This is a genomic window from Cutibacterium sp. (assembly GCF_030525615.1).
GTDB lineage: Bacteria > Actinomycetota > Actinomycetes > Propionibacteriales > Propionibacteriaceae > Cutibacterium.
Map to the genome: position 1 here is coordinate 1 of NZ_JAUNEJ010000009.1, position 57,671 is coordinate 57,671.

The following is a 57,671-nucleotide window of genomic DNA, read 5'->3' on the forward strand; positions in this document are numbered from 1 at the left end:
GGTCCGGCAAAACCCCCACAGGAACACCCTCCTGCAAAACCACCCCAACAACCCCGGCCGCTACTCCGACGGTGACTCCAACAGCCACTCCTACCGAGACTCCGACCGTCACCCCGAGCCAGCCGACCACCACTCCAACGGTTGTTCCGACTGACAAGCCCGGCGACATGAACGCTGCCAAGAAATGCCTGGCAGACAGCCACGTCTGGGTCTACGTCGAACAGAATGACGGCTCCTCGAAGGGCGGCTGTGCCTCGAAATTCGACAACGGTCTGGTAGCCCTCGAGTCCGCTGGATTCGTCGCCAAGACGGACGGCGGCATGGTCACCATGATCGACGGTTACCCGACGAAGGTCGACACCGCCGAGGCCTACTGGTCCTACTGGCATGCCACACCCACGGGTGACAAGCCCGCTGCGTGGACCTCCTACTCGACTGGTGCCAACTCCTCTCATCCGAAGGCAGGTTCTATCGAGGGTTGGTACTTCAAGTCCATCAACGATGACTGGGAGGCCGCCCCGAACTGGACATACGATCCTTCGCCTGCCCCGAGTGTGACCCCGACCCAGCCGTCGAAGCCCTCGGTCTCCCCGACCGTAACTCCGACCGGATCGGCCACTGCGACGGCGACCGCCACCCGCACGGCGTCGACTGCCCCGTCCGCAACTGCCACAGCTACGGCTACGGCCACCTCGTCAGCAACGGTCAACCCGGGTGTACCGGCTCCAATCGGACCGGCAAACCATCCTTCTGCCCGTCCATTGACCCTGCCTCGTACCGGAGTCTGAAACAGCCGACAGGACGAAATACTCTTCACTGCGGCATGATCGTGGTGTGAGTATTCCCGATATCAAGAACCGGCGAGCACTTCCGACCTTGGTCGGAGTGCTCGCCGCTCTATTGTGTGCAGCCCTGACCACCTTCTTCCCGATCGCCGCGCTGGCTGCGTCGCCGAGCGCTGACACCAGTCAGGCGGCTGACACCGGCCAGGCGAAGGCCATTGACGAATGTCTCAGTGCCAAGAAGGTTTGGGTCTTCGTCATCACTGAGGACGAAGACGTGCTGGCCAACCAGTGCGTTGACTCGCCATCGACTGGAGCCGACGCCCTCGCCAAGGCCGGAATCACCACCAGCAAAAACAAAACTGGCCTCATCTGCACGATGAACGATCACCCTGCAACCTGCCCCAAGACCTTTACCGGCCAGTACTGGGGCTACTACCACGCGAGCGGCGCCGGTGCTGCGTGGGATTACTCGAAGAAGGGTGCCGACCAGTACAAGCCAGCCGCAGGGTCGATCGAGGGCTGGTGCTACAACAAGCCGAAAACCAAGTCCTGCACTCCCCCGAAGTTAGCTGCTGGGAGCGCGGAGGGTGCCTCTTTTCAGCTGACCGGTACCAGCGGTGCCCAGAACGCCGACACAGACAGTAACTCTAACTCCGGGCCTATTGCGACGATCGTCGTCATTGCCGTCGTAGTCGTCGCCATCATCGTCGCATTCGTCGTCCGTCGCCGTCGTCAATCCTGACGCGCACCCACACGACTGCGGGGCCAAGGGAATAACCCCTCGGCCCCGCTTTTTCGGAAACCCCGTCCTCACTTCTGGTAACCGATGTCCTCCGCGTGCACAGTCTGGAAAGTCGCGGCACCGAAGTTCGCAAGGTTCTTGGGAACCGCAGTGAAAGTAATGCGACGGTACAGCGGAAGGGTCATGACGTTATCCCAAATAAGCTTGTCGGCCTGATTGGCCAGCTCACGACGCTTCGACACATCCGACTCGGTGTCAATCTTGGGAATGAGCTTTTCAATCTCAGGATCAACCAACTGGGAGAAATTGGACTGGGACGGCTTGTCGCCGCCGACAGAGCCGTACACCTGGCCGACGTTCGCCATCGGGTACGGAGTACCCTGCCATGCAAAGGCGATGACGTCAAAGGAATGACTGTTCAAAGTCTGAGTGAAAGAGTCACTCGGGGTATTAACAAGATTGACCTTGACGCCAATCTTCGACATATCCTGCTTAAACAGCGCACCCTCATTTTCCGAGGTCGGCACACCGGTCATCTGGGCGTAGTTGATTGTCAGAGTTTTGCCGTCCTTGACGCGGTATTCACCCTGAATTTTCCAGCCGGCTTCGTCCAGCTCCTTCTTGGCAGCCTCGACGTCATACCTGTAATCTTTGGAATTGTCCTTGTACCCAGCCTGGCCAGGCATGAAGAAGTGATTACCAAGCATGAGAGTGTCCGCATTGACTGGCATACCGGCGAGGTCAGATTTGGCAATAGCCGGGCGGTTAATACCCTTGACAATGGCTTGTCGCACCTTCTTGTCAGACAACATGGTTGACTTGGTATTGAAGGTGAAGTGGCGCCACTGCAGCGAACCGGCCTGGCGCATGTCGACATCGGGGCGCTTCTTGGCCGTCTGGTAACCGTCCTTGGTGATGATGTTCGAGGCCGCGTCAATCTCCTTGTTGGCAAAGGCCTTGGTCTGGGTCTCGTTGCTCATCGCCTTGAAGGTCACGGTGTCGAGCTTCGACTTCTCTCCCCACCACTTGTCATTGCGCTTGACAGTCAACGTTTTCGCAGCTTGGTCGGCCTGCGTCGGAATGAACGGTCCGGCGAACCAGTCCGGGTTCAAGCTCTTCCATCCCTCGTTGAAGGAACTGGCGTCCTTCGCCCCTTCCTTCGGCAGAACCGTGCTCACAATGGACGTCCAGTCCGGATAGCTGCTCTTGAAGGTCATGACGACGTCAGTATCCTTCTCACCCTTCTCCACCGACGTGACCTGATTGAAACCATCAGTGCTGGCAGGCAGGAAGCCAGAACCAGAACCACTGCACGCCTTCCAGGTGGCCTGGTAGTCGGTGTAGTCGATGACCCGACCAGAATTCCACTTCGCCTTCGGGTTGAGATGCAAGGTCACAACCTGAGTGCCATGGCCGACACAGCCAGCAGCGCCACCGGGGTCACGATCACCTTGCGCAAGATGTCCTCCAGTGAAGTACATGGCAGGACCCTCCTGCCATCATCCGACTTCTTCATCGGAAACCAGACATAACACCTTATGAAACCACCACAAGGACCGCCAAACCACCCCCTAATACGAGATTCTTCTTCACCACATGACAAGGACCCGACAACCATCGTTGTCGGGTCCTTGAGCGAGGGAGATCAAGATCACTTGGTGTAACCGACGTCCTCAGCACGGATGGTCTGGAAGGTCGTAGAACCGAAGTTCGCAAGGTTCTTCGGGGTTGCCGTAAAGCCGATCCGGCGGTACAGCGGAAGGGTCATGACGTCGTCCCAAATGAGCTTGTCGGCCTGGTTGGTCAGCTCACGGCGCTTGTTAACATCCATCTCGGTGTCGATCTGCGGAATGAGCTTCTCTACCTCAGGATCAATGACCTGGGAGAAATTGGACTGCGACGGCTGCTTGGAGCCCTCAGCAGCAGCACCGTAGATCTGACGGACGTTCGCCATCGGGTACGCGGTGCCCTGCCAGGTGAACGAAATGACGTCGAAGGAATGATTCGACAGCACCTTGTTCATGTCGGCAGACGGGGTGTTGACCAGGTTGACCTTGACACCGATCTTGGCCATGTCCTGCTTGAACAGCGCGCCCTCGTTCTCAGACGTGGGAACACCGGTGAGCTGAGAATAGTTGACCTCCAGGGTCTTACCGTCCTTGACGCGGTAGTCACCCTGCTTCTTCCAACCGGCATCCTCGAGCTGCTTCTCGGCGGCCGCAACGTCGTACTTGTAATCCTCGGAGTTGTCCTTGTAGCCAGGCTGGCCGGGCATGAAGAAGTGGTTGCCAAGCATCACCGAGTCTGCATCAACCGGCAGTCCGGCAAGGTCAGACTTAGCGATGGCGGGACGGTTAATGCCCTTGACGATGGCCTGACGGACGTTCTTGTCAGACAGGTTTGCTGACTTGCCATTGAAAGTGAAGTGACGCCACTGCAGCGAACCAGCCTCACGCATATCGACATCAGTACGCTTCTTGGCCGTCTGGTAGGCATCCTTGGTGACGATGCCGTCGGCGATGTCGATCTCCTTGTTGGCGAAAGCCTTCGTCTTCGCGTCTTCCTCCATCTCCTTGAAGGTGACGGTATCGAGCTTCGCCTTGTCGCCCCACCACTTGTCATTACGCTTGATGGTCAAGGTCTTCGTGGCGTCGTCAACCTTGGTCGGAATGAACGGGCCAGCGAACCAGTCAGGGTTCGGCTTCTTCCAGCCGTCGTTGAACACCTTCGGGTCAGAAGATCCTTCCTTCGGAATGACGATGCTAAAGGTAGAGGTCCAGTCCGGGTAGGTGTTCTTGAAAGTGATGACAACATCGGTGTCCTTCTCACCCTTCTCCACCGAGGTGACCTGATTGAAGCCATCAGTGGTAGCGGGAAGGAACTTGTCATTCGTACCGTTGCAGGCCTTCCACATGGCCTGGTAATCGGTGTAGTCGATGGTCCGACCAGAATTCCACTTCGCCTTCGGGTTGAGGTGCAGGGTCACAACCTGCTTGCCATCCTTGGTATCGACATCGGTCGAGGAGATGTAATTCGGATTCGGCTTAGCGGTGCCGTCCTCGGCAATATCAATGTTATTGACCCCAATGAAGGGCCAGATGGTGCTGGCGAGATCAACCGTGTTGTTATCGACCTCCATCGGGTTCCAGCCGGTCGGCATAGTACCAATCGCAAAACGGAGGGTGCCGCCGTCCTTAATTTGGTCACGGGACTTGGTGTTCAGATCAGCCAACGGGGCGCTCTTCGACGCGATCTTGTCACCGTTATTCTGGTTGCCACCGGACTGGTTCTTTTGTCCGCAGCCAGTCAGGGCAAGCGAGCCAACGGCCAAAGCAACCACTGCGGTCGTCAAGGTCTTGCGCAAGGTAAACCTCCGGAAAAGTTGAGGATCCTGGATGGATCGGGATGTCATGAGTTTGGCACCTTGGTGGAGAACCAACCAGCACAGCACACCTCACAACGAGGTTTCGTTATGAAATCTTGATCTTTCCTTGACCCAATCGTGATTTTGTCAGCTCGCATCTGGCCGCCTCACAGATACAGCTCTTGACAGCTTTCACGCGCCCCCCAGAATGGCATATATCACCTCAGGGTGAACAGTGGGCTATGAACCCGTGGGGTGGTGCCGTCATCGCAACGACACCACCCCACGTCAAGGATTACATGTCAGGGAACATGTCAGGGAATCTGTACAGCCTCAGAACACCCGAATCTCCTCGGGGAAATGGCAGGCCGTGCTCCGATCAATATCCGGGTCCGGATAGACCAGCTCGGGACGCTCCCCCATGCACTTTGCCTGGGACGCCTCGTCGAGCTGCTTGAACTTCGGGCAGCGGGTATGGAACGGACATCCCGACGGCGGAGCAGCCGGTGAGGGCAGGTCACCCTCCAGCAAAATGCGGTGACGGTTGTGCTCCTTGGCTGGATCAGGCACTGGAATAGCCGACAATAACCCCTGGGTATAGGGGTGCGTGGGATGGTCGAAAACCTCCGAGACCTCACCCAGCTCGACGATACGTCCCAAGTACATGACGGCCACACGGTTGGCAATGTGCCGAACCACCGACAGATCATGAGCGACGAATAGGTAGGACAGCTCCAGTTTCTCGCGCAGATCCTCCAGCAAGTTCAGCACGCCAGCCTGAATCGAGACGTCCAGGGCCGACACCGGCTCGTCGAGCACCAACAGTTTCGGGTTGAGCGCGAGGGCGCGAGCGATACCAACACGCTGTTTCTGACCACCGGAGAAGTTTCGCGGGTAACGGTTAGCGTGAGCGGGTTCTAGACCAACTAGGGCCATCAGCTCGTCGACTCGCTCCGGAATCTTCTTCTTGGGATAGCCGTTGTACTTCAGCGGCTCAGCGATAATGTCTGCGATCGGCAGTCGGGGGTCAAGGGAGGCCATCGGGTCCTGGAAGACCACCTGAAGGTCCTGACGAGTCGCCTTGCGGTCCTTGGCATTCATATGAGCCGCATTGCGGCCCAGCACGACGACGGTGCCCGCCTCAGGCTTGGCCAACTCGAGAATTGACATGATCGTCGTCGTCTTGCCGCAGCCCGACTCACCCACCAGGCCAAGGGTTTCGCCCTTCTTAATCCGGAAAGACACACCGTCGACGGCATGAACGGTGCCAACTCTCCTCTTGAAGACCGCCCCCTTCATGAGCGGGTAGGTCTTGACGAGATCGTTGACCTCCAGAACGTCCTCAAGCGCCTCACGGTCAGAGGCGCTCAGGGCTACCTTGAACCGACTCTTGCGCTCACCGAGCTGCGGGTAGACCTCCGCGTAGGTGCGGTCGATCAACTCGTCATGGCGAATGCAGGCTGCCTCGTGATGGTCAAGGTCAGTCGGCGTCAGATTGGGTTCGACCTCGCGGCAGGCGTCAATGGCCATCGGGCAACGCGGGGCAAACGGGCACCCCGGCGGAAGATCCAGCAAGGACGGCGGATTGCCCTCAACGGGGGTCAACGGCTCGTCTTTGTCAAGGTCAGGGCGAGGCAGGGACCCCAACAAGCCGATGGTGTACGGATGACGGGAGCGATAGAACAGCTCATCGACGCTAGCCCGCTCCACAATGCGCCCGGCGTACATGACGGCCACCCGATCGGCCAAGCCAGCCACGACACCAAGATCGTGGGTAATCATGACGACGCCGGCGTGAGTCTCTCGCTGGGCGACGCGGAGCAGGTCGAGGATCTGTGCCTGAATCGTCACGTCCAGGGCCGTCGTCGGCTCGTCAGCGATGATGAGGTCTGGATCGTTGGCAATCGCCATCGCGATCACGACGCGCTGGCGCATACCGCCGGAAAACTCATGAGGAAAGGCCTTCGCACGCACCTCAGGATTCGGAATGCCAACCATGTCAAGCAGTTCGAGGGCACGGGCCCACGCTTCCTTGTCGGACATATCCGAGTGGACCTGGAGGGCCTCGACGATCTGGTCACCAATCGTGTACACCGGGGTCAGGGCACTCAACGGGTCCTGGAAGATCATGGCGACCTTCTTGCCGCGCACGTTGGACATCCACTTGTCGTCACGTCCCAGCAGCTCGGTTCCGTGGAGTTTGATCGACCCTTCGACGCGAGCGCCCTCGTCGAGCAAGCCCATCACCGACATTGAGGTGACAGACTTACCCGAACCGGACTCACCCACCAAACCGACGACCTCGCCGGCATCGACGGTCAGATTAACCCCACGCACAGCGTGAACGACGCCGTCCTCAGAGGGGAAACGGACATTGAGGTCTTTGATCTGCAGGACCGGCACGCCCTCCTGACGCTCGGGAAGGGCGTTGGACAGGTTGGCCGCAGTGGCAGTTTTCTTGGTCATGCCTTACCACCAGACTTGGAGGAGGGATCGACGGCATCACGCAGGCCGTCACCAATGAAGTTGACGCTCAGCAACAGGATCACCAACAGACCGGCTGGGAACAGGAACAGCCACGGCGAGGTCGTGACCGCCGCCATACCGTCGCCCAGCAGAGTGCCCAGGGAGGTTTCAGGCTTCTGCACGCCAAACCCGAAGAAGGACAGCACCGTCTCGCTCATGATCGCCGAGACGACACCGAGGGTCAGGTCGATGATGAGGTAGCTGGCGATATTCGGAATGACGTGCTTGACGATGATGATGAACGGGGGCACCGACATGAACCGAGCAGCGGTCACGTAATCGAGGTTGACCACCGAGAGAGTCATGGCGCGGACCACGCGGGCCGACAACATCCAGCTGAAAGCCGACAACAACAGAATCAGCATGGCAGTCGAGGTGCTCTTGCCGGAGGTGTGCTGGCTCAAGATAGCGATGATGAGGAAAGACGGAATCACCAACAGCAGGTCGATGAACCACAGGATGACTTTCTCTGCCACCTTGCCGAAATAGGCCGCAGCTGAACCGATCAGAGCCGCCAGGGTCTCGATGATGATGGCGACGGCGAATCCGATGATGAGGGACTTTCGCAGACCCTCAATCGTCATGGCGAACAGGTCAAATCCACCTTGGCTGGTACCGAACCAGTGATACTGGTCTGGCGGTGAGAGGAAGGCGTTATCGTCAACCACCCAGTAGTCCCAGTTGGCGATGTACGGGCCGACGAGGGCCAGCAGGATGACGAGGGCGAGTCCGACGACGCCGATCTTGGAGCCAACCGGACGCCAAAAGCGGCGCATAATCAGGCGACTGCGTGACATGTGTTTGGTGTCGCGCTCGTTGCCTCCCGGCTTGTGCTTTTCGTTGCGCTCAGCAGCACTGAGAGCGTCGGGGCCTTCGATGGGGGCGCCGGGGCCAACCTTCGGGGTGTTGAGTTCCACGCTGGAGTTGTTCGTAGGTTCAGACATGACGGCTCCTCCTCATCAAGCCCGGACACGCGGATCAATGATCGCGATGAGGATGTCGGACAGCAAGGCACCGGTCAGCGTACAGACACCGGAGAAGGCGACGACCGCTACCGAACCGTTGATGTCGTTCTGCTGAATCGACGTTACCGAGTACGAACCGACGCCGTTCCAGGCGTATACCTGCTCGGATATGGTCGCGCCCACGAAGATATTGGCCACGCCGAAGGCGAAATACGTAGCCATCGGGATGATGGCATTGCGCAGAGCGTGGTGACGAATAGCGCGTCCCTTGCGCAGGCCCTTGGCTCGAGCGGTACGCACGTAGTCGGCCCCCAGGGTGTCGAGCATCAAATTACGCTGGTACCGCGAGTAGCTCGCCAAGCTCAATGCTGATAGGGAGATCGTCGGTAAAAGAAGGTGCTGCATACGGCTCAGCAGCTCTGCCCCGAAGTAGTTGCCGTGAGATCCGACCTCCCCGATGAACTGGAAGAACTGGGTTCCAGTTGCCTGGTTGAAACGAGTGGCACCCAGCTGCAGCAAAACCGCCAACACCATCGTCGGCGTCGAGATGAGCAGCAGACACAGGAAGGACACGATCCGGTCGGCAACCGAGTACTGACGCACGGCCGACCATGCACCGACGGCGACACCGCCGACCATGCCAATGATCGTTCCGCAAATCACCAGACGCACCGACACACCAATGCGAGTGCCGATCAAGGTGTTGATCGCGTCGCCGTGCGGCGTCCAGCCCCAGTTCCAATGCAGGAAGACCATCTTCAGCCATCGTTCGTACCGAACCCAGATACTGGTATCGGGGTTGATGTTGTAGTTGGTCAGTGCCTGGTTGATTGCCGTCCAGTTGAGGTTCGGATTCGTCTGGTCAAACGCATTGCGCGGGTCCAGGGCATACGAGGCGAGCAGGTATGCGAAAGACACCGCAATGAACAACAGCACGACATAATTAATGAGGCGACGCACCACGTATTTGAGCACGATCGTCCTTTCTCACATTTTGCAGTACCTGCTCGAAGGGCAGGTGGGCGTCCGGCGAGTGTGACCGGATAACCCTGACGACAGGTCGCGTCGCTGCCCGCGACTTGATCCCAGGCACGTCGGAACGCTTCCCACCTGGCGAGTGATCTTACACATACCCCAATTATGTTGAGGTCAAAAGCGCACCACATAGTGTCGTTACGCGTCGGTTTTCCATGAGGATGACACGAGGGACGGGAAAACCTTCCCGTCCCTCGCATTCAGTCACGTCGACGACGCCACGTGAAAGTTCAGCGCTTGGTAACGCTGCCGCCGGCCTTCTCGATCTTCTCCTGGGCCGACTTGGACCAGGCATCCACAACGAGATCAACCTTGACGGTCAGCTCGCCAGTTCCAAGAACTTTGACGAGCTCGTTATCACGGACGGCACCAGCTGCGACGAGATCGTCAACAGTGACCTTGCCGCCCTTGGGAAACAGAGCCTCGACCTTGTCCAGGTTGACGACCTGGTACTCGGTGCGGAACGGGTTGTGGAACCCGCCCAGCTTCGGGGCCTGCATATGAATCGGCATCTGGCCGCCGGCGAAGTACTCGGGCACGTTCTTACGCGCGCCGGTGCCCTTCGTACCACGGCCAGCGGTCTTACCCTTGGAGCCCTCACCGCGACCAACGCGGGTCTTCGCCTTGTGGGCACCAGGAGCCGGCTTGAGGTCATGGAGCTCAATAGCCATGTCAGTCCACCTCTTCCAGAGTGACAAGGTGACGAACGGTCTGGACCATGCCACGGAACTCCGGGCGGTCTTCCTTGATAACCGTGTCACCGATGCGCTTCAGCCCGAGGCTGCGCAGGGTCTGGCGATGATTCGGCTTCGTGCCGATGCCGGACTTGATCTGGGTGATCTTCAACTTGCTCATCACTTAGCCCCTGCCTTCTCCTCCATGCGAGCAGCAGCGGCGGCCTCGTCGGCCTCCTTGCGGGCACGCAGCATGGCTGCCGGGGCGACATCCTCGACGGACTTGCCACGGCGTCGGGCCACCTCTTCGGGCTCCTCGAGCTGCTTCAGCGCGGCAACAGTGGCATGAACCACGTTGATCGCGTTGGAGGAACCGAGGGACTTCGCAAGCACATCCTGCACACCGGCGCACTCCAGAACAGCGCGTGCCGACCCACCGGCGATAACACCGGTACCTGGGGACGCCGGGCGCAACAGCACGACGCCGGCAGCCTCCTCGCCGATCGCTGGATGGGTGATGGTACGGCCTACCAGCGGCACCTTGAAGAAGTGCTTCTTGGCCTCCTCGACACCCTTGGCAATAGCCGCAGGCACCTCCTTGGCCTTGCCGTATCCGACGCCCACAGTGCCATCGCCGTCGCCCACGACGACGAGCGCCGTGAAGCTGAAGCGACGGCCACCCTGGACCACCTTGGCGACGCGGTTGATCGCCACGACGCGCTCGAGATATTCGTTCTGATTGCGGTTGCGATCGTTCTGGCCACGACGGTTGTCACGGCCACGACGCTCACCACCTGCACCGCCACCGCGGCGCTGGGTTCCACTCATCGTTGCTCACTTGCCTTTCGTGGGTCAGAAGTCGAGACCGGCCTCGCGGGCCGCATCGGCCAGCGCGGCGATCCGCCCGTGGTACTGATTCCCGGCCTTGTCGAAGACGACCTTGTCGATACCAGCAGCCTTGGCGCGCTCACCGATGATGGTGCCGACGCGGGCAGCCTTGGCGGTCTTGTCTCCGGACATCTCGCGCAGCTCGGCCTCCATGCTGGAAGCCGACACGAGAGTATGACCGGCAACATCGTCGATGACCTGGACGAAGACGTGCTTCGAAGAACGGGTCACGACCATGCGGGGACGCTCGACGGTCCCGAAGATCTTTTTGCGACCACGGGCCTGGCGACGAGCACGTGCCTTGGCGCGGTCGGACAGGCTCTTGCGAACAGTCAGGGTGCTTGCCATGTCACTTACCTGCCTTTCCAACCTTGCGACGGACGTTCTCGCCCTCGTAACGCACGCCCTTGCCCTTGTATGGCTCCGGCTTGCGAATCTTGCGGATATTGGCCGCGGTCTCGCCCACGACCTGCTTGTCGATGCCCTGGACCGAGAACTTGGTGGGGCTCTCGACGACGAAGGTGATTCCCTCCGGGGCGTCGACGATCACCGGGTGCGAGAAACCGAGGTTGAACTCGAGCTGCTTAGGGCCTTTGGCCAGCACGCGGTAACCGACGCCCTGGATCTCCAGCTTCTTCTCGTAGCCCTCGGTCACACCGATGACCATATTGTGGATGAGGGTACGGGTCAGGCCGTGCAACGAGCGGTTTTCACGCTCGTCATCCGGACGCTCGACGACGATCTCTCCCCCATCATTCTTGCTCACGGTGATGGGCTCGCGAACCGTGAAGTTCAGGGTGCCCTTGGGACCCTTCACCTCCACGTCCTGCCCATCAAGCTTCACCTCGACACCGGACGGGACGGCGATGGGAAGCCTGCCAATGCGCGACATTGATTACTCCTATCTGTCTCGTCGACGGTCACCACACGTAGGCGAGGACTTCCCCGCCCACGGACTTCTCGTGGGCCTGCCTATCAGTAAGCAGCCCCTGAGAGGTGGAGATGATGGCGATACCCAGGCCGCCGAGCACCTTGGGCAGGGCGGTCGACTTGGCGTAAACGCGAAGTCCGGGCTTGCTGATACGACGAACGCCAGCGATAGAACGCTCACGGTTTTCGCCGTACTTGAGGGTGAGAGTCAACGTCTTGCCGACCTCGCCCTCCTTGGGTTCGTTGACCTGGTAGTCGGCGATGTAGCCCTCAGACTTGAGGATCTCGGCGATTCCGGCCTTGATCTTCGAGTGAGGCATCGACGTCTGGTCGTGGTACGCCTGGTTGGCGTTACGCAGACGAGTCAACATGTCTGCGATTGGGTCAGTCATAGTCATGGCTGGTTTAGCCTCTTTCTCACAACGGTTTCCCTCTCACCGCCCGACGGATTGTTCCGGGGATCGGTTACCGGGACCTTCTGTGTTGTTCAGGTATGTGTAGAACGGGTTACCAACCCGTCGGGGCCTAGTACGGCCCGTGGATCTGCAGAACGCGCGCTGGTCACCAGGAAGACTTGGTGACACCCGGAAGCTGACCGGCATGGGCCAACTCGCGCAAGCAGATTCGGCACAGGCCGAACTTGCGGTAGACCGAGTGCGGACGACCGCAGCGCTGGCAACGGGTGTAAGCGCGAACACCGAACTTGGGCTTACGAGCCGCCTTGACCTTCAAAGCTGTCTTGGCCATCAGATCCTCACTTCTTCTTCCTGGCGTAGTAGGCCGGGCCTCGCTTGGCCTTAGCCTTCTTCGGGTCATCCTTCGCCTTGAACGGGAATCCCAGGTGCTTGAGCAGGACCTTGCCCTCCTCATCCGTCTGCGCAGTGGTCACGAACGTGATGTCCATGCCACGAACGCGGTCGATCTTGTCCTGGTCAATCTCGAGGAACATGACCTGCTCGGACAGGCCAAAGGTGTAGTTACCCCTGCCGTCGAACTGGTTGGAGTTGAGGCCACGGAAGTCGCGGATACGAGGCAAAGCCAGGGTCAACAGACGGTCAGCAAATTCCCACATACGGTCACCACGAAGGGTGACGTGGCAGCCGATGGGCTGTCCCTCACGCAGCTTGAACTGAGCGATGGACTTACGCGCCCTGGTGACCTGCGGCTTCTGACCGGTGATGGCAGTGATGTCGCGAACGGCACCGTCCATGACCTTGGAGTCGTGAGCGGCGTCGCCAACGCCCATGTTCACCACAATCTTTTCGAGACCGGGGATGAGCATGGGGTTCTTGTAACCAAACTGTTCCTGCATAGCAGGACGAATCTGCTCTCGGTACTGCTTCTTCAGACGAGGCATCTCGTGCGCGAAGGTTTCGGTGCTCACTTGGCCTCCTCCTTCTTGAGGTAACGAACGCTGCGCTGAGCTGCGTACTCGGACCCGTCGGGACGACGCTTCATGACGTCCTCGCGACGGTACCCGGCGCGAGTCACAACGTCCTTACCATCGATCTTGGTCACGAGCTGAACGTTCGACACATGAATCGGGGCCTCGGACTGGATGATTCCGCCCTTGGTCGTGCCACCTTGTGCGTTGGGCATATCCCGACGATGGCGCTTACGAATGTTCACACCCTCGACGATGACGCGCTCACGAGCCGGGTCCACCGAGAGAACCTCACCGATGGTGCCCTTGTCGTTTCCGGCGATGACCTTCACGCGGTCACCCTTCTTGATCTTGAGGGACTTCATTCAGATCACCTCCGGGGCAAGCGAGATGATGCGCATGAACTTCTTCTCGCGCAGCTCACGGGCGATGGGGCCAAAGATACGGGTGCCACGAGGCTCCCCGTCGCTCTTGAGAAGCACAGCGGCGTTCTCGTCGAACTTGATGTAGGACCCGTCGGGACGGCGGTGCGACTTCACGGTTCGAACGACGACAGCCTTGACGACCTCGCCTTTCTTGACGTTTCCGCCGGGGATGGCGTCCTTGACAGTGCACACGATGGTGTCACCGAGGTAGGCGTAGCGACGCTTGGATCCGCCGAGAACACGGATGCAAAGCAGCTCCTTCGCACCAGTATTGTCGGCGACCTTGAGTCGCGTCTCCTGCTGGATCATGTTTTCTCCTTTGTCCCACTGGTTCCCTCTCGGGCCTGGTCGGACTGTTGAACACGAACCCCCTGGATTTTGCCAGAGGGCAACCCGCACCTCAGGGGGTACGCGGTTGTCGTCCGCGAGAGGTCCCGCCACCCTCGGGCGGCGCACGGTGACCCCCGTCTACGTAGAGAAATCCCGTAGAGTCAGGGTTCCGCGCTGTGCTTAAAGGTGGGCACAGTCGCAAGACAACTTGAGTATTTTAACTCTCATCACCAGCGATTGCGAATTCCAGGCGCTCTGGTGCGACGGCGCTGTTCTGAATGTGGCTCATAGGATGGCCCACTGCGCTGATTGGGCTAGCCGCCAGATCTTGTCATACCGTTCGTGAACTCTAGCCGTTGCCCCATGCCGCAACATTTCCCATCGTCCCCCAGAAGCCAACGCCTCGCTGCCCCATATAGAACAAGGCGACCCACCTTCTCAGATGGGTCGCCTTGCAAAAACGTGGCGATCAGTTCACCAGCGAATCACTTGGCCTTCTCGACGATCTCGACCAGACGCCAGCGCTTGGTGGCAGACAGCGGGCGGGTCTCCATGATCCGCACGCGGTCGCCCATGCCGGCCTCGTTCTTCTCGTCGTGTGCCTTGAAACGCACGGACTTCTTCATGACCTTGCCGTACAGCGGGTGCTTCACACGGTCCTCAACCAGGACGGTGATCGTCTTGTCCATCTTGTCGGACACGACCAGTCCCTCACGGACCTTGCGGCGGGTCGTCCGCTCAGCGGTGTTCTCGCTCATGCTCAGGCCTCCTTATCGTTCTCGGGATTGGTGGCGTCGGGATCATCGATGATGTTGAGGTTGCGTTCCTGGAGCACGGTGTACACCCGAGCGATATCCTTTCGGACCTCGCGCAGGCGAGCCGTGTTCTCAAGCTGGCCGGTAGCCGACTGAAAACGCAGCCCGAACAGCTCTTCCTTCAGTTCGCGAACCTTGTTGCGCAACTCCTCACCGGAAAGCTGGCGCAGCTCAGCAGCAGAAAGCTTAGGCATCAGTTGTCACCGCCTTCACGGGAGATGAAACGAGCCTTCATCGGCAGCTTATGGATGGCCAGACGCATGGCCTCGCGGGCCACATCATCGGTCACACCGGCCAGCTCGAAAAGAACTCGTCCGGGCTTAATGTTGGCGATCCACCACTCAGGCGTACCCTTACCGGAACCCATACGGGACTCGGCAGGGTGCTTGGTCATCGGACGGTCGGGGTAGACGTTAATCCACACCTTTCCGCCACGCTTGATGTAGCGGGTCATGGCAATACGGGCAGCCTCGATCTGACGGTTGGTCAGGTACCCACCCTCAATGGCCTGGATGCCATAGTCACCAAAGGCCAGCTGGGTGCCACCCTTGGCAGCGCCCCTCCGCTTCGGATGGTGCTGCTTGCGGTACTTCACTCGACGAGGAATCAACATGTCAGGCTCCTGCGTTCTCGGTCTGCGGGGCCGCGGACTCAGCGGACTGCTTCTTGGCGGCCTCAGCGCGACGACGGCCACCCCGACGGTCAGGACGATCACCCCGGCCACGACGGTTGCCGCGTCCGCCACGACCACCCTGGGCGGCCTGGCGAGCAGCCTTCTGGGCAGCACGCTCGGCACGAGTACCGGTGACGTCGCCCTTGTAAATCCACACCTTGACACCGATCCGACCGAAGGTGGTGCGGGCCTCGAAGAAGCCATAGTCGATGTCAGCGCGAAGGGTGTGCAGCGGCACCCGGCCCTCTCGGTAACCCTCGGAACGGCTCATTTCGGCACCACCCAGACGACCGGAGCACTTGATACGGATACCAAGCGCGCCAGCATTCATGGCGGACTGCTGAGCCTTACGCATAGCGCGGCGGAAAGCGACGCGAGCAGCGAGCTGCTCCGCGATTCCCTGTGCAACCAGCTGCGCATCGGTCTCGGGGTTCTTGACCTCGAGAATGTTCAGCTGAATCTGCTTGCCGGTGAGCTTCTCGAGCTCACCGCGCACGCGCTCGGCCTCAGCGCCGTTACGCCCGATGACAATGCCCGGGCGGGCGGCGTAAAGGAAAATGGTCACGCGCTCGGAGCGACGCTCGATCTCGATGGACGAAATACCCGCGCGCTCCAGATTCTTGCTGAGCCATTCACGGATCTTGACGTCCTCACCCACGAGCTCGGCGTACTGCTTCTCGGCGTACCAGCGAGTCTTGTGATCGGTCGTCACACCAAGACGGAAACCATGGGGGTTAATTTTCTGGCCCATGTCAGGCTCCCTTCTCGGTCTCGGACTTGGCGGCAGCTGCCGGGCGACCCTTCTTCTTGGCCTTCTTGGAGGCCGGACGGGCGTCCTTGGGCTCGACAACCACGGTGATATGGGCGGAGCGCTTCAGGATTCGATCGGCGGATCCCTTGGCGCGGGGACGAATGCGGCGCATGGTCATGCCCTCGTCGACGAAAGCCTGCGAAACGTACAGCTCGTCGGCGCGCAAACCCTCGGTCTGCTCGGCATTGGCCATGGCCGAGGCGATGACCTTGCGAACCGGCTCGGCTGCGGCTTGCGGCTGGAACTTCAGCATGGTCACCGCTTCAACAGCGTCCATTCCGCGAACCAGGTTGACAACGCGACGGCACTTGCTGGCGCTCATTCGGATGTGACGCGCGATGGCGTACGAGCCGGGCCGATCGCCGAGCAGGGCGGCGCGACGGCTGGGCCTCTCAGTGTTGCTCATAAATCAGATCCCTCTCGTCAGCGCCTGCGCGCCTTCTTGTCGTCCTTCACGTGACCCTTGAAGGTCCTGGTCGGGGCGAACTCTCCGAGCTTGTGCCCAACCATCGACTCGGTCACGAAAACCGGGACGTGTTTGCGACCGTCGTGCACGCCGATGGTGTGCCCGATCATGTCGGGGGTAACCATGGAGCGACGCGACCAGGTCTTGATGACGTTGTGCGTGCCCGCCTCGTTCTGGGCAGTGACCTTCTTGGCCAGGTGCTCGTCGACGAAGGGGCCCTTTTTCAGACTGCGTGGCATGTCTCAGACTCCCAATCAGCGCTTCTTGCCGGACTTGCGGCGACGCACGATGAGACGGCTGCTCGCCTTGTTCTTGTTACGGGTGCGACCCTCGGGCTTGCCCCAAGGGCTCACCGGGTGACGACCACCAGAGGTACGACCCTCGCCACCACCGTGCGGGTGGTCGATCGGGTTCATGACCACACCACGGACGGTCGGACGAATGCCCCTCCACCGGTTACGACCGGCCTTACCCCAGTTGATGTTGATCTGCTCGGCATTGCCGACCTCACCAATGGTGGCGCGGCAGCGGATGTCGACCATGCGCATCTCACCGGAGGGAAGGCGCAGGGTGGCGTACTTGCCCTCGCGGGCGACCAGCTGCACCGCAGAGCCGGCGGACCGGCCCATCTTGGCACCTCCACCCGGACGCAGCTCCACAGCATGAATCGTGGTACCGACCGGAATGTTGCGCAGCGGCAGGTTGTTACCCGGCTTGATGTCGGCCTCGGGGCCGGAAACCACAACAGTTCCCTGGCTTATGCCATTGGGAGCAATGATGTAGCGCTTCTCACCGTCGGCGTAGTGAAGCAGAGCGATACGGGCAGTACGGTTCGGGTCGTACTCGATGTGAGCAACCTTGGCCGGTACGCCGTCCTTGTCGTAACGCTTGAAATCGATAATGCGGTAGGCCTGCTTATGTCCACCGCCAATATGACGGGTGGTAATGCGGCCAGAGTTGTTGCGTCCACCGGTCTTGGGCTTGGCAACGAGCAGGGACTTCTCAGGGGTCGAGCGAGTGAGCTCGACGAAGTCCGACACGCTCGAGCCGCGACGGCCCGGAGTGGTGGGCTTGTGCTTGCGGATACCCATTGGTACTTCGTTCCTTCTCTCGCGGCTCAGGCGACCGGGCCGGTAAAGATGTCGATACGATCACCCTCAGCAACGGTCACGATGGCGCGCTTGGTGTCGGGGCGTTTTCCCACACCGAAGCGGGTGCGGCGCGTCTTACCCTTGCGATTCATCGTGTTTACCGAGGTGACCTTCACACCGAAGATCTGCTCGATCGCGATCTTGATCTCAGTCTTGTTGGCAGTCGGCTTGACCAAGAACGTGTAGGTGTTCTGGTCGAGCAGACCGTAGCTCTTCTCGGAGACGACCGGGGCGAGGATGATGTCCCGGGGATCTCGGATCTTCAGCTCGCTCACTTGGCGTCCTCCTTGTCGGAGTCAGACTTGACGGCATTGACGAAGCCAGCGGCCTCAGCAGCCTCAGCAGTGCGGAACCACACCTCAGCAATGGTTCGTCCATACCAAGGCGACGTCGGGGCGTGGAACTTCTTGGTGTTCTCGTTTCCCTTGATGTCGAACCCAGCCGGCGGATTGTCACCGCGGAAGGAGTCCTCACCGTAGGGATGCTGGTCAGCGACATCAGCCTCGGGAACCTCCGGCTCAGCAGCCACAGCCTGAGCGCTGGCGCTGCGGGCAGCAACGAAAGCATCAAAGCCAGCCTGACTGAACACGATGGTGCGGGCATTCACGACATCGTACGTGTTGAGTTGGTCAGCGGCCAGAACGTGGACCTCGCTGAGGTTGCGCGCCGACAGCCAGGCGATCTCCTCACTGCGGTCCAGGACGACGAGCACCTTGCGGAGCTCAGCGAGACCAGAGAGGACAGCCTTGGCCTGCTTAGTAGATGGCTTCTCGCCATCAACCAAGGAGGTCACCACAAAGATGCGGTTGTCACGAGCCATGTCCGACAGGGCACCACGCAGAGCGGCAGCCACCATCTTCTTGGGGGTGCGCTGAGCGTAGGAACGCGGCTGGGGGCCGTGAACCGTGCCACCGCCGACCCACTGCGGTGCGCGGGTCGAACCCTGACGGGCACGGCCAGTACCCTTCTGACGCCACGGCTTCTTGCCGCCGCCAGAAACCTGGCCGCGAGTCTTCGTAGCGTGGGTGCCCTGACGAGCAGCCGCCAGCTGGGCGACGACGACCTGATGGATCAGCGGAATATTGGTGTTCACGTCGAAGACGTCGCCAGGGAGCTCAGCCGATCCGGCCTTCTTGCCCTTCACGTCAAGGACGTCGATGGTCTTGGTCTCGTTCATGCGGCATCCCCATTCTTGGCGGCCTTCTTAACGGCGCTGCGGACGACGAGCAGGGAACCCTTCGGGCCAGGAACCGCGCCACGGACCAGCATGATCCCGCGTTCGGCGTCGACGGAGTGAACCTGCAGGTTCTGAACAGTGACACGCTCAGCACCCATACGGCCTGCCATGCGAAGGCCCTTGATGACCTTGCCTGGCGTCGAGCAGCCACCGATGGAACCGGGTGAGCGGTGCTTACGGTGCACACCGTGGGTGGCGCGCAGGCCGCCAAAGCCGTGACGCTTCATGACGCCAGCGGTGCCCTTGCCCTTGCTGGTGCCGGTAACGTCGACGAAATCAGCGGCGGAGAACACATCAGCGGTGATCTCCTGACCCAGGGTGTACTCGGAGGCGTCGGCGGTACGCAGCTCGACGAGGTGACGTCGAGGGGTCACGCCGGCCTTCTCGAAGTGGCCAGCCTCCGGCTTGGTGACGTTCTTTGCCTTGACGGCCCCGAAGCCAAGCTGGACGGCGGAGTAACCATCAGTCTCGGGAGTGCGCACCTGAGTGACGACACACGGCCCGGCCTGGATAACGGTCACGGGAACGAGTTTGTTCTGCTCGTCCCACAGCTGGGTCATGCCGAGCTTGGTGCCCAGCACGCCCTTGACGGTGCGTTCATTGGTCATGGTGCTCAACCTCACGGAAGCTTGATCTCGATGTCGACGCCAGCCGGCAAATCGAGACGCATAAGCGAATCGACCGTCTTCGGGGTCGGCTCGAGAATGTCGATGAGCCGCTTGTGGGTGCGCATCTCAAAGTGCTCGCGGCTGTCCTTGTACTTGTGGGGCGAACGGATCACACAGAAAACGTTCTTCTCAGTCGGCAACGGCACCGGGCCGGCGACCTTGGCACCCGTGCGGGTCACCGTGTCGACGATCTTGCGCGCCGACGAGTCGATGACCTCGTGGTCGTAGGCCCGCAGCCTGATGCGGATCTTTTGTCCCGCCACAGTTGTTCCTTCTAGCTCGTCTCTGCCGCGTCCAAGATTCCCTGACGTGGGAGTCCGGTACGCCCAGAGGGTTCCGGCGTGAGGAGAGAACTCCTCATTGGTCCCAACCTGACGATTTCCACAGATGTGAAAACCGAAAGGTCACATCGCTCCTCTCCGACCCACGCGCTCGGGCGTGTCGCGCATTGCAGACCGCAGAACACCCACCGCTCACCAGCCGTTGAGGACCCCGTGAACACTGTGGATTTATCTGCCAGCCTCCGACGCTGACCCGCTGTTGTGGACCCGGCAACGGACTCACCTTGGTGGTGATACCTATGCCGTCGAGCTTCAGTGGCCGGACTCGATCTCACGGATCATGAGCGTGACACACTGCAGCCCCGTTCGGAGCAACTTGAATAGTTTGTCATTGATGAGCCAGCAAGGCAAATCGAGGAGGCGGGCTTTCCCGGCCCATCGGGAATGGAGAGCTGCTCGATGAGGGCCAGCTCGACGTCGACCCCCGCCGCCGTCTCTGCTCTCTCCGCCGACCTCACCGACGCACCACGGTGACGCCCTTCGGGAGGTCGAGGTATTGGTGCAGCCGGGCTGTGGCAGATTCGCGAGCACCCGCATAATCAGGCAACCAGTCGGGAGCCGGCAACACCTTCGGGATGATGACCGTAGTGCGCTCTCCGCGGCGTGCCGAATCTACTTGGGCGTTGACAGTTCGCCAGACGCCGCCGTTGACCGTCGCTCCTTGGAGGATGTCCCAGACTCCTTGCAGTCCGGTAGCCAGACAAGACGCCGTGACGACGATGGCCAGGACCGTAGTCGCTCGCAAACCAGCCCCGTGGGCACCGGCTGTCCCAGCCTCGGGCTGCGCGCCGGGTTCCGACACCGCATCACTACTCGTCGTATCATCCATCGCCAGTCCAACAGCGCCCCAAGCCCACACCAGTGCGCTTGTGCTGAAAACTGCCAGACTCATGAATGAGGTTCGGCCCCCCGGGGAACCCATAAACACCGGAAGTGCGTAATATCCAAGCGCTGCGCCCGTCGCGACACCCACCATGCCGCATCCAGGGATCCGAGCGATCAGGACGGTGAGCACCAGAAGAGTCACCGCCACAACCCCAAAGCACGCCCCGGCGAGCAATCCGGTAGCAGATAGATACAGATCGATGTCCCCGGACATTTTGCGCCGTGTGAGCACCACGACGATGCGCATACTGGTCGCAGCCAGTCCGATAAACGCCATACAAAACAGCGTTAGCAGAATGCCGATGGTGCGGCGGTGGTAGCCACGTTTCATCACCACGACGCTCATAGCGCCGACCGACACCATGATCGCAAAGAACAACGCCGGGTAACCCGCGAACCAATGGCTGACGGAGTGGATGACGAACGACACCCGTTTAGGAAGCTCCCCGACAGACTTTGGATACGGGTATGGCCCACCCAGCCGCAGGCTTCGGGCCCACAAGCCGGGCATACCCATCCTCGCGATATTTCCGACCGCCGTCACTACCAGAGCCGCAGCCCATCGGACGGTCCATTTTCCAGCCGGAGTGATAAGCGCCATAGCGACGACTGCCCCGACGGCTCCCGGCCCATTCAGTTCATGATGAACGCTCGCCACGAAGGACAGGAGCACCGCGGCCCACAACACCCAGCCATGCTTGACGTTCGGTCCACGCTGGGACCACAACAGGAGGATGGCCGCGACGCCGAGAGCGAGCCCCCACATGTAGCCGATGTTCGCGGCAATAAACATGATCGTGTCGCCGCCCATATGGGGATCGATCCCTATCAAGGCCATAGGGACGAGGAATGCCCCCGCTCCAGCCAGGAGATCCAGACCAGGAGAGATTGTTCCTCGCAGATCCCGGACAACAGAGCGCAGCATGAGCCACAGCGCTAGCGACAACGACAGGGATGAAAGCACGAGTGGTACACGGACCCATCCACCCATGGACATGATGAGCTGCACCACCATGTCTGAGAAGCGGCCATTTCTGTCCACTAGGTCATAGACGGCCAGATGCGCAAAACCAGACCAATCGATCCGGCCACCGAGGGTGCCAGATCGAGTGGCGAAATGAAATATAAGTCGTCAATATCCCAGACTGGCGTCCGCCACACCAAGGCCCAGTAGCAAGCGACAAGAACCCAGAACCCCACTACCGGGCGTCGCAGCACCCGGGCCTTAATGTTTGCCAACACTCATTCACCTTACTCATTCACCTTGAATTCTGGCTTCGAATCTCTGCATCCGGTGGAGCGTCGACTCCTTGCCAAGAATCTCCATGGCCTCGAACAGTGGTGGCGACACTCGCGATCCGGTGACGGCAACACGCACCGGCGCAAAGGCCAGGCGGGGCTTGATACCCATCTCGTCACACAGCTTGGTTCTCAGCGCAGCCTGGATGGCGTCACATCTGAAGTCGTCAAGACCCTTGAGAACCTCTGTTGCCGCACGCTGAATTTCGTCGGCTCCCGCCTTCAGTTTGCGGACAGAATCCTCATCGAAGACAAGCTGGTCATCGTCAATCAACAGGAAAGCCAGCTTCGGCACAGCCTCCGACAGCAGCACTAGGCGTTCACGGATGAGAGGCATAGCCGCGTGAATGATGTCGCGATCGGCGCCTGTCAGGTCACGGCCCAACACTTCCTGGCCCTGGCTGGCGCGGTCAGCGTACTCGAGCACCCGATCGGCGAGATCCTCGGTATCGAGGCTGCGAATGTACTGACCGTTGAGCCAGTCCAGTTTGCTGACGTCAAACACCGGCCCGCCGGTGGAGACGTTCGCCCAGTCGAAACGAGAGACAAACGACTCGAAGTCCTCGATCTCCTGGCCCTCGGCGATCGTCGGATACGCCAACAGCTGCAAAAAGTTACGGAGGGCCTCAGGAAGATAACCCTGCTCACGGAACCACATCAGCCGCGCAGCCGGGTTCTTGCGCTTGGAAATCTTGGACTTATCGGTGTTGCGAAGCAGCGGCATATGGGCGAACTGCGGCGCTTCCCAACCCAGCCATTTATAAAGCAACAGGTGCTTGGGAGTTGAGGAAATCCACTCCTCACCGCGTACAACGGTGTCGATGCCCATCAGGTGATCGTCGACGACGACGGCCATGTGATAGGTCGGGAATCCGTCGGCCTTGAGAATGACCTGGTCGTCAGGACGTGGAGCGTGAACCTTGCCACGAATGAGGTCGTCAAATTCCAGGTCAACGTCGTCGGGGATCAACATGCGCACAACCGGAGTCTCGGTAAACCCGGGCAGCTTGGCCCGCTCCTCCTTGGACATCCCCAAACACATACGGTCATAGCCGGTGTCCGATGACTTCGCGGCCGCGCGCTCCTCCCGCAGTTGCTTAAGCCTCTCCTGGGAACACCAGCAGCGGTAGGCGTGACCAGACTCGATGAGCTTGTCGACGAACGGCTTGTAGGTGGTCAACCGCTCAGACTGCTTGTACGGCTCATATGGTCCACCCACACGCGGCGACTCATCAGGAGACAAGCCCAGCCAGTCGAGGGTCTGATAGATCTGCTCCTCGGAGCCTGCCACCAGACGGTTGCGATCGGTGTCCTCGATACGCAGCACGAATTGGCCACCAGTGCGCTGAGCCCACGCCTTGTCAAACAAAGCCATATAGGCCGTGCCAACGTGGGGATCTCCGGTGGGCGAGGGAGCAACGCGAGTGCGCGCGGGGTGCAAGTCAGTCATGATGACTTGGAGTCTATCGGGAAGTGCAGACAGACTCCGGTAAGGTTCCCGACATGGCAGAACCCATTGGAACCCCGGCTCACGGCAACCCAGCCGCGTCCGGCTCGGACTTCATTCGTCAGGTCGTTCGCGCGGACAACGAACAGGGCACCTACGGAGGAAGAGTCCAAACCCGATTCCCACCCGAGCCCAATGGTTACCTGCACATCGGCCATGCCAAGGCCATCGTCACCGATTTCGGCATTGCCGAGGACTTCGGCGGCGTCTGCAACCTACGTCTGGACGATACAAATCCAGGTACCGAGGAAGTCGAGTACGTCCAATCAATCATCGAGGACATTGAGTGGCTCGGGTACTCCCCCGCCCACGTTGTCCACGCCTCCGACTACTTCGGCCAGCTCTATGAGTGGGCCAAATACCTCATTCAGCAAGGCCTGGCCTATGTCGACGATCAGTCTCCCGAAACGATTCGTGAGCAGAAAGGTGGCTACGGCAAGCCGGGTATCGAAAGCCCCTACCGCGATCGCCCAGCCGAGGAATCCCTCAATCTGCTGGAGCGAATGCGTAACGGTGAATTCCCCGACGGTTCCCGCTGCCTGCGCGCCAAGATCGACATGCAGGCTGAGAATATGTGGCTGCGCGACCCGGTGATGTACCGCATCCGTCATCAGGCCCACCACTCCACCGGCACCGAGTGGTGTATCTACCCCACCTACGACTGGGCCCATGGCCAGTCTGACGCCATTGAGGGCGTGACACACTCGCTGTGTTCCTTGGAGTTCAATAGCCACCGCCCGCTCTACGACTGGTTCCTCGCCCATGTGCCACTCGATGGCCCAGCCCCCAAACAGCGCGAGTTCGCCCGTCTGGAGCTGACCCACACCATCACCTCGAAACGTCGTCTCAAGTCCTTGGTGACCAACGGCATCGTGGACGGGTGGGACGATCCCCGGATGCCCACCTTGCGCGGAATGCGTCGTCGCGGCTATCCAGCTGCCGCCATCCGTGCCTTCTGCCAGGCCGTCGGCACCACCAAGAACAACTCGGTCAAAGCCATTGAAGAGTTCGAGTCCTTCGTGCGCCGCGAACTCAACGCAACGGCCCTGCGCCGTATGGCTGTCCTGCACCCTCTCAAGCTGGTCCTCGACGGCTGGCCGACTGACGAGGACGGCAAGCCAGTCGTTGAGTGGTTCGAACTCGTCAACAATCCCGAGAATCCTGACGATGGCACCCGTCGTGTTCCCTTTACCGGACAGCTGTGGATTGAGGCCGACGACTTCCGCGAGGACCCACCGCGCAAATTCTTCCGGCTTTCCCCCGGACGCGAGGTACGCCTGCGAGGTGCCTACCTGGTGACGGCCACCGACGTCATCAAGAACCCTGACGGCACCATTGCCGAAGTTCACGCCAGCTACGACCCGCAGTCTCGCGGCGGCAGCGCCCCCGACGGCCGCAAGGTGAAATCGACGATGCACTGGGTATCCGCAGCTCACGCCGTGCCACTGACCGTCAACCTCTATGACCGTCTCTTCACTGCGGAGGTTCCGGGTTCTGATACTGGCGAGGCCCTCGATGACCTCAACCCAAACTCGCGCGAGACCCTCACCAATGTCATGGCTGAGCCAGCACTGGCGAAAGTCTCCCCCGGTCAGGTGGTTCAGTTCGAGAGGCTGGGGTATTTCGCGGCCGACCAAGACACCACGGTCTTCCACCGGACGGTGGGTCTTCGCGACGAGTGGGCGCAGCTGCAGAAGCGCCAGGGTTGAACACGTTGACGATGCATCCATTCGTCACCCGTCTGTCACTTCTTTCGGTAAAGATAGTGTCGCTTCCCATCCTCTCGGAAGGACACCATCTATGTATGACAACCCACTTGGTAGAAACGTGTCGCGTCGTGCCGTGCTGGCTGGCACGTTGGGAGCAGGTCTCGCAATGACCGCCGTCGGGAATTCCTTGGCGGCACCGTCCACGTCTCCTGCCCCCGCCGCGTCAGGCTCCGCTGCCAATACATCCGTGTTGACTGTGTTGGCCACCACGGACATCCACGGCCACGTCTTCAACTGGGACTACTTCGCTGACGCTCCCTTCAATCCGAGCACCACGGGTTCTGATTCCGCCCCGCTCGGCGTCAGCCGGATAGCCACCATCGCGAAGCAGGTGCGTGCCGACAAGGGAGCGGATTCCGTCGTCATGCTCGACAACGGCGACACCATTCAGGGCACCCCGCTGACCTACCTTTCAGCGAAGCAGCCCGAGAAACTCGGGAGCACCGAAGTCATGGCTCGCGCTCTCAATCTTGTCGGCTACGACGCCGCCAACATCGGCAACCATGAGTTCAACTACGGACTCACGGAACTCAAACGCTACCAGGCCGATCTCAAGGCCCCGCTGCTGTGCGCCAACGTCATCGACGTCAAGACTGGCCAACCACTGACGCAGGGCACTGTCATGCTCACCAAGACCGTCGATGGTCACCAGGTCAAGATTGGTGTCGTCGCCGTCACGACCCCTGGTTCGATGGTCTGGGACAAGGCGAACCTGGCTGGCAAGGTCGACATTGTCGATCCGGTCAAGACCGCCGCCGAATACTCGGTCAAGCTGCGCAAGGCTGGGGCTGACGTCGTGATCGTGCTCATCCACGCCGGACTCACCGAGGAGCAGGCCTCCCCGATCTACCAGGGTCTGCCAGAAAACAACGCGACTGCCTTAGCCACGTCCGTTCCCGAGGTCGACCTTGTTGTCATCGGCCATACCCACCAGGACAACCCGGTAGAAATCGTCGATGGCGTCTCCGGCCACAAGGTCGTCATTACTCAACCCGACTACTGGGCCCGTTCAGTCTCCCAGGTGACGGTCCCGCTGGACTTCTCCAACGGCAAGATCTCCGTGCGGCACGATCAGGTCGCCGTGAAGCCTCTGTACACCCGTGACGTCGAGGAGGACAAGGAGTTCGCCGCCGACGCTGAGCTGCAGGCTGACCACCAGGCCACTGTCACGTACGTCAACTCGGTCGTCGCCACGTCGACGACGAAGCTGACGACTGAGCGCTCGATGGTTGAGGACACCCCGATTCTCGATTTCATCGGCAAGGTCGAGGCGGATACGGTTGCCAAGGCGATTAAGGGCGGCAAGTACGACGGTATCCCGGTCATCGCTCAGGTTTCGCCGTTTTCCCGTACCGCCGCCTTCCCCCAAGGCGACGTCAAAATCAAAGACATTGCTGGTCTTTATGTCTTCGACAACACGCTTGCAGGCATTCTGGTCACCGGTAAGCAGCTCAAGGACTACTTGGAGTACTCCGCAAAGTACTTTAAGCAGGTCGCGAAGGGTGCCACCGTCAACCCGGCTCCAGCCAGTGAGGGCGGCGTCACTCAAGCTGATTACCAAGGCAAGCCGGTATGGGATTACAACTACGACGCCGTAACTGGTGTCAAGTACTCCATCGACATTTCTCAGCCCGTCGGCAAGCGGGTCTTGGACCTGTCGTGGCGAGGCAAGGCAGTCACAGATGACCAGAAGTTCGTGCTGGCCATCAACAATTACCGCATGAGTGGCGGCGGCGGTTACCCGCACGTGACGCAGGCCCCCGTCGTCTGGGACGAGATCCTCGAGATTCGTCAGCTGCTTATCGACACCGCGTCGACGATGAAGACCATCGATCCGAAAGACTTCTTTGATCGCAACTGGTTCATCACCACAACCGGGGAAACCTGGCCAGCAGCCGACGATCCAGGTACCAAGCCTGGTGACGACAACCATGCTGACCACCGCGACATTGGGCGTGACCATGACGATTCCAGACCCGATCGCGTCAGCCCCAAGCAAGACTCTGGCGACCACCCAACCCTGCTGCCGACCACTGGCGTCTGATCGGAGTTAAGCCTCGGTCCACCGACTCAGTGGGCCGAGGCCCTTTTGTCCCCACGACGTGAAAGAGTGTGAGGTGGTGCCTGGCACATAACTGCCGGGCGGGTGACACTGAAAGGACGCCGCGCTGACAACCCAAATCGTGCCATGGGACCCAAGGCATAGACTCCCGGCTCGGCTGGCCAACCGACGTTGGCCGGCAAGGGTGTTGCGCCGCGCCAGCGTTGCTGGTCTCATCTGTGCCCTTTTCGGTCTCTGGACGGCCCTGACACCATCCCTGGTTCCTCGCACCTGGTGGATGGTCGCTGGCAACGTGTGGTTGTCCACTCTCCTCGCCTACGGAGTTGGCGGACTCATTGGACAGATTTCACGGTGGCTTGCCGAGATCACGCGCCTACGGGTGACAGTCTCGACGAACGCCGTACGCGGCATTAGGCGCAGCTGGTACACCCTCCTGGCCCTGATATCCCTGTGGATGTTTGTGTGGTGCACGAGACAGCAGAAGTCGGTCTCACAAGCCGTAGGGCTACCGCGACGAGTCTGGGTTGCACAGACGTTTGGCGTCATTACCGGACTCATCCTCTTCACCGTGACCGTTTTACTCATCCGGCTCATTGCCCTTGGCATTCGCACCTTGTACACCGGTGTGCATCGGTTTATTGCCCAGCCGGTATTGGCCATCATCGTCGTTATCCTGAGCGTCGCCCTTTTACTATGGGCAACGAACAATGTCATCGTTCGGACGACGGCCAATGGCGTCGCTCATGTCATGGCACAGACCAATGCTGAAACTGCGGCTGGCCGGACTCCCCCGACGTCCCCCCTGCGCTCCGGGTCCCCTGCCTCACTACAAACCTGGGAGAGTCTGGGCAGAGAAGGCAAAGATGTCGTCACTGACGGCCCCGACGCAGCCATGATCGAACAGGTCACGGGAAAACCTGCCAAGGAACCCATCCGCGTCTATGCAGGCCTCAATGCGCAACGCGACTACATTGCTGAGGCCAACGGTGTTCTCGCTGAACTCATCCGCACTGGAGCCTTCAAACGCAAGGTGCTCGTCGTCCAAAATGGCACCGGCTCGGGTTGGGTTGAGGAGTGGTCGGTCTCGGCGGTGGAATACCTCACCGGTGGAGATTGTGCGACCGCGACCATGCAGTACTCATACTTGGGCAGCGTCGGGGCCTTCTTGCTCGACCGCGAATCACCCAAGCAAGGCGCACAAGCCCTCTTCAGCGTCATCCACGACTACTGGTCCACCCTGCCTGCTCAAACCCGCCCCAAACTGTACACCAGTGGAGTGTCACTGGGGGCCTACGGCGGCCAGTCCGCATTTACATCCATCGACGACATGATCTCCAAGGTTGACGGTGCTGTGTGGATTGGAACCCCCGGGTTCACACCGATCTGGAAGGATTTGGAGGCGAACCGACGAGACGGCTCCCCCGCCATTGTTCCAGTGATCGACAATGGCAAAATCGTGAGGTTCATGGGTAACCCGAGCGAGATTCACCACGATCACTGGGGGGCCGCCTATCCGCCCTGGTCAGCTGACACCCGTATTGCCTATGTGCAACATCCGTCGGATCCGGTGACGTGGTGGTCACCGGACATGATTTGGTCCGAACCCGATTGGATGCGTGAAGAAGCTGGCGGCGACGTCAATCCACACATCCGCTGGACGCCGTGGTCCAGTTTTTGGCAGGTCACGGCTGACATGGCTCTGTCCACGACCCCACCCGGCGGGCACGGTCACAACTATCACAGCGAATTCGTCCCTATTTGGGCAGCGGTGCTCGGTATCGACTGCGATCGCGATGTCATTGACAACATAGCCAGGGCTATCCCGAAGACCTCCGCCCCCCGCTAATCCCAGTTGCGCCAGTCCCAGTGGCGCAGGTCATGGATAGACACCTGTGTACCCTAAGCTCCGCCCTCTCCCATCTAGGAACCCAGACACACAACCCAGACATACAACGAGGCCCGCCCCCAATGGGGACGGGCCTCATGAAAAGCTCAGATCACATCACTTGATGATCTTGGTCACACGACCAGCACCAACGGTGCGGCCACCCTCACGGATAGCGAACTTGAGCTGCTCCTCCATAGCGATGGGGTGAATCAGGTGGACGGTCATGTCGGTGTTGTCACCAGGCATAACCATCTCGGTACCCTCGGGAAGCTCAACCGTGCCCGTGACGTCCGTGGTACGGAAGTAGAACTGGGGGCTGTAGTGCGAGAAGAACGGCTTGTGACGACCGCCCTCATCCTTCTTCAGGACGTACACCTGACCCTCGAAGTCGGTGTGCGGGGTGGTGGAACCCGGCTTGCAGAGGACCATGCCGCGTTCGACATCCTCCTTCTTGGTGCCACGAAGCAGCACGCCGACGTTCTCACCAGCGCGGCCCTCGTCGAGGGTCTTGCGGAACATCTCAACACCGGTGACAGTGGTGGTCTGGGTCTTGTCGTGGATACCGACGATCTCGACCTCCTCACCTGTCTTGACGATGCCACGCTCAACACGACCGGTCACAACGGTGCCACGGCCGGTGATGGTGAAGACATCCTCAATCGGCATGAGGAAGGGCTTGTCGAGGTCACGCTCAGGCTGCGGGATGTACTCGTCAACGGCGTCCATGAGGTCGAGAATCGACTGGGTCCACTTCTCGTCACCCTGGAGAGCCTGGAAGGCGGAGATACGGACAACCGGGCAGTTGTCGCCGTCGAACTCCTGAGAATTCAGCAGCTCACGCACCTCCATCTCGACGAGTTCGATGAGCTCCTCATCGTCAACCATGTCGCACTTGTTGAGGGCGACGACGATGGCCGGCACACCCACCTGGCGGGCAAGCAGGACGTGCTCACGAGTCTGGGGCATTGGGCCGTCGGTGGCGGCGACCACGAGGATGGCACCGTCCATCTGGGCAGCACCGGTAATCATGTTCTTGACGTAGTCAGCGTGACCGGGGCAATCAACGTGAGCGTAGTGGCGCTTCTCGGTCTGGTACTCGATGTGAGCAATCGAGATCGTGATGCCGCGCTGGCGCTCCTCGGGAGCCTTGTCGATCTGGTCGAACGGCGACTCCTCGTTCAGCTCCGGGTACTTGTCGTGCAGCACCTTGGAGATCGCCGCGGTGAGGGTCGTCTTGCCGTGGTCGATGTGTCCGATGGTGCCGATGTTGCAGTGCGGCTTGGTCCGCTCGAACTTGGCCTTTGCCACTGGGGCTCCTTCTGGAATGTCGCCCGCTTGTGCACGGGACGCGTCATGTGGATATCCCTGGGAGGTCCCCAGGAACGTTTTTGGCGGGCCCCCGACCAGAGGTCAGGGAACTTGTCCTATTGTTCTGCACCGGGCCGTGATAGTCAAACCGGCACCGAATGCCACACCCAGTTGCCCCTTAAACAGCGGCGCGCGTGTTCTCCTGCACCAGATGGGTTACCCCCGTCCTTTGAGTCGAACTCGGCGGCGTCGCCAGCTTGAGCCACTGGGTACACCATGTCGCATGTCGTCGTCGATGATTCATGGCGAGGCAAGACCATGACAATCGGCCCGGCTCCACAAAGCGGAACCGGGCCGAGTCGTTACTCACATATGACCAGGAACTCAGTTGCCCCCATTGGCCTTGGCGATGATCTCGTCAGCAACACTGGCGGGGCACTCACCGTAGGAATCGAATTCCATCGAGTAGGTAGCCTGCCCGGAGGTCTTCGAGCGCAGGTCGCCAACATATCCGAACATCTCGGACAGCGGGACCAAGGCGCGCACGACCTTGTTTCCGTGTTCCTCAACCATTTCCTGAATCTGGCCACGACGAGAGTTGAGGTCACCGATGACGGTACCGAGGAAGTCCTCAGGGGTCGTCACCTCAACAGCCATGAGTGGCTCAAGCAGACCCGGGTTGGCCTTACGGGCGGCCTCCTTAAAAGCCATCGATCCGGCAATCTTGAAGGCCATCTCGGAGGAGTCGACCTCGTGGTAGGCACCGTCAAGCAGGGTAACTTTGACATCCTCAACCGGGTAGCCGGCCAGAACACCGAACTGCATGGACTCCTGGATGCCCGCATCGACCGACGGGATGTACTCCTTGGGTACGCGACCGCCGGTGACGGCGTTGACGAACTCGTAGCCGAAACCGGGTTCCTGCGGCTCGATCGAGATGATGACGCGAGCGAACTGACCGGAACCACCGGTCTGCTTCTTGTGGGTGTACTCGTACTTTTCGACCGGCTTGCGCAGGGTCTCGCGGTAAGCGACCTGAGGCTTGCCAATATTGGCCTCAACGTGGAACTCACGCTTCATGCGATCAATGAAGACGTCCAGGTGAAGCTCACCCATACCGGCGACGATGGTCTGGCCAGTCTCGTCGTCAGTATGGACACGGAAAGTCGGGTCCTCCTCGACGAGACGCTGGATAGCGTTCGCCAGTTTCTCCTGGTCGGCCTTCGACTTCGGCTCGATGGCCTGCTCGATAACGGGAGCAGGGAAGGTCATCGACTCCAGAATGATCGGGTTTTGCGGGTCACAGAGAGTCTCACCCGTGGTGGTGTCCTTGAGACCCATCACCGCGCAGATCATACCGGCACCGATGCTGTCGATCTCCTCACGCTTATTGGCGTGCATCTGGTAGATCTTGCCGATACGTTCTTTCTTACCCTTGGTGGCATTGAGCACCTGGTCACCGGCGTGCAGAACACCGGAGTAGACGCGCACGAAGGTCAGCTTGCCCAGGTGCGGGTCGGAAGCAATCTTGAAGGCCAGAATCGACAGCGGCTCATCTTCGGAGGGGCGACGCTTCAGCTCAACGGACTCGTCGTTCGGCTTGAAGCCCGTGATGGCGGGGACGTCGAGCGGGGAAGGCAGGTAGTCGACGATAGCGTCGAGCAGCGGCTGCACACCCTTGTTCTTGAACGAGGTGCCACAGGTGACGGCGGTGAAAGCAGAAGCCAGCACACCGCGACGAATGGCGGCCTTGATCTGGTCGACGGTTATTGAGTCCGGGTCTTCGAGGTAGAGCTCCATGAACTCTTCATCGTTCTCAGCGACGGTCTCAAGCATTTCGGCACGAGCAGCCTCGACCTCGTCCTTCATGTCGGCCGGGATGTCCTCAGTCTCATAGTGAGCGCCGAGTTCGGTCTCACCGCGCCAGGTCTTGGCGTTCATCTCGACGAGATCGACAATGCCGATGAACTTGTCCTCGGCGCCGATGGGCAGCTGCAACTGAACCGGAATGGCGTGCAGACGATCCTTAATGGTCTCGACGCAGTGGGCAAAGGAAGCGCCGGTACGGTCAAGCTTGTTGACGTAACAAATGCGCGGAACGCCGTACTTGGCAGCCTGACGCCACACAGTCATCGACTGCGGCTCGACGCCGGCCACGCCGTCGAAAACGGCCACGGCACCGTCGAGAACACGCAGGGAACGCTCCACCTCAACGGTGAAGTCCACGTGTCCGGGGGTGTCAATGATGTTGATCTGGGTGTCGTGCCAGAACGTGGTAGTCGCGGCGGAGGTAATGGTGATACCGCGCTCCTGCTCCTGCTCCATCCAGTCCATGGTGGCGGCGCCGTCGTGGACCTCGCCAATCTTGTATGACTTACCGGTGTAGTAGAGGATGCGCTCGGTCGTCGTCGTCTTGCCGGCATCAATGTGGGCCATGATGCCGATATTGCGAACCTTGCTCAGGTCAATTTTGGCCACTGTTCTTGACCTCGAATCTTGGAGTTAGTGGTCTTCGTATGATGCTCGACGCAGATGAACCTGCGGTGAACCGCGAGGTTTTCTGGGCTGGACGTGATGGTGCCCTCTTCCCGACGGGAAGAGGGCCAACAATCACCAGCGGTAGTGGGCAAAGGCGCGGTTGGCCTCAGCCATCTTGTGAGTGTCTTCACGGCGCTTGACAGAAGCACCGAGGCCGTTGGAGGCATCAAGAATCTCATTCATGAGACGCTCAGCCATGGTCTTCTCACGACGCTCACGGGAGAAAGCCACCAGCCAACGCAAAGCCAAAGTGGTCTGACGAGCGGGCTTAACCTCAACAGGCACCTGGTAGGTGGCACCGCCGACACGGCGTGACTTGACCTCCAGGGAGGGCTTGATGTTGTCCAATGCGCGCTTGAGGGTCTGTACCGGGTCGGTATTGGTCTTGGCCCGGCAACCCTCAAGGGCGGTGTAAACGATGTTCTGGGCGATAGTCTTCTTACCGTCGAGAAGGATCTTGCTCACGAGCTGGGAGACGAGAGGAGATCCGTAGACGGGATCGACCATCACTGGGCGCTTCGGCGCGGGTCCCTTACGAGGCATGGATCACTTCTCCTTCTTGGCGCCGTAGCGGCTACGGGCCTGCTTGCGACCCTTGACGCCCTGGGTGTCGAGGGAACCGCGGACAATCTTGTAACGCACACCCGGGAGGTCTTTCACACGACCGCCACGCACGAGCACCATGGAGTGCTCCTGGAGGTTGTGCCCGACACCGGGGATGTAAGCCGTAACCTCAATGCCCGACGAAAGGCGCACACGGGCAACCTTCCGCAACGCAGAGTTCGGCTTCTTCGGCGTCGTGGTGTACACACGAGTGCAGACCCCACGACGCTGCGGCGAGCCCTTGAGGGCAGGCGTCTTATTCTTGCTGATCTTGTCAGTGCGGCCCTTGCGGACCAGCTGCTGGATTGTAGGCACCGGCTGGTATCTCTTTCCGTCTGGTGGATTCGGAATTCCCTGGCTTCGCACTCCCCCATCGCTGCGTCGGGATCACCGCTGCCCCTCGCTGCAGATTGGAAGTGCCGTGCGAACTCCGCACGGGCAGACCTTCTCGCAGCAACTCGAGTGGTCATGTGTCGCCATGCCAGGGCACGCACAAAATGTCCGGTTGGACCGGACACGCCCTAACAGACTATCTGCCGGATTCCACAGGGTCAAACCCGCGACATTACAGCTACGCGTCACAACGCGTATACGTCACAGAAAATGCCACCGAGCACCTCAGACACCGGTCTTCGGAAGAGCGGTCGGACGAGTCGCTGGAGCACCCATGCCCCCGGCAGCAAGGAAGTTGCCATGACCGTTGCCGCTGTTGGTTCCGTTGACCTGAATATTCCCGGATGCACGCATGGAGGGGAAAACAATGGGCGGGATACTCACCGTCCCACCGTCAATCTTCGGAGCAACGATAGGACGCCCACTGATGTCGGGAAGGGTGACGGTGCCACCTTTGACGTCCGGAAGGGTGACGGTGCCGCCCTTGATAGTCGGCAACCCGATTGGTCCGGCACTGATGTTCGGCAGGTAAATGGTTCCGCCGTGGATTTCTGGTGGCACGATGACGTGATGAGGAGACGGCAGGTTGACACCGATACTCACATGTACCGATGTGCGGTGAGCCGGGTCGGCATCTGCGGTGGCCCGAGACGTCGGAGCTGGAACGGAAGCACTCTCGGCGTGCGCACCGGGAGCTGCGGCCAGGACAGTGACCATCCCCAGGCAAGCTGCGACGGCACCAGTTATAACTGCTCGCTTCATTCCCTCATCCCCTAGCGATACCAGCGGTATTCGTACCCACAGAAGTCTACGCCATCGGTCCAAAACAGCTCCCCACCTCGCTCCAACTAGCCAAAATGAGGCGGCACCATGTCTGGCACCGCCCCATTCTGTGTGAGTCACATCATTCCATCGGACCCAAGTCAAGATCATCCAGCGGGACAGCCGCACCCGACCCCGAACCGAAGTCGTAGTCGAACGGGTCATAGTTCATCGTGAACGCAGCAGCCTTGGCCTCCGCCGTCGGCTCCACCCGCATATTGCGATAGATGTCCAGACCGGTACCGGCCGGGATGAGCTTACCGAGGATGACGTTCTCCTTGAGGCCAACCAGGGTGTCCGTCTTGCCGTTGATAGCGGCGTCAGTGAGAACCTTCGTCGTCTCCTGGAAGGACGCAGCCGACAGCCAGGACTCGGTAGCCAGCGAAGCCTTCGTAATGCCCATGAGCACCGGACGGCCCTCAGCCGGGCGGCCACCCTCAGCCACTGCCTTGCGGTTAGCGGCCTCGTAGGAACTACGGTCCACCAACTCACCAGGCATCATCTGGGTATCGCCAGACTCAATGACGGTAATGCGGCGCAACATCTGGCGAATGACGATCTCGATGTGCTTCTCGTGAATGCCAGCGCCCTGAGTGTTGTAGACCTTCTGGACCTCCTTGACGAGGTACTCCTGCACTCGACGAACACCGGAGATACGCAATACGTCCTGGGGATCGGCGGTGCCACCCATGAGCTGTTCCCCAGCGGCAACGCGCACCCCGTCCCGAATGACGCGGTGGGTCCCGTCGACATCGAACTCCAGACGGGCACGACGCGGCACCACGTACTCGACGTCATCCTCGCCATCATCGCGCACCAAGATCAGCTTGCGACGATTGTCAGAATCGTCGATCCGAATGACGCCAGCAGCCTCAGCCAACGGGGCCTTACCCTTCGGGGTACGGGCCTCGAAGAGCTCGACAACACGGGGAAGACCCTGGGTGATGTCATCACCTGCAACACCACCGGTGTGGAAGGTACGCATCGTCAGCTGGGTGCCAGGTTCACCAATCGACTGAGCCGCAATAATGCCGACAGCCTCACCAACGTCAACCAGATGTCCGGTCGACAGCGAACGACCGTAGCAGCGAGCGCAGCAGCCCTGAGCAGAAGCGCAGGTAAGCACCGACCGCACCTTGATCTGCGAGATTCCAGCGGCGATCAGCTTGGAGATCTCCTCGTCACCAAGGTCGGTGTTCGCCTCCACAACGACATTGCCGTTGGCGTCGACAGCGTCAGCAGCCAGGCAGCGGGCATACACCGCTGTGTCCAGCCCCTCGGCACGCACTAAGTTCCCGTTGCCGTCGTCAACAGCAATGGTCTTGGGCATACCGCGGGTGGTACCACAGTCCTTTTCACGGACGATGACGTCCTGAGACACGTCGACCAGACGACGAGTCAAGTAACCGGAGTCAGCGGTACGCAGAGCGGTGTCAGCCTGTCCCTTACGACCACCATGGGTGGAGATGAAGTACTCCAGAACCGTCAGGCCCTCACGGAAGTTCGACTTGATCGGACGCGGAATGATGTCGCCCTTCGGGTCAGCCACCAGGCCACGCATAGCGGCAATCTGGCGCATCTGGGTCATACTGCCTCGAGCGCCCGAATCGACCATCATGTGAATCGGGTTGGTCTGGGTGAAGTTAGCCTCCATGGCGGCTGTCAGCTCAGCAGTAGCCTCGGTCCAGATCTGGATGAGATCCTGACGACGCTCTTCCTCCGTCACGGCACCACGGTCATACTCGCGGTCAATCTTGGCAGCGCGAGCCTCGTACCCGGCCAAGATCTGAGGCTTGGTCGGCGGGGTCTGGACGTCACCGATGGAGACTGTCACACCAGACAGCGAACCCCACTTGTAACCGATGTCCTTGAGGTTGTCGAGGACGTGGGCCACCTCAAGCTGGGTCATCCGCTCACTGAGATCATTGACGATCTTGCCGATCTGCTTCTTGCCGACGAGGTAGTCAACGTAGGGGTAGTCGTCAGGCAGCACCTCGTTGAACAAGGCCTGTCCCAAAGTGGTGTCGAGGATGACCGAGCCGTCGGCCCGAACCGTCTCTCCGTGCGGCGGGATGATCCCCTTCAGACGCAGCTTGATCTTCGCGCCGATCTCGAGCTCACCAAGATCGTGAGCCATGATCGCCTCAGCCAACGACGAGAAAGCACGTCCCTCACCCTTGAGGCCGTCAAGGGCCATCGTCAGGTAGTAGGCACCAATAATCATCTCGTGCGAAGGCAGGGCGACCGGGCGACCGTCAGCCGGCTTGAGGATGTTGTTCGTCGACAGCATGAGGACGCGCGCTTCAGCCTGGGCCTCCGGACTCAGTGGCAGGTGGACGGCCATCTGGTCGCCATCGAAGTCAGCGTTGAAGGCCGAGCACACCAGCGGATGCAGCTGGATGGCCTTGCCCTCAATGAGCAGCGGCTCGAAGGCCTGAATACCCAGACGGTGCAGGGTAGGCGCACGGTTCAGTAGAACTGGGTGTTCCTTGATGACCTCTTCCAGAACGTCCCACACCACCGGACGCTGGCGCTCGACCATACGCTTGGCGGACTTGACATTCTGGGCGTGCTCGAGGTCGGCCAGCCGCTTCATCACGAAGGGCTTGAACAACTCCAAGGCCATCGTCTTCGGTAGGCCGCACTGATGCATTTTGAGCTGCGGACCAACAACGATGACCGAACGACCCGAGTAGTCGACACGCTTACCGAGCAGGTTCTGACGGAAACGCCCCTGCTTGCCCTTCAGCATGTCAGACAGCGATTTGAGGGGACGGTTGCCCGGACCACTCACCGGGCGTCCACGACGACCGTTGTCGAACAGAGAGTCAACTGCTTCCTGAAGCATCCGCTTCTCGTTGTTGACGATGATCTCCGGGGCGCCGAGGCTCATCAGCCTCTTGAGCCGGTTATTTCGGTTAATAACGCGACGGTAGAGGTCATTGAGGTCGGAGGTGGCGAAACGACCGCCGTCGAGCTGCACCATCGGGCGCAGGTCCGGCGGAATGACCGGAACACAGTCCAGAACCATGGCCTCGGGCGAATTTCCAGAGTCCAGGAAGGCCTGCACCACCTTGAGACGCTTGAGAGCGCGGGTCTTCTTCTGACCTCGGCCAGTCTTGATAATCTCGCGCAACTTCTTGGACTCGCTGGCCAGGTCGAAGTCGTGGAGACGACGCTTGACCGCCTCGGCACCCATCGAGCCCTCAAAGTACTTGCCGAAGCGCGACTTCATCTCGCGGTAGAGGATCTCGTCACCTTCGAGGTCCTGGACCTTGAGGTTCTTGAAGCGATCCCACACTGCGTCGAGACGATCGATCTGGCGCTGAGCACGGGACTCAATGTGCTTGAGTTCCTTCTCGGCACCGTCCTTCACCTTGCGGCGAGCGTCAGCCTTGGCCCCGTCAGCCTCGAGCTGAGCCATATCCTCCTCAAGCTTGACCCGGCGGGCCTCCAGCTCGGAGTCGCGACGCTGCTCCATACGGGAACGCTCGGTCTGTACCTTGGCCTCCAACGACGGCAGGTCACGGTGGCGGGCCTCCTCGTCGACGGCGGTAATCATGTAAGCCGCGAAATAGATGACCTTCTCAAGGTCCTTCGGAGCAACGTCGAGTAGGTAACCCAGACGGGAGGGAACTCCCTTGAAGTACCAAATATGGGTCACAGGGGCGGCCAGCTCAATGTGTCCCATACGCTCACGACGCACGTTGGAACGAGTCACCTCGACGCCACAGCGCTCACAGACGATGCCCTTGAAGCGCACCCGCTTGTACTTGCCGCAGTAGCACTCCCAGTCACGGGTAGGGCCAAAGATCTTCTCGCAGAAGAGCCCATCACGCTCAGGTTTCAGGGTGCGGTAGTTAATGGTCTCGGGCTTCTTGACCTCGCCGTAGCTCCACTCACGGATCTGGTCAGCCGTGGCCAGGCCGATCTGCAGCCGGTCGTAGTAGTTGGTGTCCAGCACGATTGTTCTCTTTCCCCCACTCGGGTGGGTGGTAGCCCCTCCTCGTCAGGAGGGGTTCCAGTCGGGGTGTCTATGTGGGTCGGGTTGTCCGGGCCCGTCCCCACCCCCGTCAAACGGACTGTGTTCAGGGGGCCGGGGCGAGGGCATCGCCCCGGCATATTTGGCTAGATCAGTCGGCCATGGCGTTGTCAGCACCGGGACGACGCCCGATGTCAATACCGAGACCAGACCGGGTGTCCTCCTCAGAGGTACGCAGGTCGATCTCCTGGCCCTCCGAGTTGAGCACCTCAACGTTTAGGCACAGCGACTTCATCTCCTTGACGAGCACCTTGAACGACTCAGGGATACCCGGCTCCGGGATGTTCTCGCCCTTGACGATCGCTTCGTAAACCTTGACACGGCCCGGAACGTCATCGGACTTGATGGTGAGCAACTCCTGCAGTGCCCAAGCGGCACCGTAGGCTTCCATCGCCCACACCTCCATCTCGCCGAATCGCTGACCACCAAACTGAGCCTTACCGCCGAGAGGCTGCTGGGTAATCATCGAGTACGGGCCGGTGGAACGGGCATGAATCTTGTCGTCGACCAGGTGGTGCAGCTTCAGCATGTACATATAGCCCACACCCACCTTCGACGGGAAAGGCTCGCCGGTACGACCATCGAAAAGGGTGGCCTTACCGTCAGCGTCGACCAGCATGTCCCCGTCGCGGGTCGGGTGGCCGTACTTCAGCAGACCGGTGATCTCCTCCTCGGTGGCACCGTCGAAGACCGGAGTGGCTAGACGGGATTCCTCGGGGATGTCGACAAGACCGACCTCGCGTAACCGCTCAGCCCAGTCGCCCTCGGCCTGGGTGATGTCCCAACCTGAGTGGGCGATCCATCCCAGGTGCATTTCGAGCACCTGACCCACGTTCATTCGGGAAGGCACGCCCAGCGGGTTGAGGATGATGTCAACTGGGGTGCCATCAGGCAGGAACGGCATGTCCTCGACCGGGAGGATCTTCGAGATGACGCCCTTGTTACCGTGGCGTCCGGCCAGCTTGTCACCAACAGAGATCTTGCGCTTCTGAGCAACGTAGACGCGAACCATCTGGTTGACGCCAGGTGCCAACTCGTCACCGTTCTCCGCGTCGAAGATACGCACCCCAATAACGGTGCCCTCTTCGCCGTGAGGAACCTTGAGGGAGGTGTCACGAACTTCGCGTGCCTTTTCTCCGAAGATGGCGCGCAGCAGACGCTCCTCCGGGGTCAGCTCGGTCTCTCCCTTCGGGGTGACCTTGCCGACGAGAATGTCGCCAGTGCCGACTTCGGCGCCAATGCGCACAATGCCGTTCTCGTCCAAGTTAGCCAGCATGTCCTCGGAGACATTCGGGATATCCCGGGTGATCTCCTCAGCACCCAGCTTGGTGTCTCGGGCGTCGACCTCGTGCTCCTCGATGTGGATCGAGGTCAGGACGTCGTCAGAGACGATTCGCTGGGACAAGATGATGGCGTCCTCGTAGTTGAGACCCTGCCACGGCATGAAGGCAGCCAGCATATTGCGACCGAGGGCAAGCTCGCCCCTGTCGGTCGACGGGCCGTCAGCCAGCGGAGTGCCAACCTCGACGCGCTGGCCAACTTTGACCAGTGGACGCTGGTTAATGCAGGTACCGGCATTGGAACGACGGAACTTCTCCAGCTTGTAGGTCTGGTAGGTACCGTCGTCACAGGCGATGTCAATAAGGTCAGCGCTCACCGACAGGACCGACCCGGCCTTCTCAGCGAGGGTAACGTCACCGACGTCAACCGCACAGCGGTACTCCATGCCGGTTCCGACGAACGGAGCCTCGGTGCGAATCAGGGGTACGGCCTGACGCTGCATATTCGCACCCATCAGGGCTCGGGACGCGTCGTCGTGCTCGAGGAAGGGGATCAGGGCAGACGCCACCGACACCATCTGGCGTGGGGAGACGTCCATGTAGTCGACCTCGGCGTTCGGTACCTCGTCAGCCTCGCCGTGGCGCTTTCGCACCAGCACTCGGTCGTTAACGAAGTGACCATCATCATCGACCTTGGCGTTGGCCTGAGCGATGATGTGACGGTCCTCTTCGTCAGCAGTCAGGTAGACGACCTCGTCGGTGACCTGCCCGTTGATGACCTTGCGGTAGGGAGTCTCGATAAAGCCGAAGGCGTTGACTCGAGCAAAGGAGGCCAACGAACCAATCAGTCCGATGTTCGGACCCTCAGGGGTCTCAATCGGGCACATCCGACCGTAGTGCGACGGGTGAACGTCTCGGACCTCCATGCCGGCCCGATCGCGGGACAGGCCGCCAGGACCCAGGGCCGACAGACGACGCTTGTGGGTCATCTCGGCCAGCGGATTGTTCTGGTCCATGAACTGCGACAGCTGGGACGTTCCGAAGAACTCCTTGATCGCTGCCGTCACTGGGCGAATGTTAATCAGGGTCTGCGGGGTGATGGCCTCAATGTCCTGGGTGGTCATGCGATCCCGCACGACGCGCTCCATACGACCAAGACCAGTACGCAGCTGGTTCTGGATGAGTTCACCAACGGTGCGCAGACGACGGTTCCCAAAGTGGTCGATGTCGTCAGATTCCACGACGATGTCGTCACGGCCTTCACGTGGCAACGTCTCAATGCCCTCGTGCAGTGCGCACACGTAGTGAATCGCTGCAACGATGTCGTCGATCGTCAGCACTTGCTGGTCGAATGGCAGCGACAGACCGAGCTTCTTGTTGATCTTGTAACGACCGACTTTGGCCAAGTCGTAGCGCTTCGGGTTGAAGTAGTAGTTCTCCAGCAGCTGCTGAGCAGCATCGCGGGACGGCGGCTCGCCCGGGCGCAGCTTCTTGTAAATGTCCAGCAGAGCCTGGTCGTGGGTCTCGACCCCGTGATCCTTCTCGAGGGTCTGCCGAATCGACTCGTGCTCCCCGAACTCCTCAAGGATACGATCGGCGGTCCAGCCGAGAGCCTTCAGGAAGACAGTGACGTTCTGCTTGCGCTTCCGATCGAGACGGACGCCAACGGTGTCACGCTTGTCGATCTCAAACTCAAGCCAAGCGCCACGCGACGGAATCACCTTGCAGGTGAAGATGTCCTTGTCGGAGGTCTTGTCGGCGGTCTGTTCAAAGTAAACGCCCGGAGAGCGCACCAGCTGGGAGACGACGATACGCTCAGTGCCATTGATGATGAAGGTGCCCTTCGAGGTCATCAACGGGAAATCACCGATAAAGACCGTCTGCGACTTGATCTCCTCGGTCTCGTTGTTCATGAACTCTGCGGTCACGAACAGCGGGGCCGCGTACGTCGTGTCACGATCCTTGCACTCGTCAACGCTGTGCTTAGGCTCTTCAAAGCGATGATCCCGGAAAGACAGGGACATCGTCTGGGAATAATCCTCAATCGGGGAAATCTCCTCAAAGATCTCCTCGAGGCCGGACTTGGTATTGATATCTGTGCGCCCCTCTGCAAGGGCGGCGTCCACATGGGATTGCCATATCTCGTTGCCGACGAGCCAGTTGAACGACTCAACCTGCAGGTCAAGGAGGTTGGGAACTTCCAACGGCTCGTGAATCTTAGCGAATGAGATTCGTCCCGACTGGGGCGAAATGGCGTTGGTGTTCTTCGACGCGGTGCGCGTGGCGGCCAATGTGCGGTCCTTCCGAGAACTCCTACAACCGACCCGTCGGCCGGTCTGAGGGCATGACGAACCGCCCATGTCAAACATGAGCGATCGCTGGCAATGGTGCAAGAAAAAACTATACCCCAGTCAGGAAGCGAACACAAATGAAGTGCTGCCGCAGGTTAACTGTGCCCCATACCCGCTGTTGCGGGCAAGCGTGACGCGCAGCTCACCTCAAGCACAACTGCCGCCACAGTTGCTCAACGAGAGGGTCTACCTCCTCCTGGATGAACGAATGACACCACCCTTCAGGCGTGCTCCCGACTAGAAAAGGAACCCGCCGCAGGGTCGTCTCACCCGTCGTCCACCACAAGGTGCTCAGCGATGGTTCCTCGCCCTGCCGACTCTCAATGAGGGTGGCGCTGCATGGACATGCCGACGCCTGCGGCGTAGAGTGCTGCGAACCCATTGGCAACGACGGAGTTGGCAGAAGTGGCCCATGATCGACGATGACGATGTGGGTGCCGTCACGAGATAAATGGTGTATCGAGCGATGAGGCCGCGCCTGAGACCGGGTACGCCTCAGTAGTCCCTCATCGGTGATGATACGGGTTTGGCCGGGTTCCAAAACCACAGGTTTGCGATCGGTGTCGTCCATGGCGGCCCTCAGGAAGGCAACCGCAGGATCGCACGGGGCTGCGATCCTCTGAATAACCGGAGGAGAATCACCGGGGACCTCAATAACCTGCGCCACCAGTTCCCCACCCACTTCAGCACTCCACGTCACCGCCGGGCAGTCGCCATTGAAGATGGCAGGATGGCCAGGATGTCGACGCTCGAGGCTCACACCGCCCCACGCGAAAGCCGCCACGCACTCTTCATCGACTGGAGACAGCCCGGGATCGGCAAGGATACAGCCAGCACTCCACCAGTCGTCATCGACGACAACACTGGCGAGTCCCAACATCGTGCGCATGACGACAGCACCCTCTTCGCCGCCGTCGATCAACCTATAAGGGCTACGCGGTACTGCAACCGTCATGGTGGCAGGGGGCTGGTCTGCGGGTACCGGCAGGTCGATGACATGAGCAACCCACTCGTCATCGCTCGCGGCTATATCCGACGGGTCGCCTTCCACCTGGTCGGGATCAGTGGGCGTACCGTCCCACTCTGACGGAACCGCTTGTATCAAGGCCTGCAACACAGATGTTGTCGGCGGTTCGACGGCACACCACGGCAAGGCAGGTGCGTCCGAGGGCAAAAGCCGACACCAGTCGTCAGTCCACGCAACCAGCCATGTTCCGTCAGGGCCAAGGAGCACTCCCCCATGCGCCAGGTAGCCCCCGTCGGCATCCCGCCAGTCGTCCCAGTTGCTGATGACAACGAGGTCGTAGGGGTCGATACTGACTCGACCCCACGGGTGGGTCGAGGACATCCACGATCCGCCTACTAACCACTCGACACCTGCGATGACAGCGACCGGGTCACTTTCCCACGAAACGATCTTGGGTGTGGTCATCGTCGTCACCCCGCACTCGAAATCCTGCACATCGAGGTATCACCTGGGTGTACGGCGGGGCCTGCCCCCGTAGGGAGCAGACCCCGCCATAAGCCAGTCAGATCGTCACTTCAGGGTGACGGTGGCACCGGCAGCCTCGAGGGCCTCCTTGGCCTTCTCGGCGTCCTCCTTCTTGGCCTTCTCGAGAACGGCCTTCGGGGCGCTCTCGACGAGATCCTTGGCATCCTTCAGGCCGAGGCTGGTGAGGCCACGAACCTCCTTGATGACCTGAATCTTCTTGTCGCCAGCCGACTCGAGGATGACGTCGAACTCGTCCTTCTCCTCCTCAGCGGCAGCAGCCTCGCCGCCGGCAGCCGGAGCACCGGCAGCAGCGACAGCCACCGGAGCGGCGGCGGAGACGTCGAAGGTCTCCTCAAACTGCTTCACGAACTCAGAGAGCTCGATGAGGGTCATCTCCTTGAAAGCGTCAAGGAGCTCTTCGTTGCTGAGCTTCGCCATGATGGGCGTCCTTTCACTCGTTGGTGTTGTCCTGGGCGGCGGACGCCTCAGGGGTCTCGGTTGTCTTGGTCTCCTGGTCAGAAGCCTCTCCAGCTCCACCGATCACAGACGGATCGGCAGCAGCCTTATCCTGCAGAGCGCCAAAGCCACGGGCGGCCTTGGAGGGCAGGGCATTGAAGACCACAGCGGCCTTCGTGAGGTTGGCCTTGAGGCCGCCGGCGAGCTTAGCGAGGAGGACCTCACGGGACTCGAGATCGGCAAGCTTCTTGACCTGGTCGGCGTCGAGGACGTTGCCGTCCATCACGCCGCCCTTGATGACCAGGAGCGGGTTGTCCTTTGCGAAGTTCTTCAAACCCTTGGCCACGGAGGCCACGTCACCGTTGATGAAGGCAAGGGCGGTGGGGCCGACGAGCTGATCGTCAAGTCCCTCGATACCCGCCTCCTTGGCGGCAATGCGGGCGAGGGTGTTCTTCGCAACGGCATAGGTGGCGTCACTCCCCAGTGAACGGCGCAGGTCCTTGAGCGCCGACACGGAGAGACCGCGGTACTCGGTCAGCACGGTGGCGTCGGCCGAGGAAAACTTCTCCTTCAGCTCGGCGACCGCAGCGACCTTGTCAGGCCTAGCCATTGGGTCTCCTTCCCACTTCTCGTACGTCATGCTGGCAGCTGAGCTGTCAACACCGGAGCCGTAGGGAGGACACAAGAAAGCCCCGGTGCACAGGCGCACGACGGGGCAAGAAAATCTCGACGTTCACCTGCGCGGGTCATTCGTCACTCCGAATGCTTGGCGGGAAATCCCGGCCAGCGGTCTACGGCAACTCGACAAATATAACTGACCAGCTGCGAGGGACCAAATTGGCAGACGGCCCTACAACCAGACAGCTTTCGAGACCAAGCAGCTTTCACAAATAGACGGCCCCCGCAACCATGGGGCTGCGGAGGCCGTCGTCAGTTAGTCAGTTGGTCACGCTTCGACGCGAGCGGCGGCAGGATCAATCTGCACGCCCGGACCCATCGTCGAGGAGACGGTCACCTTGCGAAGGTAACGACCCTTAGTGGCATTCGGCTTGAGACGCAGCACTTCGTCGAGAGCGGCGTAGTAGTTCTCAACCAGCTTCTCCGGCCCGAAGGAGACCTTTCCGATGAGGAAGTGGAGGTTGGCGTAACGATCAGTGCGGAACTCGATCTTGCCACCCTTGATGTCGGAGACAGCCTTGGCGACATCCATGGTGACAGTGCCGGTCTTGGGGTTTGGCATCAAGCCGCGCGGACCGAGGACGCGGCCCAGACGGCCGACCTTGCCCATCATGTCCGGGGTAGCAACCACGGAGTCGAAGTCCAAGTATCCACCCTGGACCTTGGCAATGAGGTCGTCGTCACCGACCTCGTCGGCGCCCGCAGCGCGAGCAGCCTCGGCCTTCTCACCGGTGGCGAAGACGAGGACCCTTGCCGTCTTGCCAGTGCCGTTGGGAAGGTTGACGGTACCGCGAACCATCTGGTCAGCCTTCTTGGGGTCTACGCCAAGACGAATGGCCACATCGACAGTCTCGTCGAACTTGGCCGACGCACCGGAAGCAACTAGGGCCAGAGCCTCCTCAGGAGAGTAGAGCTGGTCGAAGTTCACCTTCTCAGCGGCCGCGCGATATGCCTTACTGCGCTTCATATCTGGTTCCTTTCACCAGGTGTGGTGAGGGCAGCGCGTGCCCCTCCACAAGAATTGTCTGTGGGTTGTCAGGCCTCGACCTCGACGCCCATCGAGCGGGCGGTGCCGGCCACGATCTTCATGGCGGCCTCGACGTCGTTGGCATTGAGGTCGGGCATCTTGGTCTCGGCGATCTCGCGGACCTGATCCTTGCTGATCTTGCCGACCTTGTGAGTCAGCGGATTCTCGGTGCCCTTCTTGATTCCGGCAGCCTTCTTGATGAGCTCGGCAGCCGGCGGGGTCTTGAGGACGAAGCTGAAGCTGCGGTCCTCGTAGATGGTGATCTCAACCGGGACGACGTTTCCGCGCTGTCCCTCGGTCTGAGCGTTGTAGGCCTTGCAGAACTCCATGATGTTGACACCATGGGGACCAAGAGCGGTACCAACTGGCGGGGCCGGGGTGGCCTGTCCAGCCTGGAGAGCGACCTTGACAAGAGCCGCTACTTTCTTCTTAGCAGGCATTGATGGGTCCTTCTTTCGGTGGTGACGACATCGGTTGATGCCGTCAATGCGCGTCCGGCGTGACGAGCGTCCGGACACAGACGCACCGGCCAAGTCTAAGCAACTCGGCCGGTGGCGCCAAAATCACAGTCAGATCTTCGCGATCTGGTTGAACTCCAGGTCCACCGGGGTGGAACGCCCGAGGATCTCGACCAAGGCCTTGACGCGCTGGTTGTTGGTATTGATCTCAGTGATCTGAGCCGGCACTCCAGCAAATGGACCATCGGTGATCTGAACCGACTCACCAACTTCGTAATCAGCAACCTCAACCTTGGGCTTGGCCTTGGGCGAGGGAGCCTTATCGGCATTCTGGTGGTTGACCTTAGCGATCACCGACGGGGTGAGCATCTTGACGACCTCGTCGAAAGTCAGCGGGATCGGGGTAGCGGACTGGCCGACAAATCCGGTCACTGACGGAGTGTGTCGCACAATGCCCCACGAGTCGTCAGTCAGGTCCATACGCACCAGCACGTAACCGGGCAGGTACACCCTGGTGATGGTGCGGCGGGTGCCGTTACGGATCTCCACAACCTCTTCGGTGGGGACGACCGTCTCAAAGATGTAGTCCTCCATGTTGAAGTTCTGCACCCGGGCGTCAAGGTTCTGCTTCACCTTGTTCTCCATGCCGGAGTAGGTGTGCAGCACGTACCACTCGCCAAACTTCGAGGACAGTTCGTCGCGCAGCTCCTCGATAGCGGCGTCAACGGCATCCTGATTGCCAACCTCTGCTGGCTCGTCCTCCTCGGACTTCTCCTCGTCGTCTGCCGCCTGGCCGATACCGAGGTTCCGGGCGATGTCGTCATCCGAGGCTTCCTCGGACTTGTCGTCACCAAAGTCGAGGTTGATCTCCGGTTCTTTGGTGGAGTCCTCCTCGCCGAGGTCTCCAAGGTCGATCTCGACCTCGTCCTTCTTCTCGGTCTCGTCGGGGGTCAACGCGTCGAGGTTGATCTCTACGTCGTCGTTCTCGCTGAAATGGGGGCTGTCAGTCACAGGTCAATTCTCCAAGGTGATCGTCAGTTGCCAAAGAGCTTAATGATGATCCATCCGAAGAGGACGTCCAAGCCACTGACGTAAGCGATGATGAGCAGAACGAAAATGAGGACGACGAGGAAGTACTGGCCCAGCTCGTCGCCGGTAGGCCATTTAACCTTGCGCAGCTCGGCAACCGACTGCTTGGTAAACGTCACCGGACCGGTGCGGTGTTTGCGCTCTTCAGCAGACTTCTGCTTGCTGGCTTGTTTGCGGACGGGAGCCTTGGTCAACTTGCGCTTAGGTTTACGACCATCCGGCTTATCGGCGGGCTTCTCGTCAGAGTTGTCCTGGGAGTCCTGACGCTCCGGCATACCGCGACGAGCCGGCTTACCGGCGGCGTCCTTCTTGCGCACCGGGCGGCTGGAGCGAGCTGATGTGGCGGCCTTCTCGGCCTCCTGGAGCTGCTCGGGATCGTCGATCCCCCCGTCTTTCGGATCGGTCTTGTCGGGGGTCGTCAGCTCCTCGGCTTGGGGGTCGACGACATCGTAATCCTCAGCCTCCGGAAGGTTCCGGGATGCGAGGTCCTCTCCCCTCGGAGCCAGCTCGCCCTCGACGGAAGGATCTTCTCCGTCGCTGAGGTTTCGCTTCTCGTCGGTCACGCTGTTCCTTCGGGTCCTGCCTGACGGTTGGTGCCGTGGATCAGGACTTCGCCACGGCTACGCAACAGGGTTTCGCCCCGCGCATGCGTCTCGCAGGGCACGAGGGACTTGAACCCCCAACCTGCGGTTTTGGAGACCGCTGCTCTGCCAATTGAGCTAGTGCCCTTCGGCGTCGCCCGGGTGGCAACGCCAGCACAGGGAGTATAGGAGAGAATTCGGTCTCGCGTCGAATCAGGCCCGCAAACCTTGCCCGAGATTCCCCTACTTGCCATGCACCTCGCCAGCATCACCGACCCCATCCGCCTCGTGATCCCAGTGTCACCGGCCCCATACCTTTCTTGACCGGGTACGGGGCCACCACAAGGGGTTTAGGGCTAGCTCAGGCGGCCAGAAGCTTCTCCGTGGCCGCCAGCAAGACACAGGTCGAGACACCTTCCATGGCTTCCCTCAGTTCATCCATACCGGGGAATGACGGAGCCAGCCGAATAGTGCGATCGTGCGGATCATGATGAAGCGGGTGGGACGCTCCGGCCGGAGTCAAGGCGATACCGGCTTCCTTGGCCAAGGACACCACTCGAGAAGCTGTGCCATCCATGACGTCAAGGGTGATGAAATAACCGCCGCTCGGGTGGGTCCAGGTGGCGACATCGCGACCGCCGAGCCGACTGGTAAGAATCTCGTCGACCAGCGCGAACTTCGGGGCGAGAATCTTGCGATGGGCGCGCATGAGTTGACGAACGCCCTCAGCGTCACCCAAGTACTGCGCATGACGCAGCTGGTTGACCTTGTCAGGGCCAATCGAGCGAATCGCCGCGTGTCCCAGATACCACTCCAGGTTAGCTTTGGACGAGGCCAAGAACGAGACACCGTCACCAGCGAAGGTGATCTTGGAGGTCGAAGCGAGTTCGAAGACACGATCCGGGTTACCGGCCTCTTCAGCCCACTGCAGCACCGGCAGCGGCGCAGGTTCGGTGTCGGTGAGGTGGTGCAGGGCATAGGCGTTGTCCCACCAGATACGGAAATCGGGGGCGGCGGGCATGGACACCAAGGCGCGAACGGTCTGCTCGTCATAGACGACACCATTCGGGTTAGCGTACATCGGCACTACCCACATACCCTTGACCGACGGGTCGGCAGCCAACTTGGCCACCTCGTCAACGTCGGGGCCGTGCTCGCCCAGCTCCACCGGAATCATCTCGATGCTCAGATGCTCACAGATGGCGAAGTGACGGTCGTAGCCGGGCACCGGAGCGATGAACTTGACGTTCTGGCCACACCACGGCTTTTCCCCAGCAACGCCATGGACGAAAGCGAACATGGCCAGATCGTGCATGATCGACAAGCTGGAGTTGTCGGCGGCAATGATGTGGTCGACGTCGACGCCCAGCAGGTCACCGAAGATACGGCGAATCTCTGGGAGGCCGCGGTTACCGCCGTAATTGCGAACGTCCTGACCGTCCTCGGCATGGGAGGGGACATCAATCTTCAGCAGATCCGCATTGAGGTCGAGCTGTTCCGGAGAAGGCTTGCCGCGGGTGATGTTCAGCGAGACACCACGAGCGACGAGCTTGCCATGCTCGCTACTCAACTGCTCGTGCAGGGTGGACAGATCATCGTGGGACAAGTCGGTCAACGGAGTCGTCATAGTCCAATGATGGCCCCTGCACCCACCTGGACGCTAGGCAACCCCACGATACGAAATTGGGTGGCCTAGATATCTGTGCCAGCCTCAGACAGCACAACCGACAAGACGCGGTTCGGGCACCAATGTGATGCCATATGCGTCGCGAACCCCGGCAATGACGGTACGTGCCAAAGCGATGAGGTCCTCAGAGCTGGCACCGCCCCGATTGGTCAGGGCCAGCACGTGTTTGGTCGACAAGCTCGCTGGAGATTCTTCGGACACCTTGAACCCTTTACCGAACCCTGCGTGGTCGATCAACCATGCGGCGCTCGTCTTCACTCGACCGTCAGGCTGGGGAAAGGCCGGAGCACCCTCAGGGACGTCCTCGGAAGCGACCAGAGGGTTGGTGAAGAAAGACCCTGCACTCCAGGAGTCGTGGTCGTCGGGATTGAGAACCATCCCCTTACCCCCGCGCACCTTCAACACCGCCTGGCGGACCTTGGACGTGTCGACCCTCTCACCCGGCTCAACCCCAAGACGACGCGCCAGCTCGGCATAGCGGACCGGCAGCGACCGGGTACCGAGGTTGAACTGCATTGTGACATCCAAGACGACATATCGGTCCGGCTCGGTCTTGAACCGGCTGGTGCGATATCCAAAACCGCACTGGTCAGCGGTAAAGGTGCGCTGGGTGTCATCGACCCGGTCCCAGGTGCGCACCCGAGCGATGAACTCACAGACCTCGACACCATAAGCGCCGACATTCTGGATGGGAGTCGAGCCAACCAGGCCGGGAATACCGGAGAGGAACTCCGGACCAATCCACTCCTGCTCGATGGCGTGGACAACGAACTCATCCCACACCTGCCCGGCGGCAACCGTGACCAGCGCACCGCCACATGACGAAACTTCTGCAGACAATCCGGAGGTCCCGACGCGCACCACGGTGCCGTCGAATCCGTCATCACCCACCAGAACATTGGACCCACCGCCAAGCACCAGGCACGGCTCGCCACGGCCATCACAGTCTCGGACGGTCTGTAGTAGCTCGTCATTGGTCTTCGCGATGACGAGGTGACGTGCCGGGCCGCCTACCCGCAACGTCGTCAATGGAGCGAGTGGGACGTCATCCCCGCCAGTCAGGGTGGTCGTGGTACCAATCGCCTCGTGATGGATGGTGCTGCAGGCCTCGGTGGGATCGTCGTCCTCATACGGCCCGATGATGGTGGTACTCACTGCTCCTCCTGCCTGACGACGACCTCAACTCGTCCGAGTACGGACTGTCCGCCGCACCTAACGTCAACTCCGAGGGTCGCGGTGCCGTCGGCAACCGTGCGCACTGTGGCAGAAACCTCAATGGACGTGCCCTCTTTAGTGTCAGGCACCAACACCGGTCGGGTGAACCGAGCTCGCTGGGACATCACGTGCTCGGGTCCGCCGACCCACGCAATGACAGCACCCAAGGCCGCCCCCATCGTCCACATGCCGTGGGCAATGACACCGGCCATTCCGGCCTCGCGGGCCGCACGGTCGCTGTGGTGAATGGGATTGAAATCCCCGGACGCACCTGCGTATCGGACCAAGGTGGTCCGAGTCACGCCAATAGTCCGCGGCCCGAATGTCTGACCTTCCGTCAGATGGACGCTCATGCGTCAATTCCCGGACGGGTATGCCACAGGGTCGAGGTGGCGTTGCCCAGGTGCTCGCCATTAACGTGATCCAGCGACACATCAATGCCGATGATGTCAGTGTTCCCCCGGGTACGAACCGAGGTAATCGTCAACGTCGAGGTGACCTCGTCACCCTTGTGAAGCGGGCGAATCCAGTTGAAGGACTGGTCGGTGTGAATCATGTGCTCTAGCTGGAGACCAAGCCGCTCATCGTCAAATAACGCCTCCCACGCCCGCGACGCCAGCACCATGGCGAATGTCGGCGGTGCAATCGGGTCATCACCCCGGTAGGCCGGAGCAGTGTCACCCAGGGCGGTGGCAAGCTCCCGGATCTTCTCCGCAGTAACGAGGTAAGGGTCTGTTGTCGGATACGTACGTCCGACGTCATCGGGAGTGATCGGCATACTTATCAGGCTATCCCAAGGCTGCGATGAGGCCACCCCAGACCCCCGCGACGAATGTGAACACAACAACGAGGAGCCACCATCAGGCGGCCCCTCGTCAACGTTTTAGATCGAAACCCCGAAATCAGCGAGTCTCGCGATGCGCAGTGTGCTTATGGCAACGCGGGCAGAACTTCGAAAGCTCCATACGATCAGGGTTATTGCGACGATTCTTCTTGGTGATGTAGTTGCGCTCCTTGCACTCGGTGCAGGCGAGCGTGATCTTCGGGCGAACGTCGCCGGACTTCTTGGCCATCTTTCCTACTTTCGAGCCGTCTGGAGTGTGCGCTCCCGAGTTTCCCCGGTTTGTTTGTGGTAGCGGGGGCGGGAATCGAACCCGCGACACAGCGATTATGAGCCGCTTGCTCTACCCCTGAGCTACCCCGCCATGTGATCCTCGGCGCCCCTAGGGACCCGGCCCACCGGGCGAGTGGGGCCGATTCACACTCAGAGCCCCCAAGCAGAATCGAACTGCTGACCTTCTCCTTACCATGGAGACGCTCTGCCTACTGAGCTATAGGGGCAACGAATGAGAAAGCTACACGAGCTTCCGACCGTTGGCAAGTCAGGATCCGAATCCATTGATTCCCGAGATCAAAGCCGTTGTAGAGACCGGGTTTCAGGCAATTCGGAACGTCCCGCCTCGATTGCTTCCTCAACCGGACAGGTCGGTCGACGATACAGGCTTAGCGAAACCAACCCCCGAATCCATCCGATCCGGGGGTTGCGTGGCAGGTGTTGGATTCGAACCAACGTAGGCGAACCGACGGTTTTACAGACCGCTCCCTTTGGCCACTCGGGCAACCTGCCGTGCTGGCGCGAACCAGCGATCGAAGATACTAGCAGGCATGCCGACGTCATGACCAATCCGCAACGACACTCCCATAAAGCCCCCGCGTACGTAGGCATACTTTTCCCCGCGAAAAGAAGGGCAGGTCAGCGACGATGGGGTGTACATGTTGAGGAAGGGGTCGATGGCAGCTAGATACGAGATCACTAAGAAGTACGCTAAGGCGTATGCGGCAGCGCCGAAGAAGGGAAAGTCGCAGATCCTCTACCACGTCGTCGAAGTGACCGGCTGGAACCGGACCATGCCCCGCCAGCAGTTACGTGGCCGTCTACGCCCGCCTCCTGGACCAGCAGTCACCATGGTCGCGGTGATCGATCGGCGTACAACGAAGGCGCGAGTACTCCTATGATGCCCGGCCGGTGTTACAGCGTGTGTGGGAGGCCTCGGGGGTAGTTACCGACAGTATCTCGTCCCAGCTATGGCTGATCTGATTGAGGGAATGGAAGCTCAAGGTTCCCTTGTGGTAGGCCACAATCACTACAGCACCCACGGCAAGGCCGACCAGCTAACCACCACGTTTCGAGGGGAATAACCTGTGAGGCAAGGCCCACCCCTACGCGGGGATTTGACAGTGAGGCACCACGCTCACACACCGGGAGCATTCAGCCAAATCTGCCAAAAAACCGCCACGATGACGTTGGTATCGCGATTTCGGGGCAGCTTTTGGCAGATTTGGCTGATGTCGGCTACGGCAGCACCTCGGTGGGGTTGACAACGATGGATTCCAACCCGCGCTCGGCGAGCGCAGGGGCGCAAACTTGGCGCAACCCCGACGGGAGCCACCGTCGGTCCAGCGCCCGTGTGACAGACTCTCCCCCATGCGCATCGCCAGCTTCAACATCAACGGCATCCGAGCCGCACTGAAACGAGGATTCTCCGACTGGATGGAGAATCGGGACTGCGACGTGATCGGCCTACAGGAGGTGCGCTGCCGCCCCGCCGATCTTCCGGAAGGAGCTTTCGGGAATCACCACGTCTCTTGGGCGCCGGGGTCGCTGGCAGGACGCAACGGCGTCGCCCTACTGACCCGAACCGCGCCAACCGAGGTGCGATCTTGGGGAACCCACCTTGTCATGACTCCCGGCGAGTCACCCGATCTCGACAAGGCCCGCACCGGAAATACCGACGGGCTGCCCTCCGAGCTGCTGCCCTTCGCCGAGGAGGGACGATACGTCGAGACCGATCTAGCCGACGCCCCCGTCACCGTCGCCTGCCTGTACCTACCCAAAGGAGCCACTCCCGACCCCAACAACGAGAAGTCCATGGCGAAACAGGGCCGCAAGATGGCCTTCCTCGCTGGATTCCGAAACCACCTGACCGCTCGCCAACAGGTGTGTGCAGCTCAGGGACGCCATTTCCTCGTCATGGGTGACTTCAACATCGCCCATGAGAACGCTGACCTCAAGAACTGGAAGTCCAACCAGCGCAACGAGGGGTTCTTGCCCGAGGAGAGGGAGTGGTTCGACACCATCCTCTCCCCCGACACCCTCGTCGACGTCGTTCGCGCCAAGCACCCGGACGTCGACGGCCCCTATTCCTGGTGGAGCTGGCGTGGCAAAGCCTTCGTCAATGACGCCGGCTGGCGCATCGACTACCACCTGGCCTCACCGGAGCTGGCAAAGAAGGCAGTCACGGCCGAGATTGACCGTGACCCTTCCTATCAGGAGCGCACCTCTGACCACGCAGCCGTCGTCGTCGACTACGACCTGTGAGTCAGGAGGGGTCGAACATTTCCTCGACTCGCCGGGCCGAAACGTCGGCCAAGCTCTTGTGCGACCAGTGCGGGTTACGATCCTTGTCCACCAATTGAGCGCGCACCCCTTCACAAAAGTCCGAGTTGCGCATGAAGGAGCGCCCCAGGGCGCGATCAGTCTCCAAGATCTCAGCTAGCCCTGACGCATTCTCGGCCTTGATGACAGCGGCCAGGGCGACTGCGACAGACAGTGGGCAGCGAGTCGCAATGCGCTCAGCCGTCTTTCGCGCCGCCTCCTCCGGGCGATCGGCCAAGCGACGGCACACCTCGACTGGATCGTCAGTGTTGTAGCACTCCTGAATCCAGGTCGCGTCGCGAGCGAGCTGGCAGGCGACTGGATCGACGTCAGCGGGGTTACCGTCGGCATCTACGACCTCGTCCACCAAACCTGCCCACAAAGCCGAGGCTGCGTCGATGGAGACTCCCGTCATAGCCAGGTGACGTCCGACAAGGCGTGGAGCCCGGGACAGCTCGAATGACATACCGACGTCGGGCCACAGCCCAATACCCGTCTCTGGCATGGCCAAGACGAGGTCTTCGCGCGCCTCGACCTGCTCGAGACGCAGTGCCAGTCCCAGACCACCGCCCATGGATATGCCGTGCAGATGAGCAGTCCCGGAATGGACCGCCGCTATCGCCGTATCTACGTCGTACTCAAAATCCAGCCAATCGCCAGCTGCTTCCGGGTCCTCTAGGGCCAGCGATCTGAGCTCACGAATGTCAGCTCCGGAGCAATAACCGCGTTCTCCTACTCCCGACAGGTCAATGCTGCGTGGTGACCCTTCGGCGGCCTTTCCGATGGCCGCCAACATCTCGCCGGATAACGAGTTAATGGCTCGGGGACGATCCAGGGTGATCGTCACGTTGTCGGTACCGCTGATCTTCACCTCATCCATGCCCCAAGCCTGCCACCTCACCGACTCACTGCCACACACCTCACAAGGGTTTTATCGCGACGCAGCAATGATTCACGCTGCACAACGAGTCAGGGGGCTATGCAGATCGAGGCTAACCTGACGATTGACGATCACGACCGGTCAGGAGTCGTATGTCGGTGCGGAACAGGAAGATCTTTGTGCGTCCACCTTTGTCCCAGGCTGCGTTCGTGCCAGACCATTCGGGCTGCCAATACCAACACCAGCGCGACGCCCAGAGCCACTGAACTATTACGCCACGACAAGTTAACGGCGTCGAAAGACAGCAAGATGACGGTGGCCCACACAGCCGGACGCACGTACCGGGCCGCTTCGTCGATCAAAGGCAGCAAAAGGACCCCCCACAACACGTACCAGGAGTGCAGGGCGGGGGCGCACAGCGCCACGGCGAGAAACCCCAAGGACAAAAAGGACAGTGGTTTGCGGGGCAACAGCCGGATCGCCATGATGACCAAGAGCGCCGCGCCGACGAGCACGCCGATGGCCTGAGCAATAGGGATGACAGCCACCACCGCCTGGTGAGCCCCGAAGAGTCCGAGAACGATACGCACCCCCATACCTATGAGGGTGAACGGCGAGACCGTCAGCACCATGCCGGGAACATCGACGGCGTGATACCAGCCGAATCCCAGACCAGACGCCCAAGAAATGCCAGCAAACACCGCCACCGATACCGCAAGCGACCCCACCGCGCGTCCGAAGGCTGGAAAGAGGTCACGGGGATACCACGACTTCATGGGATGACGAATAAGCGGCAATGCCACGGCGACCAGGAAGGCCGGTTGCTTGACGGCTGCCGCTGCTCCCACCAGCACCGCCCCCACCAGCCACGACCAGCTCGTCATGCAGGCCAGCCACAACCCGACGACGGCCAGGCCCATCATGAGGGAGTCATTGTGAGCCCCTCCGATGAAGTCAACTACCAGAATCGGGTTGAGAATGGAGAACCAAGCGGCGAAGTGCGGATCACGACCGACCTTGCGCGCCACTCGCGACATCAGCAGGCCGATGGCGATAACGCCGAGAAGGGCTGGAATACGCATGAACACCGCAGACCAATACGGGTTGTCACCGGTGAGATGGACGATGAGACGCTGCACGACCAGAGCCAGCGGGCCATACGGGGTTTTGGTGTAACGCCATTCTTGAGCCACCTGGTCCGCGAAGGCACCCGGCAGCAGTCCCGGATACCCCTCATACGGGCTGATTCCGTTTTCCAGCAGCCATCCCTGTGCCGCGTAAGAATAGGCGTCGTGACTGAAAATGGGTGGTGCCACCAGGAAAGGCAACCCCCAAACCCCCAGGACCGCCCACGGATGCAGGCCAGCACGTATCCCCTTGAAGTGGCGACGCTTGGTGACGGGTTTCGTGACGTCCTCAGGTTCGCGTCCCGGGCGTAGCCGAAGCCACGAATCCACCAGCAGACCGACGCCGACAAGGACCAGCAGAGTGCCGACGACACGCCAGGTTGACCCACCCAGTCCGGCCTTATCGAGCCGAGACCACCACGGTGAATTCAGCGGCAGGTAGGCCGGGGTCAGAGATCCGGCCGTGATGAGAATCGTGGCGACCAATCCCTCCAGGACCGCCCGGGACCGCCACGCACGCAGGTAGGCACACCACTTGACGTGGATACCTCGACGCCAGCCAACCGGCTGTTTCACCGGTCACCATCC

55 protein-coding genes, 4 tRNA genes and 3 pseudogenes (1 of these 62 running past the window's edge) are annotated in these 57,671 nt (G+C 60.5%); 7 read left to right on the top strand and 55 right to left on the bottom strand.

All coding sequences use genetic code 11. The annotated features are described in order from the left end of the window. Both Q4B98_RS10160 and Q4B98_RS10165 read left to right on the top strand, forming a co-directional pair. A pseudogene (locus tag Q4B98_RS10160) lies at nucleotides 1–788 on the top strand (hypothetical protein); the annotation flags it as partial. Nucleotides 789–834: 46 nt separating this feature from the next. Then, entirely contained in the window at nucleotides 835–1,527 is a 693-nt protein-coding gene (locus tag Q4B98_RS10165) for a hypothetical protein (protein WP_303197209.1), read from the top strand. Nucleotides 1,528–1,595: 68 nt separating this feature from the next. Here Q4B98_RS10165 and Q4B98_RS10170 read toward each other — a convergent pair. The 29 genes and pseudogenes from Q4B98_RS10170 to gltX all read right to left on the bottom strand — a co-directional run. Then, nucleotides 1,596–2,936: pseudogene (locus tag Q4B98_RS10170) on the bottom strand (ABC transporter family substrate-binding protein); the annotation flags it as partial. 242 nt (nucleotides 2,937–3,178) lie between these two features. Continuing rightward, nucleotides 3,179–4,891, bottom strand: a complete 1,713-nt coding sequence (locus tag Q4B98_RS10175; RefSeq protein WP_303197268.1) for an ABC transporter family substrate-binding protein — start codon at nucleotides 4,889–4,891, stop codon at nucleotides 3,179–3,181. Nucleotides 4,892–5,224: 333 nt separating this feature from the next. Then, nucleotides 5,225–7,357 (bottom strand): ABC transporter ATP-binding protein, encoded by a 2,133-nt coding sequence (locus Q4B98_RS10180; protein ID WP_303197211.1) that lies wholly within the window; start codon nucleotides 7,355–7,357, stop codon nucleotides 5,225–5,227. After that, entirely contained in the window at nucleotides 7,354–8,361 is a 1,008-nt protein-coding gene (locus Q4B98_RS10185; RefSeq protein ID WP_303197212.1) for an ABC transporter permease, read from the bottom strand. Before Q4B98_RS10185 ends, Q4B98_RS10180 begins: the two co-directional genes overlap by 4 nt. Before the next feature lie 15 nt (nucleotides 8,362–8,376). Continuing rightward, the gene (locus tag Q4B98_RS10190) at nucleotides 8,377–9,357 is read right to left on the bottom strand and encodes an ABC transporter permease (RefSeq protein ID WP_303197213.1); all 981 of its coding nucleotides are present in this window, start codon (nucleotides 9,355–9,357) and stop codon (nucleotides 8,377–8,379) included. A gap of 290 nt (nucleotides 9,358–9,647) precedes the next feature. Next, the gene (gene rplO, locus Q4B98_RS10195; RefSeq protein ID WP_303197214.1) at nucleotides 9,648–10,088 is read right to left on the bottom strand and encodes a 50S ribosomal protein L15; all 441 of its coding nucleotides are present in this window, start codon (nucleotides 10,086–10,088) and stop codon (nucleotides 9,648–9,650) included. A 1-nt stretch (nucleotide 10,089) separates the two neighbouring features. Continuing rightward, on the bottom strand, nucleotides 10,090–10,272 hold the full coding sequence (rpmD, locus tag Q4B98_RS10200) for a 50S ribosomal protein L30 (protein WP_303197216.1): 183 nt from the start codon (nucleotides 10,270–10,272) through the stop codon (nucleotides 10,090–10,092). Next, nucleotides 10,272–10,919, bottom strand: coding sequence for a 30S ribosomal protein S5 (gene rpsE, locus Q4B98_RS10205; protein WP_303197217.1), 648 nt, complete (start codon nucleotides 10,917–10,919; stop codon nucleotides 10,272–10,274). The genes rpmD and rpsE overlap by 1 nt, the downstream gene beginning before the upstream one ends. Before the next feature lie 24 nt (nucleotides 10,920–10,943). Next, nucleotides 10,944–11,327 (bottom strand): 50S ribosomal protein L18, encoded by a 384-nt coding sequence (gene rplR, locus Q4B98_RS10210; protein ID WP_303197218.1) that lies wholly within the window; start codon nucleotides 11,325–11,327, stop codon nucleotides 10,944–10,946. 1 nt (nucleotide 11,328) lies between these two features. Continuing rightward, nucleotides 11,329–11,871 (bottom strand): 50S ribosomal protein L6, encoded by a 543-nt coding sequence (gene rplF, locus Q4B98_RS10215; protein WP_303197219.1) that lies wholly within the window; start codon nucleotides 11,869–11,871, stop codon nucleotides 11,329–11,331. A 28-nt stretch (nucleotides 11,872–11,899) separates the two neighbouring features. After that, nucleotides 11,900–12,307: a 30S ribosomal protein S8 gene (gene rpsH, locus Q4B98_RS10220; RefSeq protein WP_303197220.1), complete on the bottom strand. Its 408-nt coding sequence runs from the start codon at nucleotides 12,305–12,307 to the stop codon at nucleotides 11,900–11,902. Between the two features lie 163 nt (nucleotides 12,308–12,470). Then, a complete protein-coding gene (locus Q4B98_RS10225; RefSeq protein WP_303197221.1) occupies nucleotides 12,471–12,656 on the bottom strand; it encodes a type Z 30S ribosomal protein S14 in 186 nt (61 codons plus the stop codon). A gap of 7 nt (nucleotides 12,657–12,663) precedes the next feature. Further along, nucleotides 12,664–13,293, bottom strand: coding sequence for a 50S ribosomal protein L5 (rplE, locus tag Q4B98_RS10230; protein WP_303197222.1), 630 nt, complete (start codon nucleotides 13,291–13,293; stop codon nucleotides 12,664–12,666). Next, nucleotides 13,290–13,658: a 50S ribosomal protein L24 gene (rplX, locus tag Q4B98_RS10235; RefSeq protein ID WP_303197223.1), complete on the bottom strand. Its 369-nt coding sequence runs from the start codon at nucleotides 13,656–13,658 to the stop codon at nucleotides 13,290–13,292. Before rplX ends, rplE begins: the two co-directional genes overlap by 4 nt. Next, nucleotides 13,659–14,027 (bottom strand): 50S ribosomal protein L14, encoded by a 369-nt coding sequence (gene rplN, locus Q4B98_RS10240; protein WP_303197224.1) that lies wholly within the window; start codon nucleotides 14,025–14,027, stop codon nucleotides 13,659–13,661. A gap of 506 nt (nucleotides 14,028–14,533) precedes the next feature. Further along, complete coding sequence (rpsQ, locus tag Q4B98_RS10245) at nucleotides 14,534–14,806, bottom strand: 30S ribosomal protein S17 (protein ID WP_303197225.1); 273 nt, start codon at nucleotides 14,804–14,806, stop codon at nucleotides 14,534–14,536. A gap of 2 nt (nucleotides 14,807–14,808) precedes the next feature. Continuing rightward, entirely contained in the window at nucleotides 14,809–15,057 is a 249-nt protein-coding gene (gene rpmC / locus Q4B98_RS10250; protein ID WP_303197226.1) for a 50S ribosomal protein L29, read from the bottom strand. Beyond that, nucleotides 15,057–15,476, bottom strand: coding sequence for a 50S ribosomal protein L16 (gene rplP / locus Q4B98_RS10255; RefSeq protein WP_303197227.1), 420 nt, complete (start codon nucleotides 15,474–15,476; stop codon nucleotides 15,057–15,059). The genes rpmC and rplP overlap by 1 nt, the downstream gene beginning before the upstream one ends. Before the next feature lies 1 nt (nucleotide 15,477). Next, a complete protein-coding gene (gene rpsC, locus Q4B98_RS10260) occupies nucleotides 15,478–16,287 on the bottom strand; it encodes a 30S ribosomal protein S3 (protein WP_303197228.1) in 810 nt (269 codons plus the stop codon). Between the two features lies 1 nt (nucleotide 16,288). Continuing rightward, nucleotides 16,289–16,753, bottom strand: coding sequence for a 50S ribosomal protein L22 (gene rplV, locus Q4B98_RS10265; RefSeq protein WP_303197229.1), 465 nt, complete (start codon nucleotides 16,751–16,753; stop codon nucleotides 16,289–16,291). Nucleotides 16,754–16,770: 17 nt separating this feature from the next. Further along, a complete protein-coding gene (gene rpsS, locus Q4B98_RS10270) occupies nucleotides 16,771–17,052 on the bottom strand; it encodes a 30S ribosomal protein S19 (RefSeq protein WP_002516048.1) in 282 nt (93 codons plus the stop codon). A 15-nt stretch (nucleotides 17,053–17,067) separates the two neighbouring features. Beyond that, complete coding sequence (gene rplB / locus Q4B98_RS10275) at nucleotides 17,068–17,904, bottom strand: 50S ribosomal protein L2 (protein ID WP_303197230.1); 837 nt, start codon at nucleotides 17,902–17,904, stop codon at nucleotides 17,068–17,070. A 26-nt stretch (nucleotides 17,905–17,930) separates the two neighbouring features. Beyond that, on the bottom strand, nucleotides 17,931–18,239 hold the full coding sequence (gene rplW / locus Q4B98_RS10280) for a 50S ribosomal protein L23 (RefSeq protein WP_303197231.1): 309 nt from the start codon (nucleotides 18,237–18,239) through the stop codon (nucleotides 17,931–17,933). Then, a complete protein-coding gene (rplD, locus tag Q4B98_RS10285) occupies nucleotides 18,236–19,141 on the bottom strand; it encodes a 50S ribosomal protein L4 (RefSeq protein ID WP_303197232.1) in 906 nt (301 codons plus the stop codon). Before rplD ends, rplW begins: the two co-directional genes overlap by 4 nt. Beyond that, nucleotides 19,138–19,809, bottom strand: a complete 672-nt coding sequence (gene rplC, locus Q4B98_RS10290) for a 50S ribosomal protein L3 (RefSeq protein WP_303197233.1) — start codon at nucleotides 19,807–19,809, stop codon at nucleotides 19,138–19,140. The genes rplD and rplC overlap by 4 nt, the downstream gene beginning before the upstream one ends. 11 nt (nucleotides 19,810–19,820) lie before the next feature. Further along, a complete protein-coding gene (rpsJ, locus tag Q4B98_RS10295) occupies nucleotides 19,821–20,132 on the bottom strand; it encodes a 30S ribosomal protein S10 (RefSeq protein WP_002514870.1) in 312 nt (103 codons plus the stop codon). Between the two features lie 532 nt (nucleotides 20,133–20,664). Beyond that, nucleotides 20,665–21,933: a hypothetical protein gene (locus Q4B98_RS10300; protein ID WP_303197269.1), complete on the bottom strand. Its 1,269-nt coding sequence runs from the start codon at nucleotides 21,931–21,933 to the stop codon at nucleotides 20,665–20,667. A gap of 93 nt (nucleotides 21,934–22,026) precedes the next feature. Continuing rightward, nucleotides 22,027–22,337 (bottom strand): annotated as a pseudogene (locus Q4B98_RS10305) (hypothetical protein); the annotation flags it as partial. Nucleotides 22,338–22,350: 13 nt separating this feature from the next. Continuing rightward, nucleotides 22,351–23,844 (bottom strand): glutamate--tRNA ligase, encoded by a 1,494-nt coding sequence (gene gltX, locus Q4B98_RS10310; RefSeq protein WP_303197234.1) that lies wholly within the window; start codon nucleotides 23,842–23,844, stop codon nucleotides 22,351–22,353. Between the two features lie 53 nt (nucleotides 23,845–23,897). Here gltX and Q4B98_RS10315 point away from each other — a divergent pair, with 53 nt between their 5' ends. From Q4B98_RS10315 to Q4B98_RS10325, 3 genes are all read left to right on the top strand, one after another. Beyond that, the gene (locus Q4B98_RS10315) at nucleotides 23,898–25,610 is read left to right on the top strand and encodes a glutamine--tRNA ligase/YqeY domain fusion protein (RefSeq protein ID WP_303197235.1); all 1,713 of its coding nucleotides are present in this window, start codon (nucleotides 23,898–23,900) and stop codon (nucleotides 25,608–25,610) included. Nucleotides 25,611–25,701: 91 nt separating this feature from the next. Continuing rightward, a complete protein-coding gene (locus tag Q4B98_RS10320; protein ID WP_303197236.1) occupies nucleotides 25,702–27,714 on the top strand; it encodes a bifunctional UDP-sugar hydrolase/5'-nucleotidase in 2,013 nt (670 codons plus the stop codon). 262 nt (nucleotides 27,715–27,976) lie between these two features. Further along, on the top strand, nucleotides 27,977–29,578 hold the full coding sequence (locus Q4B98_RS10325) for an alpha/beta hydrolase (protein ID WP_368492350.1): 1,602 nt from the start codon (nucleotides 27,977–27,979) through the stop codon (nucleotides 29,576–29,578). A gap of 156 nt (nucleotides 29,579–29,734) precedes the next feature. On the opposite strand, the gene tuf is transcribed toward Q4B98_RS10325, so the two are convergent. From tuf to Q4B98_RS10440, 23 genes are all read right to left on the bottom strand, one after another. Continuing rightward, nucleotides 29,735–30,928: an elongation factor Tu gene (tuf, locus tag Q4B98_RS10330; protein WP_303197238.1), complete on the bottom strand. Its 1,194-nt coding sequence runs from the start codon at nucleotides 30,926–30,928 to the stop codon at nucleotides 29,735–29,737. 384 nt (nucleotides 30,929–31,312) lie between these two features. Then, the gene (gene fusA, locus Q4B98_RS10335; RefSeq protein WP_303197239.1) at nucleotides 31,313–33,406 is read right to left on the bottom strand and encodes an elongation factor G; all 2,094 of its coding nucleotides are present in this window, start codon (nucleotides 33,404–33,406) and stop codon (nucleotides 31,313–31,315) included. A 132-nt stretch (nucleotides 33,407–33,538) separates the two neighbouring features. Continuing rightward, on the bottom strand, nucleotides 33,539–34,009 hold the full coding sequence (gene rpsG, locus Q4B98_RS10340) for a 30S ribosomal protein S7 (protein WP_303197241.1): 471 nt from the start codon (nucleotides 34,007–34,009) through the stop codon (nucleotides 33,539–33,541). A gap of 3 nt (nucleotides 34,010–34,012) precedes the next feature. Next, nucleotides 34,013–34,384, bottom strand: coding sequence for a 30S ribosomal protein S12 (gene rpsL / locus Q4B98_RS10345; protein WP_002514884.1), 372 nt, complete (start codon nucleotides 34,382–34,384; stop codon nucleotides 34,013–34,015). A gap of 303 nt (nucleotides 34,385–34,687) precedes the next feature. Then, complete coding sequence (locus Q4B98_RS10350; RefSeq protein WP_303197270.1) at nucleotides 34,688–35,023, bottom strand: hypothetical protein; 336 nt, start codon at nucleotides 35,021–35,023, stop codon at nucleotides 34,688–34,690. Nucleotides 35,024–35,366: 343 nt separating this feature from the next. Further along, nucleotides 35,367–39,248 carry a DNA-directed RNA polymerase subunit beta' gene (locus tag Q4B98_RS10355; RefSeq protein ID WP_303197243.1) on the bottom strand — a complete coding sequence of 1,294 codons (3,882 nt, stop codon included), beginning with the start codon at nucleotides 39,246–39,248 and terminating at the stop codon, nucleotides 35,367–35,369. Between the two features lie 169 nt (nucleotides 39,249–39,417). After that, a complete protein-coding gene (locus Q4B98_RS10360; protein ID WP_303197245.1) occupies nucleotides 39,418–42,897 on the bottom strand; it encodes a DNA-directed RNA polymerase subunit beta in 3,480 nt (1,159 codons plus the stop codon). A 202-nt stretch (nucleotides 42,898–43,099) separates the two neighbouring features. After that, a complete protein-coding gene (locus tag Q4B98_RS10365) occupies nucleotides 43,100–44,389 on the bottom strand; it encodes a hypothetical protein (RefSeq protein ID WP_303197246.1) in 1,290 nt (429 codons plus the stop codon). 105 nt (nucleotides 44,390–44,494) lie between these two features. Next, entirely contained in the window at nucleotides 44,495–44,887 is a 393-nt protein-coding gene (gene rplL, locus Q4B98_RS10370; RefSeq protein ID WP_303197247.1) for a 50S ribosomal protein L7/L12, read from the bottom strand. A 13-nt stretch (nucleotides 44,888–44,900) separates the two neighbouring features. Then, nucleotides 44,901–45,515 carry a 50S ribosomal protein L10 gene (gene rplJ, locus Q4B98_RS10375; protein ID WP_303197248.1) on the bottom strand — a complete coding sequence of 205 codons (615 nt, stop codon included), beginning with the start codon at nucleotides 45,513–45,515 and terminating at the stop codon, nucleotides 44,901–44,903. A 336-nt stretch (nucleotides 45,516–45,851) separates the two neighbouring features. After that, nucleotides 45,852–46,550, bottom strand: a complete 699-nt coding sequence (gene rplA / locus Q4B98_RS10380) for a 50S ribosomal protein L1 (protein ID WP_303197249.1) — start codon at nucleotides 46,548–46,550, stop codon at nucleotides 45,852–45,854. A 68-nt stretch (nucleotides 46,551–46,618) separates the two neighbouring features. Next, nucleotides 46,619–47,050, bottom strand: a complete 432-nt coding sequence (rplK, locus tag Q4B98_RS10385) for a 50S ribosomal protein L11 (RefSeq protein WP_154563946.1) — start codon at nucleotides 47,048–47,050, stop codon at nucleotides 46,619–46,621. A 129-nt stretch (nucleotides 47,051–47,179) separates the two neighbouring features. Then, complete coding sequence (gene nusG / locus Q4B98_RS10390) at nucleotides 47,180–48,079, bottom strand: transcription termination/antitermination protein NusG (RefSeq protein WP_303197250.1); 900 nt, start codon at nucleotides 48,077–48,079, stop codon at nucleotides 47,180–47,182. 23 nt (nucleotides 48,080–48,102) lie between these two features. Continuing rightward, nucleotides 48,103–48,720, bottom strand: coding sequence for a preprotein translocase subunit SecE (gene secE, locus Q4B98_RS10395; RefSeq protein WP_303197251.1), 618 nt, complete (start codon nucleotides 48,718–48,720; stop codon nucleotides 48,103–48,105). A 93-nt stretch (nucleotides 48,721–48,813) separates the two neighbouring features. Continuing rightward, nucleotides 48,814–48,886: transfer RNA gene (locus tag Q4B98_RS10400), tRNA-Trp, on the bottom strand. A 213-nt stretch (nucleotides 48,887–49,099) separates the two neighbouring features. Further along, nucleotides 49,100–50,365 carry an aminotransferase class I/II-fold pyridoxal phosphate-dependent enzyme gene (locus Q4B98_RS10405; RefSeq protein ID WP_303197252.1) on the bottom strand — a complete coding sequence of 422 codons (1,266 nt, stop codon included), beginning with the start codon at nucleotides 50,363–50,365 and terminating at the stop codon, nucleotides 49,100–49,102. A gap of 84 nt (nucleotides 50,366–50,449) precedes the next feature. Further along, complete coding sequence (locus tag Q4B98_RS10410) at nucleotides 50,450–51,580, bottom strand: UDP-N-acetylmuramate dehydrogenase (RefSeq protein ID WP_303197253.1); 1,131 nt, start codon at nucleotides 51,578–51,580, stop codon at nucleotides 50,450–50,452. Beyond that, complete coding sequence (locus Q4B98_RS10415) at nucleotides 51,577–51,993, bottom strand: MaoC/PaaZ C-terminal domain-containing protein (RefSeq protein WP_303197254.1); 417 nt, start codon at nucleotides 51,991–51,993, stop codon at nucleotides 51,577–51,579. The genes Q4B98_RS10410 and Q4B98_RS10415 overlap by 4 nt, the downstream gene beginning before the upstream one ends. Further along, nucleotides 51,990–52,418: a MaoC family dehydratase N-terminal domain-containing protein gene (locus Q4B98_RS10420; RefSeq protein ID WP_303197255.1), complete on the bottom strand. Its 429-nt coding sequence runs from the start codon at nucleotides 52,416–52,418 to the stop codon at nucleotides 51,990–51,992. Before Q4B98_RS10420 ends, Q4B98_RS10415 begins: the two co-directional genes overlap by 4 nt. A 124-nt stretch (nucleotides 52,419–52,542) precedes the next feature. Beyond that, nucleotides 52,543–52,713, bottom strand: a complete 171-nt coding sequence (gene rpmG, locus Q4B98_RS10425; RefSeq protein ID WP_303197257.1) for a 50S ribosomal protein L33 — start codon at nucleotides 52,711–52,713, stop codon at nucleotides 52,543–52,545. A gap of 57 nt (nucleotides 52,714–52,770) precedes the next feature. Next, nucleotides 52,771–52,845 (bottom strand) — tRNA-Met (locus Q4B98_RS10430). 63 nt (nucleotides 52,846–52,908) lie between these two features. Continuing rightward, nucleotides 52,909–52,981 (bottom strand) — tRNA-Thr (locus tag Q4B98_RS10435). Between the two features lie 205 nt (nucleotides 52,982–53,186). Beyond that, nucleotides 53,187–53,267 (bottom strand) — tRNA-Tyr (locus Q4B98_RS10440). Between the two features lie 164 nt (nucleotides 53,268–53,431). On the opposite strand from Q4B98_RS10440, the gene Q4B98_RS10445 reads away from it, so the two are divergent. Beyond that, the gene (locus Q4B98_RS10445) at nucleotides 53,432–53,656 is read left to right on the top strand and encodes a hypothetical protein (protein WP_303197258.1); all 225 of its coding nucleotides are present in this window, start codon (nucleotides 53,432–53,434) and stop codon (nucleotides 53,654–53,656) included. Between the two features lie 469 nt (nucleotides 53,657–54,125). After that, a complete protein-coding gene (locus Q4B98_RS10450; protein ID WP_303197259.1) occupies nucleotides 54,126–55,019 on the top strand; it encodes an exodeoxyribonuclease III in 894 nt (297 codons plus the stop codon). Between the two features lies 1 nt (nucleotide 55,020). Here the strand turns inward: Q4B98_RS10450 and Q4B98_RS10455 are convergent, their stop codons facing one another. The 3 genes from Q4B98_RS10455 to Q4B98_RS10465 form a co-directional block, all read right to left on the bottom strand. After that, entirely contained in the window at nucleotides 55,021–55,956 is a 936-nt protein-coding gene (locus Q4B98_RS10455) for an enoyl-CoA hydratase/isomerase family protein (RefSeq protein ID WP_303197260.1), read from the bottom strand. Nucleotides 55,957–56,087: 131 nt separating this feature from the next. Continuing rightward, nucleotides 56,088–57,659, bottom strand: coding sequence for a polyprenol phosphomannose-dependent alpha 1,6 mannosyltransferase MptB (mptB, locus tag Q4B98_RS10460; RefSeq protein WP_303197261.1), 1,572 nt, complete (start codon nucleotides 57,657–57,659; stop codon nucleotides 56,088–56,090). After that, a protein-coding gene (locus tag Q4B98_RS10465; protein ID WP_303197262.1) for a 4Fe-4S binding protein crosses the window boundary here: on the bottom strand, nucleotides 57,656–57,671 show its 3' portion. Its footprint extends 287 nt past the window's final position; only the last 16 of its 303 coding nucleotides appear in the window; the start codon falls outside the window, past its right edge; the stop codon is at nucleotides 57,656–57,658. The genes mptB and Q4B98_RS10465 overlap by 4 nt, the downstream gene beginning before the upstream one ends.

Coding starts and splice junctions, on each gene's coding strand:
- rplN (WP_303197224.1), bottom strand. CDS start 14,027: ATGATCCAGCAGGAGACGCGACTCAAGGTCGCCGACAATACTGGTGCG.
- rplL (WP_303197247.1), bottom strand. CDS start 44,887: ATGGCGAAGCTCAGCAACGAAGAGCTCCTTGACGCTTTCAAGGAGATG.
- rplC (WP_303197233.1), bottom strand. CDS start 19,809: ATGACCAATGAACGCACCGTCAAGGGCGTGCTGGGCACCAAGCTCGGC.
- rplA (WP_303197249.1), bottom strand. CDS start 46,550: ATGAAGCGCAGTAAGGCATATCGCGCGGCCGCTGAGAAGGTGAACTTC.
- rplJ (WP_303197248.1), bottom strand. CDS start 45,515: ATGGCTAGGCCTGACAAGGTCGCTGCGGTCGCCGAGCTGAAGGAGAAG.
- rplK (WP_154563946.1), bottom strand. CDS start 47,050: ATGCCTGCTAAGAAGAAAGTAGCGGCTCTTGTCAAGGTCGCTCTCCAG.
- Q4B98_RS10320 (WP_303197236.1), top strand. CDS start 25,702: ATGTATGACAACCCACTTGGTAGAAACGTGTCGCGTCGTGCCGTGCTG.
- rpmC (WP_303197226.1), bottom strand. CDS start 15,057: ATGCCTAAGCTTTCTGCTGCTGAGCTGCGCCAGCTTTCCGGTGAGGAG.
- rpsS (WP_002516048.1), bottom strand. CDS start 17,052: ATGCCACGCAGTCTGAAAAAGGGCCCCTTCGTCGACGAGCACCTGGCC.
- rpsC (WP_303197228.1), bottom strand. CDS start 16,287: ATGGGCCAGAAAATTAACCCCCATGGTTTCCGTCTTGGTGTGACGACC.
- rplD (WP_303197232.1), bottom strand. CDS start 19,141: ATGAACGAGACCAAGACCATCGACGTCCTTGACGTGAAGGGCAAGAAG.
- rpsQ (WP_303197225.1), bottom strand. CDS start 14,806: ATGAGCGAGAACACCGCTGAGCGGACGACCCGCCGCAAGGTCCGTGAG.
- rpsE (WP_303197217.1), bottom strand. CDS start 10,919: ATGAGTGGAACCCAGCGCCGCGGTGGCGGTGCAGGTGGTGAGCGTCGT.
- rpmG (WP_303197257.1), bottom strand. CDS start 52,713: ATGGCCAAGAAGTCCGGCGACGTTCGCCCGAAGATCACGCTCGCCTGC.
- rpsH (WP_303197220.1), bottom strand. CDS start 12,307: ATGACTATGACTGACCCAATCGCAGACATGTTGACTCGTCTGCGTAAC.
- Q4B98_RS10405 (WP_303197252.1), bottom strand. CDS start 50,365: ATGACGACTCCGTTGACCGACTTGTCCCACGATGATCTGTCCACCCTG.
- rplP (WP_303197227.1), bottom strand. CDS start 15,476: ATGTTGATTCCTCGTCGAGTGAAGTACCGCAAGCAGCACCATCCGAAG.
- rplB (WP_303197230.1), bottom strand. CDS start 17,904: ATGGGTATCCGCAAGCACAAGCCCACCACTCCGGGCCGTCGCGGCTCG.
- rplR (WP_303197218.1), bottom strand. CDS start 11,327: ATGGCAAGCACCCTGACTGTTCGCAAGAGCCTGTCCGACCGCGCCAAG.
- rpmD (WP_303197216.1), bottom strand. CDS start 10,272: ATGAGCAAGTTGAAGATCACCCAGATCAAGTCCGGCATCGGCACGAAG.
- gltX (WP_303197234.1), bottom strand. CDS start 23,844: ATGACTGACTTGCACCCCGCGCGCACTCGCGTTGCTCCCTCGCCCACC.
- Q4B98_RS10415 (WP_303197254.1), bottom strand. CDS start 51,993: ATGAGCGTCCATCTGACGGAAGGTCAGACATTCGGGCCGCGGACTATT.
- rplV (WP_303197229.1), bottom strand. CDS start 16,753: ATGAGCAACACTGAGAGGCCCAGCCGTCGCGCCGCCCTGCTCGGCGAT.
- Q4B98_RS10315 (WP_303197235.1), top strand. CDS start 23,898: ATGGCAGAACCCATTGGAACCCCGGCTCACGGCAACCCAGCCGCGTCC.
- Q4B98_RS10365 (WP_303197246.1), bottom strand. CDS start 44,389: ATGACCACACCCAAGATCGTTTCGTGGGAAAGTGACCCGGTCGCTGTC.
- Q4B98_RS10455 (WP_303197260.1), bottom strand. CDS start 55,956: ATGGATGAGGTGAAGATCAGCGGTACCGACAACGTGACGATCACCCTG.
- rplX (WP_303197223.1), bottom strand. CDS start 13,658: ATGAAGTCCCTCAAGATCAAGAAGGGTGACCGCGTGAAGGTCATCGCC.
- Q4B98_RS10445 (WP_303197258.1), top strand. CDS start 53,432: ATGGCAGCTAGATACGAGATCACTAAGAAGTACGCTAAGGCGTATGCG.
- Q4B98_RS10180 (WP_303197211.1), bottom strand. CDS start 7,357: ATGACCAAGAAAACTGCCACTGCGGCCAACCTGTCCAACGCCCTTCCC.
- Q4B98_RS10450 (WP_303197259.1), top strand. CDS start 54,126: ATGCGCATCGCCAGCTTCAACATCAACGGCATCCGAGCCGCACTGAAA.
- Q4B98_RS10420 (WP_303197255.1), bottom strand. CDS start 52,418: ATGCCGATCACTCCCGATGACGTCGGACGTACGTATCCGACAACAGAC.
- Q4B98_RS10300 (WP_303197269.1), bottom strand. CDS start 21,933: ATGGCCTTGATAGGGATCGATCCCCATATGGGCGGCGACACGATCATG.
- rplO (WP_303197214.1), bottom strand. CDS start 10,088: ATGGCTATTGAGCTCCATGACCTCAAGCCGGCTCCTGGTGCCCACAAG.
- rplF (WP_303197219.1), bottom strand. CDS start 11,871: ATGTCGCGCATTGGCAGGCTTCCCATCGCCGTCCCGTCCGGTGTCGAG.
- rpsG (WP_303197241.1), bottom strand. CDS start 34,009: ATGCCTCGTAAGGGACCCGCGCCGAAGCGCCCAGTGATGGTCGATCCC.
- Q4B98_RS10185 (WP_303197212.1), bottom strand. CDS start 8,361: ATGTCTGAACCTACGAACAACTCCAGCGTGGAACTCAACACCCCGAAG.
- Q4B98_RS10225 (WP_303197221.1), bottom strand. CDS start 12,656: ATGGCCAAGACAGCTTTGAAGGTCAAGGCGGCTCGTAAGCCCAAGTTC.